Below are 56834 nucleotides of genomic sequence, written 5' to 3' on the forward strand. Positions count from 1 at the left end.
AAGGTATATAACATAAACAAAAGCAAGGGAGCAGAAGTATTGAGCCGTTGCAAAACCTTAGATGAATACAGTTTGTTTATTGAAGAGGTGCGCATCCAAACGCAACTCGACCCTGAAAACGGCTTTACCAATGCGGTAAAAATATGTATAGAAAAAGGAATCTTAAAAGAATACTTACAGCGAAAGTCACGGGAGGTGATCAATATGTTAATAGCTGAATATGATTATGACACGGATATCGCAGTACAGAGAGAAGAAGCAGGCAAAATAGCCTTTGCCAAAGGGATATCTCAAGGACTATCTCAAGGACTATCTCAAGGTTCTCGCCAAAAAGCGCTTGAAACAGCACGGTTGATGAAACAAGCGAATTGTGAAATCCCATTTATCGAAAAGATGACCGGTCTGAGCAAAGCGGAAGTAGAAGCGATTAAATAATTGGGAATTATGAATTACTTATCGGGAGCATTGAAGTATGAAGAAAAATTGTGTAAAGGCAGCGCTCTGTGCGCTGGTATTTTTGGGAGCTTCCGTTCTTTTTGCTCAAGAGGTTGAGGACGAACCTAAGAGAGAAAAAGACCGTCTTCATTGGTCTTTGGGTCTTTCGGCGGAAGGGAATATGAATGTACCGAAAGGCTCTGCCTTGGGCGCAGGGCTTTACGGGCTCATTGTATTGCCTGATTGGGTAAAGGCCGGCAGGTTTTCAGCCGGTGTAAAGCTCTTGTATTCGACGGGATTTAAAAGATACAGTCTTCTTGATACGGCTGTTTTGTTCCGCTGGAATTTTTATGATTTTGCAAAGTTTAAAACCTGCGATTCAGGCTTTTTTGTTCAGGTGGAAGGAGGCGTTTCCTTAGGCTGGAACGGAAAGAGCGCAAAACCCTTTGTATTCGGCTTGGGAGAAGGAACATTCGGTTACCGCTTTGCAGTAAAAAACTTTTTTATCGAACCGTATATAAGAGGCGGCTATCCGGTAATCTGGGCTGCCGGAGTAAGCGGAGGATTTAGAATATGAAAAAGATTGTTTTAGTTTTGGCGGTACTTTTAGTATTGGTTTCCGCTTGTAAAAACCCGTTTTTAAAGAAGATGCTGGTTGAAGAGGAAAAGGGTGAAAGTTCTGCGGTTCCCAAACACACGGTAACTTTCAGCGTAGAAGGCGGGCACGGCACGCTTAAAGTAAAGGCGGACGGCATAGCGGAAACGGATGTAAGCCCCATAACCGTCGAACAGGGTAAAAAGGTAACTTTTACGGCGGAACCTGCCGCGCCTTATGTGGTAAAAGAGTGGAAAGTAGATGGTACCGTTGTTACAGACAATACGGAAAATTCATATATCCATACCGTTACAAAAGCGGTTGACGTTAAAGTGAGCTTTGATGCCCCCTTTGTCGAAGGCGGCGCATCGCTCATCTTAAGCCCCGACAAGCTCGATATCAAAGTTAAGGTAACAACCGCCGACAGTGCCCCCATTACGGTGGAAGGCTGTGAAGAAACGGAGCTTACAAGCGGCGCCGAAACCGTGCTGAGCGCAAAAGGCAGAAAGGTTATCCTCAAAGGCAACATCATCGAGCTGGAGTGCAGAGGCAATCAGCTTACCGCTCTTAACGTGCAGGGCTTAACCGCTTTGCAAAGACTGTGGTGCGGAAGCAATCAGATTACCGCACTTAATGCGCAGGGCTGTACCGCCTTGCAAACGCTGGCCTGCGGCAGCAATCAGCTTACCGAACTTAATGTGCAGGGCCTAATTGCTTTGCAAGGGCTGTACTGCGACGAAAATCAGCTCACCGCACTTAACGTGCAGGGCTTAACCACTTTACAAGGGCTGTGGTGCGGAAGCAATCAGATTACCGCACTTAATGCGCAGGGCTGTACCGCCTTGCAAACGCTGGACTGCTACAACAATCAGCTCACCGAACTTAACGTGCAGGGCTTAACCGCTTTGCAAAGCCTGCGGTGCTGCAGCAATCAGCTCACCGCGCTTAACGTGCAGGGCTTAACCACTTTACAAGGGCTGTGGTGCGGACGCAATCAGCTTACCGCACTTAACGCGCAGGGCTTAAGCAATTTGCAAAGGCTGTGGTGCGACAGCAATAAGCTTACCGCTCTTGATGTGCAGGGCTGTACCGCTTTGAAAGAGCTACGCTGCGAAAACAATCAACTCACCGCACAAGCCTTTACCAAACTCTTTGACGATTTGCCGGTGCGGCAGGATAGTGATAAGGGGGAGTGTATTCTTTACACCGAAGAATCCGGCGTTACCGAGGGCAATCACACAGATTTTAGCACTCCGCCGGATTTAGCCGCAGCCTTTAATAATGCTAAAAATAACAAGAAGTGGAAGATGTATAAATGGAATGGAAGCTGGCCCGGGGTTGAGATTTAATGGATAATTGGTAATGGATAATTGGTAATGGATAATTGGTAATGGATAATGGGTAATGGGTAATTATGGAAACTTGTATAATAAAAGTAGACAGGTAAAATGGAGAATATATGGGACGTGTTTACAAGAATTATACGAAAGATTTAAAAGAGCAGGCATGTAAGCTGGTTGTTGAAAAAAACATACCCGTGCGCATTGTGGACTTTGCATATACTTCCTAAGTACAGTTTTCAACACGAGTTTTGGCAGGCTTACGCCTGCCAAAACATCGATTTCTTAACACTTTTCTGTCATCCGAGGCGGTTCTCTACGGCAGGAAGGGGGGAGGGATAATTTTTAATTAAGATTTCAAGGGAACTATGGGGAACCTCTAAAAACCTCAGTTTTTAGAGGTTTTCCTTAGATTTAATTTGCGACGTTTAAACTTAAGTCATTATTGTATAAAGGCTTAAGTTTAAACTCGTCGGTCATCTCTAAAAGCTAACCGAGTTTTTAGAGATGACCTATGGTATAATAAAAGACGAGGAGACTTACTATGCCTACAATGACTATGACACATAAAGCATATCGGGAATTGGAGCAGGCTGCGCAAATGAGCGGAGCAACCAAAGATACGGTTTTGGAAAATGCCCTAAGCCGCTACCTTGCCGAATTGCAAGAAGATGCTGAAGATGCTGCACTCGCCGAAAAGGCGTGGTTTGACTTTGAAAAAAGCGGGGAACCTGCAATCCCTGCTGAAGTTCTGTACAAAGAGCTTGGACTATAATTAAAATGAAAATTGAATACGCTCCGAAAGCAGGTAAACAGTTTTCAAGTCTTGATAAGCCAATACAAAACCGCATTAAAAGGTATATGAGCGAAATTGCCGCGCTCGGTAATCCGCGCTCCCGCGGAAAAGCGCTTAGTTCAAACCTTGCTGGTCTATGGCGCTACCGCGTGGGCGATTACCGCATTTTGTGCCGTATCCATGATGATAAATTGGTTATCACCGTCATCGAAATCGATCACCGCTCAACAGTGTATCGATGACCGGTCTCAGTAAAGAAGAAGTGGAAGCGATTAATTAATTGGTAATGGATAATTGGTAATTTAAGAAAATTACACATTACAAATTATGAAGCGTCTTCCTTTCTTCCCTAAAAAACATCGCAAAGGCGCAAAGAATTTTATACAGAAAGAATAGAACAATCCATTTTTAAATCCTATAATCTATGCTATAATGCAGTCAGTAAGAGGTATCCGCTATGACTACGGCAAATAGAAAATATAAGGACTCGGTATTTGTTGACCTATTCAGTGAAGATGAAAAGGCTAAAGAGAACTTTTTATCACTGTATAATGCCCTGCATGGTACAAACCTTCAACTTTCCTGTCCTGTAGAAAACATACGGCTTGATAACATTATGTATATGAACATCATCAACGATGTTTCTTGCCTTGTAGACAATAAGATTATCGTTCTTGCTGAACACCCTCGTTCAAGAATGTACATCCGTGTACATTCTTGAGCTGCAAGTTTGCAGGGCAAACTTGTTCCTGCGTGGAACCAGCGGCATCCATGCCGCTTCTGATACGGAAAAAACTCTACCAATAAAGGGCAAAAACTGATAACCAGACGACAATTTATACGCGCCAGCACTTTTGAAAATAGATGATGCAGATACAAGGAGTTAGGCGAAAATAAAGCGGAGGCGTATCTTTAATACGTTGAGCATTTATTTTCGGCGTACGACGCAGTAGATGCGCCATATATTTTCAAAAGAGAGGAGGTAATAAATATTGCTAATAGCTGAATATGATTATGACACGGATATCGCAGTACAGAGAGAAGAAAGTCTAAGAATTGGGATACAGCAAGGCTTTGCCGACGGTTCGTACAAAAAAGCGCTTGAAACAGCACGGTTGATGAAACAAGCGAATTGTGAAATCCCCTTTATCGAAAAGATGACCGGTCTGAGCAAAGCGGAAGTAGAAGCGATTAAATAATTGGTAATTACAAATTACACATTACCAATTAAAAATTGATTACACATTACAAATTGATAAAATGAAAACTGATAATGTGATTGTTGATAAATCAAAGGCGTTTGCGTTGAAGGTCATCGCCTTGCACAAAAAGCTCTGTGATACGAACCGTGAGTTTGTTATGCCAAAACAGCTTTTAAAAAGCGGAACGAGCATCGGGGCAAACATTAAAGAAGCCCAGCAAGGACAAAGCAAAGCAGACTTTTATGCAAAGCTCTATATCTCGCTCAAAGAGGCAAGCGAAACGGAATATTGGCTGGAGCTTTTACACGAAAGCGGATATATCGGTGAAGAAGAGTTTTCTGCAATCTACCAAGACTGCCAAGAAATTATCAAGCTCCTCGTCGCTATAACGAAACACAGGGGGAATGGATAATTGGTAATTATGAATTGCACATTACCCATTACAAATTGATTCGACCTCGTCTGTGGTTAGGCCGGAAATTTTACAAATATCCACAAGCGGATAGCCCATAGTAAGCATTGTTTTTGCCGTTTCAAGCTTTGCTTGGTGTGAACCTTCTGAACGACCTTTAACTTCACCTTCTGCAAAGCCGACTTCAAGACCTGACTTGAATTGAACCTCTGAGATAGTTGCTATGTCGCTTTTCAGCTTCATCCGCGATTCATAAAGCTTCCGTTCTTCGGGGGTCAAACTGAGAACGTCTACTTTCTCGTTCAGCATTTGCAATACGGGTGATGTGGCTGCTAACATAGTTCTTACCTCCTTATCATCTTTTGAAAATATACGGCGCATCTGCGTTGTCGCTACGCCGAAATAAATGCTCGACGTATACCCAATACGTCTCCGCTTTATTTCGGCTGGCTTCTAGCACCTGCATCGTCTATTTTCAAAAGGGTGAATTCCAGTAAACCGTAACCAGTTTATCAGTTTTTGCCGTTTTTCGATAGGGTCTTTCTGTATCTCGAACTTTCGTGCTGCCGATAGGCTGAGAAAATGTATCTCCATTAAATCGGTGAGCGGCTTATATGTTTTTTGTTCCAATAAACTGTAGGCAGAATGCATCTCACTACTTTGGTTAAATCCTTGTGAAATGAGGTTAATAGTAATGCTCTTATCCAGACTGGTATACGGTTCACCCTCTTTAAAACCATCGATATACATTTTAGACCAATAGAAAAAGTTAGGGGGTATTTTCTTTTTTTCCGATAAAAAGAAAATACCCCCTATAACCCCCAAAAGAAAAACTACGGCTTAGGGTTCTACCCTAAGAACCCGCCTTTGTTCCAAAGCTTATTCTAAAATAAAAGCTGAGCAGGTATGCTTTTTACGCAACTCCGTTTCAGAAGCGGCACGGATGCCGCTGGTTTCAAGCAGCAGCGACGTTTTGCCGAATGGCAAAACTCGTGTTTACCGATAGACATGGACGTCTATCGGTAAACGAAATTTCAATGTCTATGGTCGTGCTGTCTTTTAATCGAAGCTTAACATCGAGAATACCGGTCTTATCGGTTATCTCATCTTTGGTAAGTTCCTTGTCCAGCAATTCAAGGTCTGCAATCATACCACTGGGCATATCCAGTACGCATTCAAGAAAGTCTTGCAAGCAGACTTTATTTTCTTCCGAGCCGAGCAAGAGTTTAAACAGATAGTCATTTGTGAGCGTAAGCGTCTGTGTGTCATTCATTTTAGCCTCCGTGAATATATACCTTCCTTATATATCACCGAAGGCAAAATGGCTTTAAAAATCTCTCTGATTTTTAATTTTTAATGAAGAATAGCAAGAGAAAGCAACACGACGTAACGGTGCGACGATGTGTATGCAGCTGGAAGAAGAGCCTTTACCATGGCAGGCGGACCATAACCGGAAATCTTTTTACAGGGGCATATTTGGTGTTTAGGATGTTTCCCATAGCTTGAGGATTTTCCCGCAGAATGGTAATATTATCTTCGTACATAACTTTATGATAAAGAAAAGATTAATTACGCTTTTGGCGCATTCGAAGCGCTACGTTTATTTAAACGTTTTGTGGCAGTGGCTCGCCCTCGTTTCGCAGATTGCGGCGGTGTTTTTTATTGGGCGTCTTTTGGAATCCTTGTTCAAGGGGACGATTACCTCAAAAGGAATGATTACGGCGGGTGTTGTTTTCATAGCGGTACTTGCAGTGCGGGCTGTTGCAACAAAGTATGCAACCCGCTATGCCTTTCTTGCCGGACGGGATGTTAAAACAACCTTGCGGGATGCACTCTACGCGAAACTGCTGAAACTCGGCGCAGCCTATCGGGATAGCATCGCTACTTCGGAAGTAGTGCAGCTTGCCTCAGATGGGATTGAACAGCTTGAAATATACTTCGGCAGATACCTGCCTCAGTTTTTCTATAGCCTCCTTGCGCCGCTCACCCTGTTTGCGGTGTTGGCGCCGGTCAGTTTTAAGGCGGCACTCATCCTCCTCGGCTGCGTTCCCCTCATCCCGATTTCCATTGTTGCCGTGCAAAAAATCGCCAAGCGGCTGCTCAGTAAATACTGGGGCGCTTATGCAGGGCTCGGCGACAGGTTTTTGGAAAACCTTCAGGGACTGACAACGCTGAAAATATATCAGGCGGATGAGGCAAAAGCCGAAGAGATGGACAGAGAAGCGGAACACTTCCGGCGCATCACGATGAAGGTGCTCAGTATGCAGCTCAATTCCATTACCGTTATGGATGTAATTGCCTACGGAGGAGCTACTGCCGGTATCATCACCGCAGCATATCAATTTGCCGCAGGAAGCATTTCGATTGCGGCGACATTCAGCATCATTCTCTTGTCGGCGGAGTTTTTTATTCCCCTCAGACTGCTCGGCTCTTTTTTCCATATCGCGATGAACGGAATGGCCGCTTCGGATAAACTTTTTTATATTCTCGACTTACCCGAACCTGCAGAAGCGAACGGCTCCATCGACAGCACCGCCGGCATCAGCGTTCAAGACCTCTCGTTCTCTTATACCGAGCAACGGGCAATCCTTGCAGACATCAATCTCACCATTCCGCACGGTTCATTTATCGCCCTTGCAGGGGAATCCGGGTGTGGCAAAAGCACGATTGCGGCGCTCCTTTCAGGAAAACACAAAAACTATACAGGACGCATTCTATTCGGCGCAGACGAACTGAAAACCATCGATGAGCATCATATCATGCGGCATATCACTGTTGTAAAACACAATGCGTATCTTTTTAAAGGAACGGTTAGGGATAACTTACGGCTCGCAAAGCCGGATGCCTCGGTGGAAGAGATGACCGCAGCGCTTAAAAAAGTAAACCTCTCAGACTTCTTAGATACGCAAAAGGGCTTGGACACCGAACTACAGGAAGGCGGTGTGAATTTTTCCGGCGGACAGCGGCAGCGGCTTGCATTGGCACGCGCCCTCCTCTTTGACAGCCCCGTCTATATTTTTGACGAAGCGACTTCCAATATCGACATCGAAAGTGAAGAGCGGATATTGCAGGTTATTCATGAGCTGAAACAGACCAAGACGGTGCTGCTTATTTCGCACCGGTTAGCAAACAGCGTAGACACCGATTGTATCTACTTTATGGAACACGGACGGATTACCGAAAAAGGTACTCATAACGAATTGATGGCGTTGGACGGCCGCTATTGTGCTTTGTATAAGAGCCAGTCGGAGTTGGAACAGTACGGCAGCACTGCCGATAGTCAAGCAGTACATGAGGAGCGATAAATGAATACATCCAAACGCAGAAGTGCCCTTACCATAATGGGTTCACTGATTACCCTTGTCCGCCCCCTCCTTCCCGTTATGGTGATTGCAATTACCGCAGGAGTGCTCGGGTTTTTATGCGCAATCTTTATCACCATCCTCGGCGGCGAAGCTGTTATCGCTGCGATTTATGACAAAGTACCGATCGCGATCGGAAAGACATTCTTCGGGCTCAGCCTTAAACAGATTGCTATAGCGATCATCATTCTTGGCGTTCTTCGGGGTGCGCTCCACTATGGAGAGCAATACTGCAATCACTATATCGCGTTTAAGCTTTTAGCAATTATCCGGCATAAGATATTCAGTGTCTTACGGAAGCTCGCTCCGGCAAAACTGGAGGGCAAAGATAAAGGGAATTTGATCTCACTGATAACCATCGACATCGAGCTTTTGGAAGTGTTTTATGCCCATACTATCTCCCCCATCGTTATCGCGGTGCTAACCTCCCTTTGTATGCTGATCTTTCTCGGCAGCCGCAGTCTTATTGCGGTACCGGTCGCGCTCGCAGGGTATATTACGGTAGGCGTGATTATTCCCCTGCGCAACGGCAAGCGGACAAGCGAACAGGGACTTGCCTTTAGAACGGAGTTCGGAAATTTGAATAGCTTTGTTCTTGAGTCCCTGCGCGGCTTGGAAGAAATTATCCAATACGGGGCGGGGGAACGTATTCGAACCGAGCTGCGGCAGCGGTCGGATAATCTCGGGAAAGGCGGGGAATATCTAAGTACACAGGAAGCACGGCAGCGTATTGAAACGAACACGGTCATTTTGTTCTTTACTTTTGCTCAACTTTTTCTTTCTATTATACTTTTCCGACAGGGAAGCATCGACTTTGCCGCCGCCGTAGGAATAACACTCGGCATGAGCGCCTCTTTCGGCCCCGTGCTCGCCCTTGCGCAGCTTTCCAACAATTTACATCAAACATTGGCAAGCGGCGACCGTATCTTGAGCCTATTGGAAGAACAGCCGCTCGTAGAAGAAATCCCCGCTGACGGCAAACCGCGCTCATTTGAAGGCGCTGCGGCCGATCATATTGATTTCAGCTACGGCAACGAACAGATATTGCACGATTACAGCGCCGTCATTCAAAAAGATAGCATTACCGGCATACACGGCGCAAGCGGATCGGGTAAGTCTACCCTGCTTAAACTGCTGATGCGGTTTTGGGAAGTGCAAAAAGGCGCGATACGCATCTCAGGCGAGGACATAAAAACCGTCCCGACCGGAGCGTTGCGGGCGATGGAATCCTGCGTTACACAGGAAAGTCAGCTGTTCAAAGGCACCATTGCCGACAATATCAAAATCGGTAAGTTGGATGCGTCGGAAGAAGAAGTCATCGCGGCGGCACAAAAAGCATCGATTCACGACTTTATTACCACCCTTCCCGATGGGTATAATACGCCAGTCGGGGAACTCGGCGACACCCTGTCGGGCGGAGAAAAACAGCGTATCGGACTTGCCCGTGCATTTTTGCACGACGCTCCCCTACTCCTTCTCGACGAACCTACCAGCAATCTGGATGCCCTTAACGAGCGTATCATCCTTAAATCGCTCAAGGAATCCGGCGCCGGAAAGACGGTTGTGCTCGTTTCGCACCGTAAGTCAACGCTGAATATCGCCGACGCGGTCATTAACATCGAGACAACCGCATCAGACGTTTTTTAACCATTAGAATATCGCATTTCAAGACAACCTGTTCTGAAACGGACGTTTCCGAACAGGTATTCCTATCCTATTTTTGCGTAAGGCTGAAAACGCCGTCCCAGTTGTCCGCAGGAGGCTTTTGGATAAAGGCCTCGCACTTACGCAGATAGGCATCGGAGGGACCATCATCAGGCCGCTCTTCGCGGAGCGCTTTAAAGAGCTTAAAGGCCTCCTTCCAATCCCGCCGGTCAAACACGCAATGAGCTTCCTCAAAACGGCGTAAAAAGTCGAGCGTTGCCGAATCGACTGCATCCTTTAATTCGACCAACTCCCATAGCTGCACCGGTGTATTGATACCGACAACGCGCACACGATCGAACCGGCGGGTAATAAATTCGTCGCCGATTTCGTTTTTCGTCATATCGGAAATCAAAAGCCATGAACCGTACTGTTTGTTTACCCCTTCCAAACGGGCGGCGAGGTTGACCGCGTTACCCATAATCGTATAGTCCATCTTCCGTTCGGTGCCCATGTTCCCGACAACCATATCGCCGGTGTTAATCCCGATGCGGGTTAAAAGCGGATTGGGGCTCATTCCCTCACGCATAAAAAGCTCGTTCAGCTCAACCTCTTTCCGCCTCATCAGCACTGCAGCACGGCACGCGAGGCGGGCATGTTCTTTATAATCCACCGGAGCGCCGAAAAACGATATAATGGCGTCCCCTTCGTATTTATCGATAGTACCGCGCTGTTCCAAGATAATATCGCTCATACCGGAAAGATAGATATTCAGCAATTTGACCAAATGTTCCGCATCGAGCGCTTCGCTTATTGTGGAAAAGCCCTTGACATCGGTAAACATTGCGGTAATCCATTTTTTCTGCCCGCCGAGTTTCAGCATAGAAGGATCTTCTATCATCTCATTGATAACATCGCCGGAAAGATACGTGCCGAATGCTTTGCGGAGAAAACTTTTTTCGCGCTCGCTGATAATGAACGATACCATCGAATAAGTTAAGAACGATACGAAGAGCGCCAATACCGGCGAAATGATAAAGATATAAATGCCGGTTACATTGAATATGAGTTGATTTACAATCAGCACAACGACAGACAGTACAACTCCCGCAATAATCTGAACAAGGGTGCTGAATCGGCGGATAACCACAATAATACCGAAAGAAAACACAATCGCGAGCAGAGCCGACACCCAAACCGGCGCTTGCTGTAAGAAATCACGCTGCAAAATAGTATTGGCGACCGCGGCATGCGTACCGACATTCACATATTCGCTGTGAAAGGGGTTAACACCGATATCGGTTGTACCGGTACTCGACCACCCGATAATACAAAAAGCATCCTTCAGTTTACCGGCAAGCGCCTTTTCCAGCTCTATATGTCGGGTATACGATGTGACGGCATTTGCATAGAGCGTTCCAAAATCGGCCTTTACCTGATCGTAGAGTCTCGCATCTTCAGGATTCCCAGCTTGTTTTGCCTCGTCGAACAAGTGCGCTACCGACGTACCGTAGTCTGTTTCAAAAAAGCTTTTTACCGTATCCCAATAGGTCTGCACAGCAGTAAGCCAAGCTTCCTTATCCTGCACAGCCCCCGATTCCAGGGCAGTACGACGCAGTTCTTCGCTTTCATCCCATAGCTGCATACATGTATCGATCGGCGCGTAGCCGGGGCCGAGGTTCCATCCTTGATTCGCCCGTAACAGGCGTAAACTGCTTGCCGTTTTTTCTCCGCTTTCGGCATAATCGATCAATAGATAGAAAGGAATATGAGTAAAGCTGTTTTGATAGTTTTTTTTCGGCCATCGAATCAACATCATACCGCTTGAATCAAGCGGTATTGAAACATTTTCTTCTTTACCGTCATACACGGCACCGATCAACGTAACGAGGTTTTTATCGATGACAACTTCGGGAGCCCCCAGTTTCTTCAACAACGGAGAAAAGGCAAGCTGCATAAACACCGTGTCGCCGATATTATCCGTCAGCCGGATACGCCATCTTACGCCGTCACTGTCGATATACACATTGGTAAACCCCGCCCCCGCCGCCATACGGCTGATTTCCGGTATCGGTACCAAGGCGCTCTGCCGCCCTTCCGATAAAGGGGCGTTCACTTTCAGTTTAGGATAGACAAACCGCTCTTTCGCAATCGCATATAAATCTTCCGTACCCTCGCTCGGAGGATCGTCCTGCATATTAACCGTAATAAACGACGAACCGAACAGCCGCATTGCCTGTCCTAAATAGCTATCGTTCTCTATCGCCACCTGCTTTGTATGCCGGTAGAGAGTATCCCGCGATTGATCGATTAAATCCACCAATTCGCTCCCGTATATTCCCGCCTCCGGCAGTGTAATTTGGTTATTGGCAAGCGCTGCAAAAATATCCTGTACATTTGCGCCGATTTCTTCAAAAGAAGCGGCAAACTCGGACTTTAACGCACCGTTTAAATAGGTAAAATCCACACTCATCGGGCTTTTATCGATATATTCAATATCGAAGACTGCAAACTCCGCACCGAGCTGTGTCAACGCTTCCAAGCCTTTTGCAATCGTATTACGGGGCCACGGATAAAGACCGACTTTTTCGATGGATACATCATCGATATCCAGCAGCACGATAGAAGAATCCTCTTTAACATCAGACTTTAGTCCTAAAAAGAAATCATACAGCCGATTTTCAACACCTATCCAAAACGGAAATAGGTAGACTCCCGCACTCAGTAACCCGATAATGCACGGTATAACAATTGAAGGCCACGATGTTTTTTTCTTCACTCTTTACTCCCCATTAAATCTATAGTAAGATATGTACGAGAGTTATACAATGGGAAGATGCTAAAAACTTCATTTTTTATTAAAAGGGGGGACAGAATGAAACGTACTGTATGTATTACCGTTGCGGTTTTGATTACCATAGCGGCATCATTCGGCCAAGCGGCTGAAAAGATCGATACAATTTTAGAGACTGAAAAAACAACCTTCGGACAAGCCGCCTATCTGATACAGACAGCCTTGAATGACGGATCCGACAAGCTTGATTTTGAAACGGCATTTGACCGCTTCAAAAGCGGAAATAAAAATTTAATACGGGATTCGGTTACGGCAGGCGATGTAATACCGGTCAAGACCTACGCTTTTTTATTAATGAAGTCCTTCAATATAAAAGGAGGTTTAATGTACCGCATCTATCCCTGCCCACGATATGCATATCGTGATCTGAAGTACCTCGCGGTTATCCAAGATAATAACGATCCCGATGCACCGATGACGGGATCTACCATGCTCCAAATACTCGGACGCATCGATACGGTACAAGGCGGTGAACAATGAAACGTATACTATCCTTTCTTATCATAGCGGGTGGTATGACAATGTATGCTGCCGCATTGGATTTCGGTGTCAACCTGTCCAATAGTACCGAGTTAAACGGTACAAATAAGACTTTTAACATATCGCAGGCAAATGCAGTGGAAGCATTCGTTGAATTTCCCGTAAAGGATTTTTCATCGATATATATTTCCGGCGAAGCCCGATTTTCAGGGGCTTTCCCTATTAATCCTAAGGGAGCAGCTCAATTGCTCCCGATCCACCAAGCATTTAGACTGAAAAGAACGGATTGGTCGGGCAGTAAGATCTTTAATGAGATCGGCTTGCAATGGTCAGTCGGACGTACTTCATTCAACGACTATTCAAATAAAATTTTGAGCGGTTTATTTGATGGTGGCAAAATCAACCTTATAATCAAGAAGGCCAACATTGCTTTTGCACTTGGCTATACGGGACTTACCTATAAAACCGATGCACAAATCAAAATAGATTTGGATGATATTGAGCGTTTGAACAATAAAAAAAAGGTACTTGCCCCTCAACGGTTGTTCTTCCTTCTTTCGGCCTCTTTCCAAGAGGTTATTCCTTCACATACAATAGGATTCGATGCCCTTGCTCAATTTGATTTACTTAAACTAACCGGAAGGACACACACGCAATACTTTATACCGTATATCCATGGACGGATAGGCAGGAATATTAACTGGCAATACTGGATAGCTCTCCAATTAGGAGAAGCTCCAAAATTTACCTACTCACTCGCATCGGGACTTGCAGTACAATATTTTAACCCCAATTGGCGTTATTTTACGGTAACCGGTAAGCTCAACTGGGCAGCAGGAAACTACGATGGTACAGGACCGATGCGTTCATTTGTACCTATTACAGACACAAAACAAACAGTTGTTGCCAATGGGTCGATCAGCTCGTTTAGCAATACGCTTACCGGAGGACTCACGGTAAACGCTCGCCCGATACAAGGTCTTTTAACGGAATTATCATACATACTGCTGACCTCTCCGAATACCATACGCTCGCCTGCCTACATGGGATCCGAATTATCGGCGAAAGTAGCGTATCAATTCCATAATGATTTTGATGCATCATTCACCGGAGGCATCTTTATACCAAATCGGAAAATTATCACAGCGTATAATCTGCGCTGGCTGACTGAACTGACATTTACCGTAAAACTATAGGGAACCGCTACAAATTGAAGTTTTTAGCGCTCCCCTATAGCGCTTCATTTTAGGAGGTGTACTATGAAAAGATATCTAGGAATTTTACTACTCTGCATGGCAGGAATTTTCTCAGCTGCAGCAGCTAACCTGACAGCAACAGTCACCGAAATTGCCGGAAAAGTTGAATGCAAACATCCCGGCAAAGATTGGAAAGCCGCAAAAGTAGGTGATGTTTTACCTGCCGGTTCTCTTATCTCTACCGGCTTTAAGAGTACCGCTATTCTTAAAACGGAATCGGCAGTACTGACGGTAAAACCTGTTACCCGCTTATCACTTGAAGAGCTGATAAAATCCGAAGGAACAACAAAAACGCAGATGTTTTTGATGGCCGGGCGGGTTAAGGCGGAAGTTACACCGAAAGAAGGCGAAAAAGCGGAATTTAAGGTTAAGAGTCCGACGGCAACCGCTTCCGTGCGCGGTACCGGATTTGAATTCGACGGATATAACTTATTCGTAGACCATGGAGCCGTTCAGTTTGAATCGGGTATCGGTATCGGAATACCGAAAATGGTTGCCTCCGGCGAATTCAGTACCTTGAGTCAAGTGGGTACGGTAACCGCTCCTGTGGCTGTCGCAACTGACACTTCGGATAACCGATTACAAGCAGCTGCTGCCTACACCGCATCCGGTATTGACTCAGGCAGTAACCGGCAGGGTATAGCCAAGCCTATTAGCGAAGAAGTCCGTCCCGGGTCTACCACAGTCAGCGTCGGCTGGGACGACTAACTCTTTTTAATCCATAACCGGCAGCAGCTCTCTCATCGACAAGCAATAGACTGCCGGTTTTTAATTCAAAAACATACCGTATTCGGTTCATATCGATCATAATTAGGAATTTATGGATATCAAAATTATCTGTGCAGATATAACTACGCTAAAAGTAGATGCAATTGTCAATGCAGCAAATACCACTCTGCTCGGCGGCGGAGGTGTTGACGGAGCGATTCACCGTGCCGCAGGCCCCGAATTATTGGAAGAATGCCGCGCACTCAAAGGATGTAAAACAGGGCAGGCAAAAATCACACGCGGATATAAGCTCCCTGCAGAATATGTTATCCATACGCCCGGACCGATCTATCAGGACGGCAAACATGGAGAACCGGAACTGCTCGCAAACTGCTACCGCAACTCGCTCATTCTTGCGGCAGATTTTCACTGTGAAACGATTGCATTTCCTTGTATCAGTGCGGGCGTATACGGCTATCCTATGGAGGAAGCTGCAACAATTGCTCTTTCCACCGTCTATGCCTACTTAATGGAAACAAAAGCGGATATGACTGTCTATCATGTCTGTTTTAATAAACAGACTGAAAAACTATACCGTACAATATTATCAAACATAATTATCAAACAGAGCGATTCAAGACAATCAAAAAATGGTAGGCGGATACTCACACGGTAACACAGGAACATGGAGAAAATAAATGGAATTTTTAATTTTTGGTCTTCCTATTGTAGCATTAATTTGGTTGATAAGTGCTATAATACAATTTTGCAGGACAAATAAAGAAAATATTGAAAAAAGAAAAGCCTTAAAAAAAGAAATTATAATTTGTTCAATAATTATTGTAGCATGGATTGTGATTATTGGGGGATTTTTGTTTTCTATCATTTATTCAATTTCTGTTTATGGAATGTAGCATGAAGAAAATTACTGTTATCCTTTTTATTATGATTTCTCTATTAGGAATGATAAGTCTCTTATATTCAGGAATACAATTTAATATTTTACATAGAAATTCAGGTATGATAGCTGTTGTAGCTGGGAGTAACGAAATCTCAACTCTTTCAATTGATTTAAAGGATTATCTTCCATTTGACAAGAACTCAAAAACAAATTATGTAAAATCAGATTTTCAAATAGATGACACCATTCCTGTACTTGATGGAGCAAGTGCACTATATCCGGTCTTTTCTGCGATTGCATCTGCAACTTATCCTGAAAAATCAGTTTGTTTCGATGGTGAAAAGTTCACCAAAGAAAGCAAAGTTCAAATGCGAAACACGAGAGGCGCTTACAAAGCCGTTGTTGATGGCGTTGCAGATATAATTTTTTGCGCCTCACCTTCAGAAGGGCAACTATTGTATGCAAAACAAAATAATATAGAATTAGAGTTTGTTCCAATTGGCTTAGAAGCATTTGTATTTATTGAGAATATAACGAATCCTGTCAATGATTTATCAATTGAACAAATAAAAGGAATATATTCCGGTAAAATTAAAAATTGGAAAAAAGTTGGTGGAACAAATACTTTAATTGCAGCATGGCAAAGAAAAGAAGGAAGCGGCAGTCAAACCGCATTCTTAAAATTTATGAATGGAGAAAAGATACGATTAAATCCTTTTGGCATTTTCTTTGGAAGTCCTATCGGTTACTCATTTCGTTATTATGTAGAAGGAATAACACAAAATGCAAATGTAAAAATGATTTCTTTAAATGGGATTGCACCAACAAAAGAAAATATACAAAATGGCAGATATCCTCTATCTTCACATTTTTTTGCTGTTTACAGAAAGGATAACAAAAATGCAAATGTAAAAAAGCTGATAGATTGGATCCTTTCTCCTGAAGGTCAAAAAATCATTGATAACAATGGCTATGTACCGTTAAAAAATTGAAAAACGTCCGTTCAACGGGCGTTTTCAACTACAACGATCATGAACAAACCTGACACCTCTGCAAAACGAGCGACAATCATTATGAATACAATATATACAGCTGCACCATCTCAAACGCTTATAGGCAATCTAAATGATTTTTACCGATGGCTTGACGGTTTTATCAACTTTGAAAAACGGCCGCATAACAAAGCATTTTCGCTTGAGGTTATCGGATACTATGCCGCGCTTTTCTCCAACCCGCAAACAGCATATAAGACAGTACACATTGCCGGCTCAAAAGGAAAGGGCTCAGTTGCGGCGATGCTTTCGGCCTTATTCTCCGAATCCGGTTATAAGACCGGTCTCTACACCTCTCCTCACGTAAACGACTTTCGTGAACGGATAACGGAAAACAGCCGCTTTTTTAGTAATGCAGCCTATCTTGAAACCTTCCGTGCCGTACGGCAGGGCGTACTGCCGCATATCGGTAAAGAGACTGAACCCCAACCGAGCTGGTTTGAACTGGTGACACTGACCGCCTTTATGCTGTTCCGGCAGGAGCGGCTCGACTGGGCGGTGTTTGAAACCGGCATGGGGGGCAGGCTTGACGCTACCAATATCGTGCAGCCGGAAATTACCGTGCTGACGCCGATTGAGCTTGAACATTGCGAATATCTCGGCAATACCATTCCGCTCATCGCGGCGGAAAAAGCGGGCATCATTAAAGCGGGGATTCCCGTTTTTTGCTCGCGCCAGCCGAATTCCGCGCTTGAAGTATTCAGGGGGCGGGCTGAAGCGCTCAATGCTCCGCTCTTTTATCTGCCCGATTTTATCGAAACGATTGAACACCGGCTGATACCGCAAGGCCGCGAAGTTACCATCCGCTTTTCCGCCGCGCATCCGGTAGGGGCGCTCTTTAAACGTCCGCTGCACGCAATACTCCCACTTTTTACGCCCGTACAGGCGGAGAACGCTGCGCTCGCCGCCGCTGCTTTTAAATACCGATTTCCCGATATGCCGGAAGCGTTAATTGAAAGCGGGCTTTCAAAGGCATGGCTCCCCGCGCGATTCCAGCTTTTAAGTACGAAGCCGCTGATTGTCCTCGACGGTGCGCATACGCATAACAGCATACAGACTTGTGCAGACACGTTTTTTTCTCTCCTCAACAACGGATCCGGCACACCGATCGGATCTGATGTGCCACCGAACGCCAAGCCCATGCTGGTGTTCGCCTGTGCGGCCGACAAAAACCCCGCCGATTTTGCGCCGATATTCTACGATAAAGTTGGTTATCTCTACTTAACCGTGCCGGGCGCGTTTAAAAAGGGGAATTTAGAAAAAACCGTCGGCGCATTTACACAGGTTTTCGGGAATGAGAACAGCGCTGTAATGGAAGCGAGCGAGGATTTTAACGCGGTATTAAAGAAGGCATTTACCCAAAGCATCGCCGAAAACCGGCCGCTGCTGATTACGGGTTCATTCTATCTGGCAGCGGAAGCGCAACGCGTATATTCTGCTGAGGGTTTTCAGGATCGGGGAACGCAAGGCTGACCGCGTAGAGCTGTAAGCTCACCTGTGCGGCTTCCGGTGGGGCTTCCGCTCCCTGTGGCGCATACAGGGGGTCACCAACAATCGGAAGTCCGGCTGCGGCCAGATGAGCACGCACTTGGTGCCGGTATCCGCGGGAAAGGCGGCAGCAAAGCCGAATGAGCGGCGGGGGCGAAAGGGATTCACAAACAGTTTCAGGGACGGTATCGTTTCCATCAATTGGAGACGGCAGAATATCAGACGTTTCTATTACCGTCGTATACAACCGCCCGTCTTTCTTGTAATGCCGCGAACCGGAAACAACCGGAGCAACCCTTTTTGCGCCGGGGCCGAAATTCCTAAACTGACTTTCCAGCGTAAGCGGTAATTGTGCTGCTATCCGTTCCTGTACTATTACCTGTCCCTGTGCAGCAGACAGCTCTTTCAGCATAGATAACTCCGTTGCATCGAAATCATACCCGTCATCTATCTCCGGGGCTCCGTTCGGTTCTACGAAAGCACAATAGGTTTTTATCATCTGCCCCGCTTCCTGCCGGGCAGCGAGAAAATCGTATACCACCTGATCCTTTGCAAAAAGCACAAGCCCCCGCGTATCCGTATCGAGCCGGTGCAGCAACCCCGCCTCAATCGCCTTTTTGCCGCGTACCTGCGCCTCCCGAATACGTCGTCCTGTCGGCCGTATCGCTGGTTTATTGCCGACCTGAACTTCCTGAATATCCCGCCCGTATTCGGCGGGCGGCTCCTGTGGATCTATCTGCGTAGCATCGAGTAGCGCATCTGTTTGCATATCATCGAATAGAACATCGCCCTCTGCCTCAGGGCTATGCAAAAACCAGTATACCAGCGTATTGCGTTCATCCGCTCGGAGCGGTGCAGTGGGGAGATGCGGCGGCTTATACACAACCGCCCAATGATCGGTTTCCCGTACAATACATGGTTCCGCTCTATTATAATCGAAAGCCGCCATTACCATATCAATATTTTTTTGCATAGGCGCCTCAGCTATTCCCCTGTGACAGCCGCGTCTGCAAAAGGCGCAGGACAGTTTGGAATTTTCGGGGCGGCGGGGCGGTAAATACGGCTTTTTTTTGTGTTGAAGGGAGCGTAATACCGAGCCGATACGCGTGGAGCATCAAGCCGTATTCCTTCCATTCAGTTTCTTTTTTCCCATAGAGCGGATCTCCAACAATCGGACAGCCGATAAACCGCGCATGGAGCCTAATTTGGTGGGTTCTGCCGGTATCGATTTTAAAGAGCACCAGCGCATACCGCCCATACACCCGCAGCACTTTATAGCGTGAGCAGGCATATTTTCCTTTAGACAGATCTGCCGAGGCGGCAAATCGAATACGACTATGCCCGTCGCGGAATACCGACGTTTCGATAATACCGGCCAGTTTTTCCGGTATGCCGTTCAGAATTGCGAGATAATATTTTTCTGTGCGCCGCAGCTTAAATTCGTTTTTTAAAAAGGCTTCCGCCTCGGCACTACGGGCGGTGATAAGGATGCCGGAGGTATCCTTATCAAGCCGGTGAACGATACCTGCACGCAATAGCTCGGCAAAATTCCCCCTCCCCTGCTCCGCTTCGAGCAGGCAGGCGAAGGCATCATGAATAGGCGACGTGTGCAAGCGGTAATACGCAAGCGCCTGCACCAGCGTCCCCGTCCAATTGCCTGCCGCAGGATGCGTAACCATACCAGCTCGTTTATTCACCACGATGACATCATTATCTTCATACAAGACACGGAGCGGAATAGGTTCGGGTATAAGAACATCGGGAAGCGGATTTTCCCATATCAGTGTGATACGGTCGCCCGCTTGCACCATGCTTGAAAGTTTTGCCTGCCGCTCGTTGAGCTGCACAGCTTGTATCCCTGTTTTCAGCTGTGAGCGGGTCATACCGGTAAGCACACTGCAGCAAAACGCATCAAGCCGCAGCTTACCGATCCCATTCGGTACTGTAAGCTCAAATACTTCAGACATATTATTGTGCAACCGTATCGGAGCCGCTGCCCTGTCCGGCAGGAGCTGCTGCAGTATTATTTTTAAATAATGAAGCAATTCCTCCGATAGAACCCGCAGCCAATGCTGCATCGGTCATAAGTTTCAGAGTCTGAGATTCAGCTTTAGCGGATTGCGTTATTGATATAAATTGAATAGGAGCTTCGGTAAGGGTATTCTCCCTCTCCAAACGTTTTTTTGCTGCAGAACGTTTAATCGCACGATACGTTATATCGATTAACGCGATCGTTATTGATATACCGGCAGCAGTAAGGAATACGCCGAGCTGTTCTTTTTCGGTAAGAGGGATCGCTTTGTCAACCTGTTTGAGCGGCCACGGATAATAGGCAGGATCTTTCGGGTGCTTCGCCGCACGAATCATATCGTAACCCCAAAAGGATAAAAGTGTAACAAAGGGGAGCGCCCCGAAAGACAGTATTTCAAACCGCCGAAGTTCCCGCTGCCAAAGCGGAAATTCCTCTTTTGTATAGGGAACCGGCGTATGGTCTTCTTTTTTTTCTTCTGCAATCAGCGGTATCTGTGCAACGGTCATCATACACAGAATAAAAAATGCAGTACAGCGCAATCGTTTATTCATCGGAACCTCGTCGGGGATATATAAAAGCTAACCGAGCCTTTACACATCGCAAAGTGTATCCGATAATCGGATAAAATCATAGACGGTCAGCGATTCCGCACGGGCAGCGGGATCGATTTCGGCCGCTTTTAACAGGGATTCCGCCGGCAGCATCTTTTTTCCTCTAGCAGCAAGAATCGTGCTCAAATTATTCTTCACCGTTTTGCGCCGCGAACTGAAAAGGCCGCGGACAAGGCTTAAAAAAAGACGCGCATCGCGTACCGGCTGCGGGGACTGTTTTTTGGTAAAGCGGAGCGCTCGGGATTCGACATTCGGCTTAGGCCAAAAGGCGGCGGGAGCAATATCACGAATCGGCTCTACATCATACGCCCATTGGCACAGTACCGAAAACGACGAATAATCCGCACTTCCCGGAGTCGCGGTCATACGGAGCCCGACCTCTTTTTGCACGGTTATCACCATACGGTCAAAAAAACACTCGGCTTCGATTGTCGCCGCGATGAGCTTTGCCGCAATATTGTACGGCAGATTCCCGAAAAAGGCCTTCGGCGCGTGCCGTTGATATTCAGCCTTCCACGTTTTAAGCACATCGCCTTCTATTAAATGGAACGAATGATATGAACCGAAATAGGACGTTAAAAGCTGTACGAAGCCGCGGTCTATTTCGAACACGGTTAGATCGGCGCCAGCCTCCAACAGCAGCGATGTCATCGAGCCGAGCCCCGGGCCGACTTCCCATACAGCATCTCCGGCGGAAAGACCGAGTGCGGAAATCAGCTCCTGCCGTATATGTGCATTAATCAAAAAGTTTTGTCCGAATTTTTTCTGCATCCCAAACCCGTGTTCATCGAGCACAGCAGCGAGTGCGGACGGCGCATTATAGTCGGGAAGTTTCATGTTCAACCTGAAGCGGCCGTGCCATCTTCCGTTCATCAGCCCATTCGCTACGGGCGCGGAACACCTCGCTGCCGTCGGAAGTTCTCACAATAGAATGCACACATACGTTGTCTTCAATATGAGAGCAGCGGCAGCAGAGTTCTTCCCCGTATTGAGCGGAAATCAAAAAATTGGTATCGAGGACGCGGAGTAATTTGCCGCGGCAAAAGTCTGCACCCATAAACGACAATGCCCAGCGGATATAATTCAGATTATTGACGTGCCCGTTCATATCGATATCCAAAAGCGACGGATGGAACAGCTCTTCCCGATCCCAGTGTTCCGGCAAGGAAATCTTTGCAAAAACCCGTCCTTCCAAATGCTCATCACAAAACGTCAACGAACCGAACACCGTGTCGTCAAGAACGGCAGGCTGATTGGTGTGCGTATTCAGCACAACCCAGCACGTACTGCCGCGCACACACAGCGCTCCATGTCGACGCAACGAGTCTGCCGTCCATTCGCTACCCTTCCGTTCCGCCGCATCAAAATCTTTAAAAGCCGCAGACAACGAATCTTTCTTTCCGCCCTCAGCGTAGTAATAGGCAAAATCTCGAAAACAAAAAAGCCCCTTTGGCGGCTGAGCCCATGTTTGTAACGTCAGGCAATCGAGCCAGAGCGGATATTCATGTATTTCAAAATGCTGCTTCGAAATAATCCACATCAAACCCCGTTCTTGCAGCTGCGGCATAAATATACCGGTAGAACTATAGTGATTAGCCGCCAAATCCTGCGAAAGCGCAGCAACGGTTAACGGTGTACAGCGATACTGCCCGTCGATGGCAGTGGTCGGCACCGTATACGGCATCGTGTATTTATTGTCGAGTATCATAGGCACCAGTGTAACTGCTTTTAGAGCGTTGTTCAATGCGTTTCAAATGCGTAGTCGCGGTGCAGGCGGTCGATGAAGTGCTTCATTAAATACTCGCCGCCTTCGACTGTGTAGTGGATACCGTCGCCCTGTATAAGCGGTATCCATGCGCTGCCTTCGGGCTTAATCGCTCCGATGTATCCCGTTCCATATTGCTCGACGAGGCCTTTAAGTGAAATCCTTACCAGCTTTTTGGAATCGTATTCTTCGGCGACGGAATCGTGCACTGCATTTAGGTATTGCATCTTTTCGTTATATGCAGCGCTCCGCACAACCGGTAAGCCGAGCCAGTACAGCCGCGGAACGGAAGCGAGCGCAGTGTCGAGATGTACTTTTACCATTTTACGGTACACCTCTTCCCATTCGGGCGAGCCTGCCGTAAGAATGATGCCGCCGGTTGTCCACATATCCTGATAGTCATTCATACCTAAGAAAATAACAGCCGCATCAAAACGTTCCCCATCTTTTTGATCGGCAAAAACGGCTTCAAGTTTTTGCGGCCAGTTATAGTAATCGGATCGGAGAAAGCCGGAAGAAGGAACGCTTAATTCCCGTACGGCAATAGAGGTATCGGAGCCGAGCGCACGGGTCATACCGGCAGCGATACTGCGCATCTGAGAATCTCCGAAAAAGAATAGCCGCAAGGGCATCCGCGCGGAATGGACAACCGGTAGTGCGACATTGCGGAGCATCGCTTTAGAAACCTGCCCCACCAATTCTGCAGGCAGCCCGCTGCCGCCTAAATTATCCGAAAAGCCGGGGATTGTTTCGGTGTACCCCTGTTCTCCGGTTACCGCGTAAAAAGCGGCGACCTCGCTGTCGTACACCCCTTGGCGGTAAAAGAACGTATCCCATTCGCCGCGCTCCGCTAACCCCGCCGTCCGTATAAACACATTCCTCAATACGGGGATAACGGCAGCAACGGGAGATGATTCGGTCACGGAAACAATCGGCGCGGTGAGTGCGCTGTAAATATTTTTTAAAGATACTCTTTTGATGTTTTGCACCGGATGCGCAAGCCGCTGCCCTAAAAACGGAATAAGAATAAGCAGCGTTAGCACAACAAAGAAAAAACACTGATTGGGAGAGTATCGGCCGTTCCGCCCTTGCCCGCTCTTTTGCCCTTGCCGATTGTCGTATTCTTGCCGCTCGTATTGAGCCGATTCGCCGCGTTGACTGTTTTCACTCATACTCTGCGTATCCCCCTAAAATCCGAAGTAGATAAACGGTGCGATGCCGGACGTCGACACAATGTTGAGGCCGACAAAAAACAGCACAACGGCAGCGGCCTTTACCGCAAGCGGCAACCGTACATACCGTGCAAAATACGCGCGGCGCGTCTCTTCTTTCGGAATTTGCAGTAGAAAGGCGGCGGCAAGCGGTACCAGCACAAACCAATGCACCGTGCGGAGCGGCTGTGTGATATTCTTGAGCGAAGAAAAATACAATGCAATTTCCCGCACGGTATTCGACCGGAAAATCAGCCAGCTGATATTGATAAACACAAAAACGCGTCCGATCCGAAGCAGCCGGTTCATATCAATGTTCCGTCCGGCAAACCGCACTATGCCGCGGCGCGGTTTATCGGATACAGCCGTTGCAGTAATGAGAGATTCTTGGTTGCCCGCAGCAGTGTTGATAGCGGCGGCGCGGCGTTCTTTACCAAGCACAGCGACTACCCGCTCTGCGGCGCAGGCAAGTCCCTGCAACAACCCCCACAGCACAAAGGGAATGGAGCCGCCGTGCCACACCCCCGCGATGAGCATTGTCCCGACCAGCGCAATCACCGTGCGGACTAAACCGTAGCGTGAGCCGCCGAAGGAGAAGTACACATAATCGCGCAGCCACGACGAAAAACTGATATGCCAGCGCCGCCAAAACTCACTCACCGATTGGGAAAGATACGGCCGGTTAAAGTTCTGCGGTGCTTCAAAGCCGAGCAAAAGCCCGATGCCGATTGCCATATCGCTATAACCTGAAAAGTCGCAATAAATGACAAACGTATACGACACCAAAGCGACAAGCAATTCGAGGGTATTACACTGTGCAGGATTCGCAAATACGGGATCGACGGCAAGCACGGAAAGAAAGGTTGCCAGCACCATCTTTTTATACAGCCCCGACAAGATCAGCAGTACGCTGCGGTCAAACGCTATCGGGCGTTCCTCCGTTACGTCCTGTGTAAGGTTGTCCGGCAAGGCTGTAAAAAAGGCTTCCGCCTGCACGATAGGCCCCGACGCCAGCTGCGGAAAAAACGAGATATAGAGCAGTACTTCGATAAACGATTTAACCGGCCGCATTTTGCAGAGATAAATATCAAAAATATAGCTCATCGAGCGGAACGTATAGTACGAAATACCGATCGGTAATAACAGCGAGCAACTTTGCAGTTGCAGTAACAGCGGGGACTGGAGCTGCCCGTTAAAAAATGTGTAGTTTAAAAAAGAAATAAAATCATAAAAATATTTGAAAAATCCGAGGAAGAGAACGTGCAACGCGGTACCGGTTATCATTGTAATGGTACGGGGAATATAGTTTTTTTGTATACCAAGCAGATAGCCGGTAAGGCCGGACAGAGCCGACACTCCGAACAGCAAGAGGCAAAAGCGCCAATCCCAGCAGGCATAAAAAAAATAGCTTGCGCAGGTAAGTAGAATAATCCGTTGTCTTTTCTGCCTGAATACATACCAATACAGAAAAAAAACAACGGAAAAAAAGAGCGCAAACCGAAGTGTCGGAAATAACATCTCTCAAGAGATTAAGGAAGCGATGCCGGTTTGTTTGCCATCTTGCGCTGAATATCGGCGGCGCGATTCGCCGGCATCAACGAGAACCAATATGCAACGGAAGAAGTCTTGTTTGCTTTTTTTGCAATTGCCTCTACCGCCCGCAGCACATCGATAATATCCTGATCATCCATTTGCAATAAGTTTGCGACCGCCTTCTCAGGCTGCATACCGTTGATATACCGTGCGATCTGGTCGATATTCGCTTCCCGCATATCCCGTTCCGTCATCATCTGTTTAAAAGACTTTTCTTTTTCTTCTATAATAGAAAGCCGATCGTCCAGTTCCTGTGATACCTGTGCAGCTTCTTTTTCGCGAGCAGTAACATCAGCCTCTTTTTTATCAAGCTCCTGCGAGCGGACATCCAAGGCGATCAACCGCTTTGCATACCGGTCGGCATCCAAATCCGCATCCGCATCAGCCGGAGAAGCGACACCTGCCGGCGTCTTTAATCCGAACAACGAGTATACCGGTGAAAAAACTCCCCGTGCATTGATTAAGCCGAGATAGCTGAACCAAAAAAGTCCGCCGAAAACCAATATAATAATCAATAAAAGCAATACTATTACTCGTCCAAAAGAACCTCTACGTCTCACCGGAGTCCTCCCTGCATATTTCAGTATCGGTAAAAATCTTAACAAATATTAGGGCATCCCTAAAAAGCATTTTTTAGAGATGCCCATCACGCGCTGTTAATGTTTATAGAGATATTGAAAGTATTCCATATCGGTTGATAATATCTTTTCGGTATCGGGAAGCGCGTTTTGATATACTTCAAGACTCTTCCAAAAGCTATAAAACTCAGGGGACTTGCCGTAGGATGCGGCATAGATTGCGGTGGCCTGTGCGTCTGCCGCGCCCTTTATCTTCTCCGACTCGGAATACGCCTTTGAAAGGATGCTCTTTTTCTCGTTTTCCAACTTACCGAGCCATTCCGCCTTTTTTCCCTCACCGGTAGAACGGAAGGTCTGCGCAATCTGATTCCGCTCCTTAATCATTCTATTATATACGGAGGCTTGCAATTCGTCGGAATACTTTATCTCTTTAAAGATAACATCGATAACCTCAATACCGAAATCTTTCAGCTGCATATTCGCTTTCTTTAAAATTTCGGCGGCCAGCACATCACGCCCTTTTTCGATAGCAGCATACACAATCTTTTCCGCACCGGTTACCTCTTCCAACTTCACCTCGTCCGTGTTCAGCCCGATCTGCTCTTGGTGCACCATTTCATTAATGCTGTTGGTGTTGCGGACAACGTCATTCAAACTGTTGACGGTGATGATATCCCGCACTGATGAGTCGATAATATCCGAAAGACGTGAATAAGCGGCTTCGTAGGTTCCGAGAGATTGATAAAACCTACGGATATCTGAAATACGCCAACGGCTGGTGGTATTCACCTCAATAAATTGCTTTTCTTTAGTGAGGATCTTTTGAGGGTCGCCGTCGATGCGCAATAATTTTGCCGTGTATCGATGTACCTGGTACAGAACCGGTATTTTAAAATGAAGTCCCGCCTCCGTTTCGGCTTTGACAATTTTACCGAACTGAGTGATAATCGCAGTTTGTCCTTCATTTAAGATATAAAAGGGCTTTACCGACAACACAAGAATAAGAATAAACACCACCACTGCGCCAAACCGTATGGTCTTTTTAGCCTTTACCGGATCTATTTTGCTCGCTCTCACTGTTCTCCTCCCGAAAGATTTTTTAACGGTAAGAAATTTTTGACGTTTTTATCGATGAAGATTACCTTGTCGGTATTTGAAAATATCTTATCGAGTGTTTCAAGATAGAGCCGCCGCTTGGTAATATCGGGTGCCTTGCTATACTCGGCATAGACGGCATTAAAACGGGCAACATCTCCTTCCGCCTTGTTGATCCGTTCCACCGCATAACCTCGTGCTTCTTGAATCATCCGGTCTGCCTCGCCTTTCGCTTTGGGTATCTCTTTGTTGTAGGCTTCTTTGCCTTCGTTAATTAACCTGTTCATATCCTGAATGGCGATATTAACATCCTCAAAAGCTTGCTGTACATCTTCCGGCGGAACAACATTTTGCAGCTGTACCGACGAAACCGCAATGCCGAGACCCAGCTGCTTATACTTTTCATTCATAATTTCGGGCGCTAAAAACTGAATGGAGTCGCGTTCAGACCCCATAATATCAAAAATAGCGCGATCGCCGATTAGGCTGTTGATTGCCGCTGTGGACACATCGCGGACGGTGTTAATCCGTTCCCCTTCTTCAACATTAAAGAGCCATGCTTTGGGATCGATAATACGGTACTGTACCGTCCATTCAACATTGATAATATTCAAGTCGCCGGTCAGCATTGAAGATTCGGTGACGATATTATTCCGGTACTGACTCCGGTCAGAGGCCATCGTGGTACGGAAACCGAACTCCTCTTTTTGAACGGTCGTAACCGGAATGTGATACACCCGCTCGACAATCGGGATAATGAACTGTAAACCGGGCTGCAGCGTCCGGTTATATTTACCGAGCCGAGTTACCACACCGTTATCCGTTGTCGAAACAACGGTAAAACTGAAAAATGCCAATGTGACGAGTACAACCGCCGCCCCTATTGCAACAAGCTGCCCGTTTTTTAATTGCTTCATTGAAACTCCCTCCGGAGCAAACACAACAGATGTTTGTAGTATACCCCCGCAGAATATATAAGCAGTCCGACCAGAGTTTCGCCGCGTTGCGGCTCAAATGGTCGTCCAGCTTATATATTTTGCGGTATCAGATTGATCCATCTGCTGTGTTTGCTCGTCTTTTATCATAAATTATGCATCCTCTTCGTTAAGCAGTTGTATACGGATGTACAACTGCTTAACAGGCTCTTTTCAAAAGGCTTACGGAAAGTTTATTCAAACAACCCAGCCTCCGGTATTCTGCGGTATTTGACTGGCTTATCTGATGTGTTTGCCCGTCTTTTATCATAAATTGAGCGAGATTTTTTCAAAATTTAGCTCAAGATGTTTTATTCATAATCCGACAAAATTTTGTCTAAATCTCTTTTTCCGTATGAAACATGTATTACCGTTGCCATATCTTTTTCTACAACATAAAAGATAGAATAATTGCCTATGGAAAAATAGCGGACACCTATCGAATACCATGGTTCATGCGGGTAAAGATGGTAACTTTCCGCCATAAAACTCAAACTATCCATAGCAGAGTAGAGTTTAGTTAAAACGGCATCTGCATTAATTTTCGATTGTAATTTATTCAAGATATAAGCATAAATGTCTGCTATATCATTTTTTGCTTGATCTGATAAAACTACTTCCATTATGCGAACCGGCTTTTTATTTCTGAAAAGGCTTCTTTAACAGGGGTAACCCTTCCTTTTTTCATATCATCGAATCCCTTTTGCATTTTTGCTTTAAATTCCTCATCGGATTCAATTAATGGATTCAGTCTTTTCTGCGCATATTGATAAAGAAGAAAATCAAGATATTTTGAGGCATCGTCAAGACAAGCTTCCGGTAACGTTTTTATCTGCTTGATAACTGTTTCGTAGGACATCTTCTTCCCCTTATTGTGGCTAGTTTACCATACCTTTCGAAAAAATTCTATAAATTCCCTCCTTACACTACATTCTGCGGTTTACCGGCAAGAAAGCTTTTTACATTATCCGCGGCGAGGTTCAACAGACGCGTCCGCGCTTCGCGGGTTTGCCATGCGATATGCGGCGTTATAAAGCAGTTGGGGCAGCCGAACAGCGGATGATTTGCAGGCGGCGGCTCAGCGCTCAGTACATCGGCTGCATAGCCGCCGATGGAACCTTTTTTCAACGCTGCGGCAACCGCCTCATCATCGATAAGCGGCCCCCGTCCGGTATTGATAATAAGTACGCCCGGCTTTACTTTCGTAAGCGCTGCGGCATCGATTATTTTTTCGCTTGCACTGTTAAGCGGCGCATTCAAGCTGATAATGTCGGATTCGGCAAGCAAGGTTGCAATGTCAACCTGCTTCGCCGCAGCGAGATGAGGTACCGTTTTGGGCGAGCGATTAACATAGAGTACCCGCATCCCCATCACAAGCGCAATTTCCGCAACCCTTTGCCCGATGTGCCCAAACCCGATAATACCGAGCGTCTTCCCCGTCAGTTCAAACGTCGGGAACGAGGTATAGCAGAAATGCTCGCTGCGGCTCCACTTACCGCCGTGAACCTCATCACTGTGTTCCTTTACGTGCCAATAAAACTGTAAGATGAATGCAAATACCAGCTGCGCAACGCTGTCGGTGCTGTAGCTGGGAATATTCGTTACGGTGATCCCAGCCGCATGAGCGGCCTCTACATCGATAATGTTGTAGCCGGTTGCCAGCACGCCGATGTACCGCAGCTTGGGTAACCGCCCAATCAAGTCCTTTGAAAACACAATTTTATTTGATAAAACCGCCTCGCAGTCTTTTACTCGTTCGTACACCTCATCGGGTGCGGTTTTGTCATATATCGTAATATCCGCAATATCCTGTAAAACCCGCCACGACAAATCTCCCGGATTAAGAGTGAACCCATCCAGTACAGCTGCTTTCATACAAACCTTCCTTTATATATACGGTAATTTTCCGGGAGTATTATAAAGGGCAAAGCGTTTTTTTTCAATTGAATAGTATAAAAATTAAAATTAAAATTTTCTGTTGACATATTGAGAAAGCATGCTATCATAATAAATAACCTTCTTTGAAGGAAAAATTCTCAATTTCAATAAAAAGGAGAAAAACAATGAAATTGTCAAAAAAAACATTGGTAACGGTTTTCTTACTTACCGTATGTTTTACAGCAGCATTTGCACAAACCCCACCCCATGTCGAACTCATGCGGCTTAGTCCAAAATCGATGACAAACGAGAGCACAAAAGAGCTGTTCGGAACGGACGTCGATGACTACCTCGACGTAAACGAGTGGAGTAACGTAAAACCCGAAAAATTATTTGGCTTTTTAAGCTATGGAAGGGATGGAAACGACAAACTTAACTTTGGCCTTGCAGGGCCGGTCGCCGGCAAATTTTATTTAAGCGGTTTTTTCGGTGGTCAGTTGAATAGTTGGACTTCAAAAAAAGAAACCAAGAACAAGGGCAAAGATGAAAATAAGACGACAACCGGAACCAGTACCACTCATACGGCAAGCGGTTCACTCCTGTTCGGTTTTGACAATATCGGTATTATGGGAAGTTTTACCTACAAACCTGAAGCTAACAATGGAACCGTTACAGATAAGCTGACTAAAACAACGACTACCACGAATAAGTTCAATCTTGAAGCCACTTTGAAGGCTGGTATGAATATAACAGGGTCGGAAAATAAGATTTTTAAAGCATCTGCAGAGCTAGGGCTTACTTCGAAGGTAGATAAAGAGATAACAAAGACTACCGGGAGTTCCCCATCTTATAATCTAACCAGCAATGATAGCGAATACACACTGCGGCTAAACGGCGGGGTCGGATTTGATTTTGCGCATAACGGTCCGGTAACGCAAGGCGCGAGCTTCGCACTGAACACCGAATGGAATATATACCCAATAGTCACTAGCGAGAGTAGTTCAACAAACACAAAAGTAAAAAAATATGGTAGGCTGAGCGACACACTTACGCTTGATCCCGCATGGCAAATTACCTACGAACCGGAAGAAAGCAAGGTCGCCCTTAAAGCAAAAGTCAACGTACCGGTAGCATTCCACTTTAAAAACGGCGAAAACTACACCGATACAATAATAAGCGGCTCATCCACGAAAGTCTACAAGATAGATCGGAAGTATACCACCAAAATCGGCTTCACTCCGGCATTGAGCGTAGGACTTACCTATGCCCCCGTTTCCAAGTTCCGCTTCAATTTAGGCGCTAAATTTAAAGTTCCCACATTCGGATGGACCATAGAAACAACGAAACACCGCAACAGTAGCGACGGCTCGCTCACTGCTGCCGGTACTGACAAAGATGTAACATGGGACTTTAAAACTGCAGACGGTAAGATAGAACTTGGTACCGGTTTTACATGGCTCATCTCACAAAATATTACCTTTGACGCCCATTGGAATTTAGGAAACTTACTGGATAATTTCAAGATTGACTTCTCCTCCGGTAACATCTGGAACAAGCTAGGTAAGTTTATCGGTAATGATATCGGCTTCTTACTGTCGGTTAAACTATAAAAAAAATCAACACCTTCGACGCAGCGCGTCGGGGAATAAGTGGGGGGTAGCCCCCTAAAAAACGAAAGCCGTCTTGAAAAACTGACGTTTTTGAGACGGCTTTCGTTTCTAAGCATACAAAGCGATAATAATACATAATTATAAATTGATCTTCTCGACTTCCTCTTCACTTAATCCGGTAGCTTGCATTATCTTTGGTACGGGATCACCGAGCTGCTTTAATATTCTTGCTGTTTCGACTTTTGCTTGATGAGAGCCGCGTGCTTCACCTTCGACAAGACCGCGTTCGAGACCTTTCCGCTCAGACTCGTTTATCATCGAAAGCCGGTCGCTTTCATATTCCCACGCTGCCTCATATCGTTTTCGTTCTTGTTCATCCAGATAAAAGATATCCATCACTCGATTGGCCTTAGCCATTACAGGATTCCCTTGTGCTAACATGGCTCTCTCCTCCTATCTTTTGAAAACATGCAGGCATCTACTTCGTTATTTCACAAAAATTAGTCCTCGACGTGCAAAAGCACGCCTGCGGGTAATTTTTGTTCATGCCTCGTATCTGCTCTGCCTCTTTTCAAAAGCGCTGGTTATGATAAATCACAGCTAGTTTATCACTTTTTGACCTTTATCGGTAGAGACTTTTTCCCATATCTGTTCCGCCAAGGATGGCGGTGATTCCACGCAGCAGCGATGTTTTGCCGAATGGCAAAACTCGTGTTTTCCGATAGACACGGAAGTCTATCGGAAAACGACATCTCCACATCGATTTTACGCCCGTCATTTAAGCGGATTTTTATATCCAGCCGTCCTGTTTTATCGTTGTAAAATCGGGGAATTTGTTCGCTATTCTCGATACGGACATCATCAAAATCATCCTTGCTCAACTGACTAACCAAAGAAATAAATTCGATCATAATGTCTTTATTCTCTGCGGTTCCAAAGGGACAGAAGCGGCATGGATGCCGCTGGTTATATCAGAAACGATGTTTCGGCAACAGCCGAAACTCGTTCTTTCCATTGTACACGGATGTACAATGGAAAGAAATGCGTAATCATTCCGAGCGGTAAACCGCATGGGGATGATAGGGGATTTTCTCATATTTGCCTCCTACAGTCCTTATATAACTTTTGGAACAAAATGGCAGGAAATTATCCAAAAACTGTTACGCAATCCGCTTTAGCGGATATAATGAATAATTTCCTTACAGAAAAAGCCGATAGGCTTTCAGTTTTTGGACAGCCTCTATCAATTCATAACACAGACGACTCGGAATTTTGGATAGCGAGCCCTTGACCTAACGTAATCTTGCGCATACACTCTATAGAAATGAACAAGAAAACGGTTGCTGCCTATTGTGCCGCTTTTGTGTACGAAATAATAAAAGTTTTTTATATTGCCGCCTTTTCCGTCGGCTATCTGCAGAAGATATCCTTCTTTAAATATAGTGCACTTGCGGCGCTCTGTATGCCGGTACTTTTATGGCTGATGCTCGCATTAAATGAAAAAGACTTCCACTGGGCACTCTATGCATCCGCATTGTTCAAATTAACTGCTGTTTGCGCCGAATTCCTCTATATTTTTCAGCGGGGATTTGCTATAATAGGGATTGTCTTTAACTCGGCACCGAGCAACGGCAGTCTCGATTTTTCAAAGGGAGTGCTTTTTTTCCTTGCAGTCGATACGGTGTTGCTGTTTTATTCATTTATAAAAGGGAGTGTGTATTATGCAAATAATACCGATTGCTAGCGGAAAGGGCGGGGTCGGAAAAAGTCTTCTTTCCGCGAATCTTGCAATTGCCCTCGGACAGGCAGGAAAAAATGTTCTGGTTGCCGATCTGGATTTAGGCGCATCGAATCTTCATTTGGTTCTTGGGCAGCAATCGAACGCGCACGGAATCGGTACTTTTTTGTCGGGAAATTCTTCATTCGGAGATATTATTGTAAATACGGGGTATCCGAACGTACGTTTTGTTCCGGGCGACTCCGAAATTCCCGGCTTCGCAGCCTTAAAAGCCTCCGATAAAAACAGCTTAATCAAAAATATGCTTAAAATGGATGCAGACTACTTGATTCTTGACCTCGGTGCAGGAACACACCTCGGTATTCTGGATTTCTTTTTGCTTTCCCCGCAGGGCATTGTCGTTACCGCACCATCGGTTACCGCGATACTGAACGCGTATCTTTTCTTAAAAAATGTCGTATTTCGTATGCTTTACGGAGCTTTTAAGCGGAACAGTCCGGGTTTTAAATACCTTGAAAAGCTCAAATCCGATTCCTCGTCCATGCAGCGAATGTACATTCCTCGCATCATCACCGAACTCGAAAAAATCGATCCTAAAAACACCGAGCTTTTTTTGTCCAATCTGCATAAATTTAAGCCCCGGCTTATTATGAATATGCTCGACGATCCGAAAGATGCCGACAAAGCCTTAAAGATCCGCCGGTCATGTCAGGAATACCTCAACATCAATCTTGAACACCTCGGTGTTATTTACCGGGATACAATACAGGATACGGCGCTTGCATCACGTTTACCTGTCATCCTATACAAACCGCAAGCTATGATTTCTCAGGCAATCTACCGCATTGCCGACAAAATTCTACAGTCCGAAACCGAAACTTTTCAAAATGTGGCGGATTACGCCGAATATACCGATGAGACATTTCAGTCTGCCGAATTGGAAGCCGAAACCGACTTCCGCTCAAAGATGGGCTATATCGAAGACCTTATCGGCAGTGAAGCACTGTCAATGAACGATATTGCCGAAATGCTCAAGAGCCAGCAATATGAGATTTCCGTTTTAAAGAAAGAAAATGCTTTGTTAAAGCGGAAAATAAAAATAGCCCTTGAACAAGGGTATCGTATATAAGCGGTATAATATGAAGTGGACGATAAAACAAAACGAAAAAAATAAAAAGTGGTATTTTTCCGTCAGCGGCGTAGACAATAAAGAGAACTGCGTATTTCCCGCCTATGAAGAAATAGTTGAACAGGCAAAAAAAGAAGGGGTGTCTACCGAAAACCTTATCAATGCACAACAGTTTGAACGTTACTTTGATAAAATAGTGTATGGAACGACAGTACCGCTTCCCCTCGAAATCGAACTTGATCCATCCTTCGATACGCGGCTCATTATTGATCCGGATAAAACAAAAGCAACGCTCTATATACGGAAAGCAAAAGACGAGCCGCACAATATCGATAAAAAATTGATTACAACAATGCTGAATAACAGCCAGATTGCAAACATCGATTTTAAAGTGCTGGATCAAAAAATAGACGCTTTTATCGAAGCTCCCGATCGGGAAATTGAGCTTGTCATTGCAGAAGGCACACTACCCGGACGAGGAAAAGACCGGTCGCTTATTCCGCACATTACGAAATTGGATGAGGCAGAAGATATTCTGCTCCGCAAGAAATTGCTCCATGCAGTGGGAACAGCTCGTGAGCAGCCGCAGATGATATACGACAAAGATTTCCCGCTTTCCGAAGCACAATCTCTTTCCATCGTCGCAAAACATGATCTACTGTATGAATTTTCAAAATCGGAACTCGGGACAAGTGGAGCGGATATTTACGGGAATACTATTCCGGGGTTACCGGGCAACGATCCTTTTGTGCTGGATTTACGGAATATCACGCAAACGAATGACGAATTGAAGGCCGGTTGCAATGGAATTCTCTTATCGGCGGAAAGCCCTGACGGCCTCAAGCTACGTATTATCCCGTATAAAGATGCTACGGTCAAAGCTGTTATCAGCGACGACAAAATGGAAGCCTCTCTCATTCTCGAATCGGGAAGAGGGGCAGGAGCGCGCCTTTCGCTTTCTCGCTTAAAAAAAGCATTGGACGAAGTGAACCTGCCTCCTGATCGATATACCGACAAAATACTGAAAGACGCTATTTACGAAGCACGACTTTCTTCCGCACCGGTTAAATTTACCGTCAGTAGGGGTATACAGCCGGTTGCCCCGCATTCGTACCAATTCGACTGGAAGGTTGATTTCGGGTATTCAAACAGTGTTTCGGTAAAACGGGGAGAAACCCTCCTGGAAACATTCTTTCAGGAAGCCGGCGAAAAGGGCTCCGATGTATTCGGAAACACTATAGAAATCAATCAGGCAGCACTGTTAAAACTACCCCAAACCGATAACACCATCCGTGTTATTAAACAAGGAAGAAAGATTTCGTTTGTAGCGGCTGTGCATGGGGAGTTGATACGTACCGGTGAAAAGCTCAAAATACTCAATTCAAAGATTATCGATACGGATGTAAATAAAGAAACCGGCGATATTATCTTTGCCGGTGATGTGATTATCAACGGGGATATTGATGCAGATCGCAGCGTAAAAGCGGGCGGCTGTTTAACCGTCAACGGAGATGCAGGCGTATCGCTGGTGTACACTAAGGAATCGCTTTTAATGAACGGCGGCATACGGGGAGAAAGCCGCGGCACGGTGTGGGCAAAGAATACGATGGCGCTCCATTTTGCCGAAACGGCACGGCTATTTGCAGGCGGTAATATCTATATCAATGAGTACAGTTTCCGCTGTGTCGTTAAAACAAACGGTCAGCTGATTATGACCGGAGAGCCCGGTAGTTTTATCGGCGGAAATGCTCATGCGGCCCATGGTATCAATGTGCGAAATTTAGGGGATTACAAAACCGTCCGTACGATTATTTCATTTGGACAAGACTACCTGATAAAAGATAAGATAGAGGTATACGAAAAACAGACACAGGACAACCTGTTGGAGCTTGCCCGCATAGAAGGGGAATTAAACGACTCGGAAACCCCTGCCGACCGTATCCAAGAACTGCGGGAACAAAAAGTCATCTTACTTAAATCAAACACATCTCTCGGCATAAAGATTTTTAAGCTGAAAGAAAATTTTGAATCGCATATTTCTTCGGAAATAAAGGTAACCGGAACCGTGTACCCCGGCGTTATTTTGGAAAGTCACGGCAGATATTATGAAGTACGCGAACCGGCTTCTCATGTCATATTCACTTTCGATTCAAAACAGGGCAGGATAGTCTGTAAGCAAATTGAAGATAAAATCGAGTTTACGGCGGAATAAGAGGTATTTTTATGATTTGTGCTATTCAATATCCGTCGTGGATACAACCGGAGATTATTCCGGGCTTTCCCTTTTTACGATGGTACGGGTTTATGTACCTCGTTGCCTTTACAATCGCATTCGTACTGTTTAAGGTACAGGTTAATAAAGGCGAATTACAACGGTATGCAAAAAGCGAAAAGCCTATCACGAATGAAGATATTATTGACTTTTTTACCTGGTCGCTTTTCGGACTGATGCTCGGCGCCCGCATTTTTGCAACGCTGGTATATGAGCCGGAATGGCTTTATTGGCAAAAGCCGTGGTTGATCTTTTGGCCGTTTTCCAAAACAAGAGAATGGACGGGGCTGCAAGGGATGTCGTATCACGGAGGTTTTATCGGCTGCTTCTTAGGCGCCTTTCTGTGGACAAAGCGGCATAAGCAGGACTTTTTTGCATGGGCGGATACCGCAGCAGCGGGAATACCGCTTGGCTACACCTTCGGAAGGCTCGGAAACTTTTTCAACGGCGAACTCTACGGGCGTATTACGACAAGCCCCATCGGTATGCTCTTTCCGTCGGTGCCGCTCCACGACTGCTTCCCGGTTAAAGAAGCATGGGTACGGGAGTTTGCAGCAAAAGCAGGAGTCGCCATACAGGAAGGCGCGCAGTATGTCAACCTACCCCGCCACCCGAGCCAGCTGTATGAGGCACTTTTTGAAGGAGTACTCCTCTGGATTGCGGTATGGCTGGTACGCAATAAAAAACCGTTTAACGGCTTTTTATTTTGCTTCTACACCATCGGTTACGGGGTTGTTCGTTTTTTCATCGAATACTTCCGCCAGCCCGATTATGAGCTGGGCTTCCGGATTGCTGCTGCTGCGGACGAGGCAAATATCTATCTTTTTAGCTCGTTCAAAAATATTTCTACCGGACAAGTCTTTTGCTTTATGATGATTGCAGGCGGATTTATCGGTATCGCTCTTTTAGCTCGGTACAATCGGAAGAAGAACCGTGGATAAGCCCCTGTTGCCTACAAAAAAACAAAACGATAATTTTACCTTTTCACTCCTTTCATTCGGTACGCGGACAGGGTACGCCGTTATGTTGCTGTGCATTGTTGCGGCCTCAGCCCTTATGTATAGTGAACGGCGCCAGCTGCCGATTTTGGGAATCATACTGAGCTGTTTTGCATTGTTTGTGCTATGCTACGTAGATCGGTGGCGTTTTAACTGCACGAAAAAGACCATAGAGTATCGGGTAGGCCTTGTTTTTCTTGCTCTGCGCAAGCAGTATTCCTTCTCAGACATCGAAAAAGTCGAAACTGAGCGCTTTGTCAAAGGTCTGTTTAAAACGGAGTTTATAAAATGTATGCTGTGTTTACGTACCGGAGAAAAAAAGACCGTCGCCATTTTTCCGGCACGCAACAAAACGCTCGAACGACAGTGGAAAACACTCTCGGCGTTTTTCGCCGATTAAAAAAAACAATTAAAAAAGGGAGAGAATATGCGCTGTCCGTATTGCGGAAGTGTTGACGACAAAGTGGTAGAGTCCCGAACGCTCGGGCAAGGCGATTGTATCAGGCGGAGACGAGAATGCCTCAGCTGCGGGTACCGCTTTACCAGCTATGAGCGGATAGAAGAAAAACCGCTGATGGTGGTTAAACGAAACGGACGGAGGGAACCCTTTGACCGCGCGAAATTGGAACGCGGCATCGAACGTTCGCTGGAAAAACGTCCCGTTTCGATGAACGAAATTGAAAACATCGTCAGCGATATTGAAGATGCGGCGGTTATGAATAGTAAGAGCGCGAAAGAAATCAAGAGCACGGAACTGGGCGAAATGGTACTTGCTCGTTTATACACCGTAGATAAAGTGGCATATATTCGGTTCGCATCGGTATATAAGAAATTTAATGACCTTGATGAATTTATCAATGAGGTGAAAAAAATACATGAGCATCTTTAAAAAACTGAGATTTTTAGAGATGCTCACATGTCAAATATGGGGAGGAAGAAAAACATGGATCAAGCGGTATTTCCTGAATGGACGGCCTTTTTAGGAGACACAACGATAGAAACAAAGCCGGTATTGCGGTCGGTAGTAAAACGGTCGGGTGATATTGAAATCTTTAATCGGAATAAAATAAAGATAGCGATTCAAAAAGCAATCGAGGCGGTTACCGGTTCGGCGGATGAAGAAAAAGCCGATTCGCTGACGGCTGCGGTGGAAGAGAAACTGACAGAGTTGATGGCTTCGCGCCATGCTCATTCTATTCCCGCAATCGAGGAAATTCAGGATATTATCGAAAATGTTTTGATCGAACGCAATGAAGCAAAAATCGCAAAGGCTTTCATCCTCTACCGTGCAAAACGGGAAGCTGTCCGCGATGCGGAGCGGCTGATGATCGATATCGACAAAACGATGAATGGCTACTTGAGTAAAAGCGATTGGCGGGTGAACGAGAATGCCAATGTCAACTTTTCGCTCGGCGGTCTTATCTTACATAACTCCGGCACGATAACGGCAAACTACTGGCTTAAAAATATCTACACACCGGCAATCGCCGAAGCGCATCAGACAGCCGCTTTCCATATCCATGACCTTTCGATGTTTTCGGGCTATTGCGCGGGATGGTCGCTCCGGCAGCTTATCCAAGAGGGTTTAGGCGGCGTTCCCGACAAGATTACGTCGAAGCCTGCGCGCCATCTTTCCACCTTGATTCAGCAAATCGTGAACTTCCTCGGCATTATGCAAAATGAGTGGGCGGGGGCGCAGGCGTTCAGCTCATTCGACACCTACCTCGCGCCCTTTGTCAAAGCCGATAAGATGGACGAAAAGAGTGTAAAGCAATGCCTGCAAAGCTTTATCTATGGGGTTAACACGCCGAGCCGTTGGGGGAGCCAAGCACCGTTTACTAATATCACGCTCGACTGGACATGCCCCAAAGATCTTGCCGATAAAAAAGCAGTAGTCGGCGGAAAGGAAACCGATTTTACCTATGGCGATTGCCAAGCGGAAATGGATATGATCAATAAGCTCTTTATCGAGCTGATGCTGGAAGGCGATGCGGCAGGCCGCGGCTTTCAGTACCCCATTCCGACCTACAACATTACCGAAGACTTTAAGTGGGACAGCCCGAACGCCGCCCTCCTTTTCGAGATGACGGCAAAGTACGGGACTCCGTATTTTCAGAATTTTATCAATTCGGATCTTAACCCGAGCGATGTTCGCTCCATGTGCTGCCGCTTACAGCTGGATAAGCGAGAGCTGCGGAAACGGGGCGGCGGTCTTTTCGGCTCCGATGAATTTACCGGCTCCATCGGCGTGGTTACCATCAATATGCCGCAAATCGGCTACCTTGCGCGCACGGAAAAAGAATACTTTGACCGCCTCGACTATCTGATGGAACTTGCTAAAACCAGCTTGCAGATTAAGCGCAAGGTGATTCAGCGGCTGTTGGAGGGAGGGCTTTTCCCGTATACGCGCCGGTATCTCCAACACTTAAACAACCACTTTTCTACAATCGGGATTTGCGGCATGAACGAATCATGCCTTAACTTTCTCGGGGAGACTATCGTGGGCGAAACCGGCAAGGCCTTTGCCGAAAAGGTGTTAACCCACATGCGCAAGCGGCTCGCTGATTTTCAGGAACAGACGGGCGATCTCTTTAACCTTGAAGCAACCCCCGCCGAAAGCACCTCGTACCGGCTTGCGCGGCACGACAAGCAGCAGTTCCCTGACATTATCACCTCCGGGGAGCGCGATCCTTACTATACCAATTCAAGCCAGCTGCCGGTTTCGTATACCGCCGATGTGTTTGAAGCCTTGGATCATCAGGAAGCGCTGCAACGTAAATATACCGGCGGTACGGTATTCCATATCTTCTTAGGTGAATCGATTAAAGAGTGGCAGGCGTGCCGTGATTTGGTTAAAGCGGTTGCGTCCCATTACCGTATCCCGTATTTTTCCATATCGCCGACCTTCTCCATCTGCCCCACGCACGGGTACATCGACGGAGAGCATTTTGAATGTCCCTTGTGTAAACGCGAAAAAGAAGCTGAATTGGAAGCCCGCCTACGTGAACTGGAAGCGGAGAAGGAGGCCTTGGGCTACTAACCATCAGAGCAATCGCATCAGACTATTTTTAACAGCCCCGCAGAATAAGTGAGGTCGTTCAAGCAGAATTTCGCCGCGTTGCGTCTCAAATGCTTGCCCAACCTCACTTATTCTGCGATTTTTATTTATCTATCTGATGCGATTGCTCTTCTCCTGAAATGTTTATATTTTTAAAAATCAATTTCCTTGCCGTAATAGGCTGCAAGGTAAATCTTCTTAATATCGGCGGGAGAGGTTTTGCGTGGGTTGGTCAGCGTACACGCATCGTTAAAGGCTCTTTCGCTCATCAAATCCAATACCTTGAGGAACTTATCTTCTGCAATAACGGTATTCTTGCCTTCCTGAATAGTGCGGGTGATACCGACTTTCCGGTTCAAGGCAGAGACAGCCTTTGCAATATCGTCGATACCCAAAGCTCCTTCCAGCTTGCTGTAGCGGTCGGTTTCTTTCCTATTATAGTTGATAATATACGGAAGCATGATTGCATTCGCTTCACCGTGTGTCAGATGGAATTCACCGCCGATCTTATGCGCCATCGAGTGTACGATACCGAGTGAGCAGTTGCTGAATGCGATACCGGCAACCGTAGATGCCGTGTGCATTTTTCCGCGTGCTTCCATATCGTTCCCGTTTGCAACAGCCCGTTCCAGATACTCGAATACCAGCCGGATTGCCTCAAGCGCATAGGGGTCGGTGTAATCGTCATGAGCGGTAGACACGTATGCTTCGATCGCGTGAGTCATAACGTCCATACCGGTCTGAGCGGTTACCAGCGGCGGCATTTTTGCAGGGATTCTATCATCAACAATCGCAATGTCGGGGATAATATCAGGGCTTACGAGCGGATACTTGATATTCTTTTCCGTGTCGGTAATAACGGAGAAAGCGGTAATTTCGGAAGCGGTTCCGGAGGTAGAAGGAACACCGACCAGCTTTGCTTTTGTCCGCAGCTTGGGAAATTTAAAGGCAGCTAAATCGTCAAAGTTATAACCGGGATATTCGTAGTACACCCACATGATTTTTGCAGCATCCATTGCAGAACCGCCGCCCAATGCGACAATCCAGTCGGGATTAAAGGCTGCCATCTTTGCGCCGCCTTCTTTACAGGTTTTAACGGAAGGATCGGGTTCTACGCCGTCGATGACCAGCACTTGCATACCTGCTTTTTCCAGATAGCCTTTCGCTTCATCGACAAAGCCGAATTTTTTCATCGAGCTTCCACCGGTAACAATAGCGGCTTTCTTTCCTTCCAAGGTAGAAAGGAATTCCAAGGCTCCCACCCCGTGTACAATTTTCGGGGGGATACTGAATGTTGCGTACTTCATAATTTATACTCCTATTCATTAAAAGAGGTGTTATGTGCTGCCGTTTTACCTATGTTTAAACGGATAGTTCAACACTCTTTTATTTTATAGATAGTATTATAACGATATATTATTATTTAGTAAAGAGGGAAAACGATAAAAAAACACCGATCAGCCCCAACAGAGAGACTAAACGGTGTTAGCCGGATAAAAAAATCCAGAAGTTCTATTGACATTACAATCAAGCCGCTGTATAGTCATAGATGTAAATTCATAAGAACAACCAACTTTTTTTCCGTTCGCTGGTGAATGGGCGTCATGCTATTCCTGCACGTGAAGCGTTTTTGCATGTGCAAGACGAAGGGATTTACCGGAGGATTTTATATGAGAGAAGCTATTGAGCAATTAAAACAGATTATTTCCGAAGCGGAAACCGTTGTTATCGGCGCAGGGAGCGGTCTTTCCACTTCGGCAGGTTTCACCTATTCGGGTGAGCGGTTTGAAAAATACTTTTCCGATTTTGCGGTCAAGTACGGTTTTCAGGATATGTATTCAGGCGGATTTGCTCCTTTTGCCTCGCTTGAAGAACGTTGGGCATACTGGAGCCGCTATATTATGATAAACCGTTATATGGATCCGCCCAAACCGGTTTATAACAACATACTTTCGCTTGTGCGGAACAAAGACTATTTTGTGCTTACGACAAACGTAGACCATTGCTTCCAAAAAGCGGGTTTTGACAAGAAGCGGCTGTTTTATACGCAGGGCGACTACGGGCTGTTTCAATGCAGTGAACCGTGTCATCACAAAACCTATGACAACGAAAAACAAATCCGTGCAATGTGGGAATTCCGCAACGAGATGAAAATCCCGTCAGAACTTGTACCGCATTGTCCTGTTTGCGGAAAACCGATGAGTATGAACCTTCGGGCAGATGACACGTTTGTTACAGACGAGGGCTGGGATCAGGCTGCTAGTCAATATGAAACATTTTTACAAAGCCGGAATATAACAAGCCGTTCCGGTCAACAAGAAGGAGCGGGGAACGTGTTGTTTCTTGAACTGGGTGTTGGAAGAAACACTCCCGGAATTATAAAGTATCCGTTTTGGCAGATGACGGCAAAAAATCCGAATGCGCAGTATGTTTGTATAAATTTTGGGGAAGCGTTTGCACCGTACGAAATAGAAAAACGGTCGCTCTGTATCAATGATGACATTGGCGAGGTTTTGCAGGCGCTATTATAAAAAAATGAGATAAGGGTGGAATATGAAAATCAGTGTTCGTTTTACAGCAGCGGTTCATACGCTTTTGTGCATTCAATATTTTGAAAAGGATATGCGCGTTACTTCGGATTTTATTTCTGCAAGCACGGGTGTCAATGCTGTTATCATACGGAAGATTTTGCTGCAGCTGCAAAAGGCGGGATTGGTAAGAACTGCGGCAGGGGTCGGCGGTTCATACTTGGCACGGAAGCCTGATACAATCACGTTGCTGGATGTATACAACGCAATCAATGAGGGTGCAGAGGAACGGGAGATTTTCAATTTCCATCCGAATCCGAATCCGCAATGCCCTGTCGGAAGCAAGATTCACCGCGTGCTCGATGCTGCATTGCAAGAGGCGCAACAAGCAATGGCAGATTCGCTTAACAAAACAACAATTGCCGATTTAGGAGTGGGAATATAACCGGAGTCTTGTTTCTTTTACGCCTCCGCGCGAATAAAAAAGCTGAGGGCTTGCAAACCTAAGGATACGATATCCAAACGTCCAAGATCCTCAGCTTTATACTATTTACAACTCTATAGAAGGATTCGCTTGCGTCAAAATTTCAGTTGTAACCGAGGCTCCAAGGTACTTTTGAGCATATTCGCCGATAAGCGCCAATGCGGCTTTTAAGTCTTCCAAGCGGGCAGGATCGAGATTTTCCATGATGATAAACGCATTTTTCGTATTTTCCGTAATCATCGTGCGCTGCCCATCACGCCAATTAAAACAGCGGCAGACGGCGCCTTTATTATCGCGATAGCACAACTCCCCTTCCAGGGTTTGGCTATGCTCTTCATCGCCGAGCGCAAAAAAATCATCGCCGCCCTTTGTAATACCGAGGATCAAATCGCCGTCAAAGGCATCGCTATCTTCCGCACCGCACGGTAAACCGAATTGCAATGATGCGGCATTGTAAATATCTACCAGCGGATTGATATACGAAACGGGATTCTGTTTTTCCACCCGCTTGAGCAGCGCCTCGATACTGCATCGGACGCCTTTCTTCGTCTTAAACTTCCGATACGCATCCCGCCAGATAGCGATAACGGGGTTTTCGCTGAACACATTTTTTACCAAAAATTTTTCCGCATCGGCATTACTCCGCGAAAGTAATACCTTTATATCACGGACACTTTCGCCGCTATTATCAATTCCCTTTAACAACACCACACCGAGCTGCGCTTGAGGAAAAAGCTCCCAAAAAGAGGCATCCGCCAAAAATTTACTCATACCGCTTTAGTATCTCCTTTGTTCTCAATGATGACAATGTGAAATAATATCACTACTATAAAAGTATACTATTTTTTTGTAAAGAGGCCGAAAATTTTAGTTATGGAAACAATTATATTGGGACTTGGCTCCAATCGCGGAGATTCAAAAGTAATCCTTGCAGAGGCCATTAAACGGCTCGCATCATTCTTAAGCGGAATCCGTACCTCATCCGTCTATATTACAAAACCGCAGGATTACCTCGATCAGGACGATTTTTACAACATGGTTGTATCGGGAAACTATGCAGGAAGTCCCGCATCACTGCTTAAAACACTCCAGCAGATTGAAGCGGATTACGGCAGAAACCGTGAAGCCGAGATTCCCAAAGGCCCCCGCACACTCGACATCGATATTCTCTTTTTCGGAAGTCAAATTGTTAAGCTCGATAATCCTCCGCTTATCATCCCGCACCCCGCGGTATACCGGCGAGCCTTCGCACTCATTCCCTTGCTGGAACTGTATCCTGATTACCGTAATCCCGTTACGCACCAGCCGCTCGCCGCCGCACTCGCTGCCCTACCCGATCAAGGCGTACGAAAAAGTCTCTGATGTGGTAGATGCGCCGTATCCCCAGCGCTTTTGAAAAGAGACGATGTAGATGCGCCGTATATTTTCAAAAGTTCTATTCTTCGATATAATACCGCCCATGATAACTGACGAAGATGAAAAGCACGAAGAACAGAACGCCGAAGCGCTGACTGCGTTTAAAGTCAATGATTTTGAAGGGCCGCTCGACCTTTTGCTCTTTTTAATTAAGAAAAATGAGATCAATATCTACGATATTCCCATCAGCGATATAACCGAACAGTACCTTGAATATCTCGATTACGCGGTAAGCCTCAATCTGGATAGCTTAACCGAGTTTTATGAACTTGCAGCACACCTTGTCTATATTAAAAGCAAGATGCTCCTTCCCGTCGAGATCGATCCGGACGATGAGGATATCGAAGACCCGCGTACGGAATTGGTCAACAAGCTGATTGAGTATCAGAAATTTAAAAAACTGTCGGTTTTAATGGAAGAAAAAGAAAGCGAAGCCGAATGGTTTTTTGAGCGCAAGAAAATACAGCACGCGCTTCCCTTTACCGAAGAAAACCTGTGGGAGCGGGTTGATACGTGGGAGCTTTTACGGACGTTCTCAAAACTGATGTCCAATTATAACTCGGAACAAATTCTTGACCTGTACGAAGAAGTGTCCGTAAACGAAAAGCTGACGCTGATGAACGAATTTTTGGAAGAAAAGGGCGAATGCCTCTTTACCGATTTGATTGTACGGAAGGGCAATCTGCTGGATGTTATTTGCGCTTTTATGGCGCTGCTTGAGGCGGTCAAATTCAGGATGGCAAGTATCTGGCAAAACAGGATGTTCGGCGATATAAAAATACGCCCGTGGGAAGCTGCCCGCAATGATGACGGAGTATAAAATGGAAAAAGAAACAGCCCTCGTAGAGGCAATCCTCTATTTGGAAGGAGAGCCGCTTGACGACGCTGCAATCAGTAAAATTGCAGGCTTATCGGTCGATGTCGTAAAAGAATGTATTAAAAATCTGAAAGATTCATATTCGGAAGGTTCGAGCGGTATCGAAATTACACAGATGATGGGCGGCTGGATTATCACGCCTAAAAAAGAATTTTGGGATGCATTGAAAGACCGCTATGGTAAAAAGAACGAAAACCGGCTTTCACGTGCCGCAATGGAAACGCTGTCGATTATCGCCTATTCTCAGCCGATAACCCGTGCCGAAATCGAGGCAATCCGCGGAGTTTCCGCCGACACGATGATTAGGCTTTTGGTAGAAAAAGAGCTGATTAAAGAAGTGGGGAAAAAAGACATTCCCGGAAAGCCGGTGCAATTCGGCACGACCAAGGAATTTTTAAAAGTATTCGGTTTAAACAGCATCGCGGACTTACCCAAGATGGATGAAACGGAGCAGGAGCGGTTCGAACTTGCGCGATAACAATCATTTTTCCAAATCGCCCCGAGCTTTCGACAGCAAACGGATAAAATCTTTCGATCACGGCACCCATAATGAAGGTAACGAAAACAACGGCAAGCGAACCGAATATTTCAACAACGGTACAGCTCCCGAAGATAACGGAAAAAGCGACAAGCAGGAGATGCGGCTGCAAGTGTATCTTGCCCATGCGGGGGTGGCGTCGCGGCGCGCCTGCGAAAAGATTATCGCGGAGGGGCGTGTTTCCGTGAACGGAACGCTTGTTACCGACATGGGCAGCAAGGTACGCGCCGGAGATACGGTACTCCTTGACGGGAAGCCGGTGCATCCCGAAACGTGCAAATGCTACGTACTATTGAACAAACCGGCGGGCTTTGTCTGCACGCTCTCTGACGAAAAAGGGCGTCCCACTGCTGCGGATCTTTTAAAAGAAACCTACAGCGAGCGGCTCTACAACATCGGCAGGCTCGATATGTTTTCGAGCGGAGCAATCCTCTTTACCAACGACGGGGATTTTGCGGCAAAGATAGAACACCCGTCGGCGCAGATCGAAAAGGAATATGTCATCGAAACCACGCAGGACTTTCCGCCGGAGCTGCTCACCCGCTTTGAACGCGGTATCCGCGTTGACGGCATTTTTTACAAATGCCGTTCAGCCGCTGCCATTAACCGCCGTAAGCTGCGGATTGTACTTGTCGAAGGAAAGAATAGAGAAATCCGCCGCGTACTGGATTCATTTAACTGCACGATAAAGCGGCTGGTGCGGGTTCGCATCGGGAACCTCGAGCTGGGCACCCTGAAAGCAGGAGAATTCCGCGACCTTACCGCAAAAGAACGGCAGGCGCTGCTTGACCTCGTGACGGAGAGTCAAAACGAGGAGCGAAAGTACACAGAATAATGTACAGAATTGAGGCTTTTAGCGGTGAACTCTTTTAAAGAGGGTACCTCCCCTCTTTCTCTTTTTACTCAATCGTATACTCGATAAAGCCTTCTGCTTTCCGTTTGATGATTTCTCCGATTCCGGCACGTACGGTTCTGATATTTTTATACTGTATGTCGTCCATCCCCTGCCCCGCTAAGGCATTATGGCACAGAGCTATGTCGCAACCGCAGTCCGTAAAATCATTTTCAAGATTCTTAAAATATTGTACAACGTCTCCGGCAAATACGATTTCAATTTCCGCCGTATCGCCGGTTTCTTTGCAATAATTTCGGTAATTGACTAATTTACTTTGCAATTTAGCGATCAACTGAAGCTTTTCTATTCTGAATAAAACTTTATAGTGCATAGTATTAAAACTATACCCTGCGGTTATGCACCTGTCAAGGAAGGCCATATATCCCTTCCGGTATCAATACATCGAGTGCGGCCTGTATATGTTCGGGTACCGGCACGGTAAAAAGGCGAAGCGTGCCGCCGATAGGAAATCGGAGGCGGTATGCGCAGAGCTGGAGCTTTTTAATGCGGGCGGTTTTCCAAAGCTGTTTATTTAACGCAAAGTTTCCGTGCTTATCGTCGCCGATAATCGGGCAGCCGATACCGGCAAGGTGAATACGGATTTGGTGCATTCTGCCGGTATGCAATCGGACGGAGAACAAGCTGTATGCGTCAGTACCTGCAAGCAGTTTGTATGCACTTGAGGCAGGCTTTGGCGTGCCGTTTTCCATAATCGGCGTATCGATAATGCCTTCTTTCGGAATAGGTTTCAGTATTTTTTTATTTACAGAATGTTCAAAACTGCCGAAGCATAATGCAAGATATCCCTTTTCGACCGCCCGCGACTCAAACAAGGTACGGCACGAACGGGCGGTGGAGGCGTTTTTTGCAACTACCAATAAGCCGGAAGTCTCTTTATCCAGCCGGTGTACCGGAAATATTTCTGTCCTGAGCTGCTTGCTTAAAATCTCGGTAAGGCACACGGAAATATGCGCGCCGCCCTGTACCGGAATACCGTAAGGCTTATTAACGATACAAATTGACTCGTCCTCGTATACAATCGGAATGGATTTCTTTACAATATTTTGTTGACTATTGTGCATAGTGGGGAGTATATGATGAATCGGAAAAAATTTCAGCACTTGTTATGTTTCATTCTTTTATCGTTTTGTATCGGCTATCCGCTTCGGGCGGAACTGATCAGCAATCCTTCATTAGGCTATACATTAGATTTACCGGAGGGATTCAGACAGGTGAATTCACGGGATAATTCCCGCTATCTTTATCAAAATACAATTATCCCCGTCGGATTACAGGTTGCGCTCTACCCGTATCAGCAGTTCGGTACGGTAACCGCTGCGGCAGAGCATATTTTTTCTCAACTGAAAGCGCAGAAAAAGGCGATACAATTTTTGATGCAGGGCAACCCCGCACTCGTTGCAAACCTTCAATTTACACAGCAAAACCAAAAACAGGCGGGGTGGCTTTTGGTGCAGCCGCTCGCCGAACAAAAGGGATGGCTGGTTGTCTTAACAACAACACAGGCGGCAAAAGCGCAGGAATATGAGCCGATGATGATTTCCTGCTTGGATGCGGTGTTCATCAGCCGTCAGTCCTTTTTTGAACCCGGCCCGATGATTCAGGCCGTTTATCCCAAAGAAGGAACGGTAAAAAAAGAAGTGCTCTTTAATGGAAAAAAACTTCTCGTGCATTTTGACCGCTCCGATTCCGAAGCGAACCAGGCAGTAATAGACCGCGAATTTGCCCTGCTGACACGCTACCTCAATTCCCCGCTGCAGCAAAAAGCATGGCAGCGCTATTACCGGATGATTTATCGCGACAGTATTGCTCGCTGCCGCCATCTTTCGCTGATGCTGGAAAAGGAATTAATCGAGGTGAGTAAAGAAGGGAAAATGCCTTCGGCAGAAGCCGTTGCCGCTTCTTTGCTTGCATGGATGCAGAACTTTACCTACAAGCGGGATGAAAACGGGGCTGACTTTTTAAACATACCGGCTGTGTGTACCGATCAGAGCGGCGATTGCGACAGCCGTGCGCTGTTGATGGCGGTGATATTGCAGCATTTCAACATCGATTCAATCTTGATGATTGCTCCCGGACAAAGCCATGCGGTTGCCGCCGTAGACTGCACCGGAGAAGGCGCCCGTTTTACGCACAACGGCAAACGCTATCTTATCGCAGAAACGACGGCAAAGGTCGCACTCGGAAAAATTGCACAAGACCTTGCCGACCCCAACCTTTGGTTTGCCGTTGATTGGTACACACCTCCTGAACGGGACGAGTATGGCTTCGGCAAGAAGGAATAGTCGGCTCATCTAAGGACGAGAGATTTTAGAGGTTTTCAACTGTTAAAGCGGCACTGTCGCTTTACTCAAGCATATTCTTCTGCCGCATAATTTCAAAAACACTTGACTTTCCAAGGAAGTGCGCACTACCTGCAAAGACAAACGTATTGCCACCTTCGTGCAAGTACTCGTCGAATTTCTGCGCCCATATTCGATTCCGATCGGTCAACAATGCATCAATATAGGCTTGCGCTTTCTTTTCAGAGAAAGAAGACGGTACTTCCAAGAGTAATTCGACAAGCAGGGATGAGAGCTCTTTTCGATTATTGCTTAGATAAAGATCCCGAATTTTATGCATCGCTTCCGTACTCTTATCAATATCTCGCAACGCTTGTATAGAATCCTTTAATATAGCAAGCTGATCGTCAAAAGTACCGTACGATAACGCTGCGAGTTGCTGTTCTACCGTATCGAGCGCCTCGATTTTTTTATTTTCAGCCCGCTGCATCAAATACATATCGATACCGTCTCCAGGCAGCAAACCAGCCTTAATCGTCAATAACTGTGCCAGTACCGTATTTAATACCCACGGATTAAATAAGGCAAACTGATGTACCGTATCATCGCCGATCATTTCATACAGAAAAACAAGTTCATCCTCTGATAAGACATTAAGTAAACTCTTTTTGGGGTCGGTATTCATATTTTTCATAATAACGGTTTGCATCTCACCGACGAGAGCTTCCATTTCGGCCATACCACCGAGCTCACTCACCAACCGATCGGCTTTATCGAAGGCACGCAGCACATTCTTTTCAAGCGGATAAAAACTTTTATCGGCAACATGAATAGTTCCGAGTACATAGACGGAGCCCTTATTACCCCTTATCTCCCAAAAAAAACGTTCGGGGCGCTCTATCAGTACCGGCCTCGATAATTCTGACGGCCGCTTACCCTGTCCCGTAGTCGTACAGGCAGTAAGCGCGATGCTCAACAGCAAGAGCAGTGTAATTTTTTTCACATATTTAAAAGCTATCATACAATCCTCCTATCGATAAAATAACGTTTTTTTGCACTTCCTACTAGAGGATTTAATCAGGGAAAAGGTTCAACTCTGGTCGAATAGTCTCAATTTTTCCGCGAGGATATAAAAAAATGTCTGATACATTTGCTGCATAATATCGGCAAAAAAAGCATTGACATTTATTATTTTACCGGTAAAATGAAGAAAGGTGGGTAAAAGTGGAGGAAAGTAGATAAAAGTGGAAAAAAGTGCGTTCTCAGGAGAGTATAATAATACGCTTGATGAAAAAGGGCGTATTATGTTTCCTGCAAAACTACGCTGTTTACTGCCGGGCTCTCAGATTGTGATTACCCGGGGAATTGACCGCTGTCTATGGATATTTCCTCCTGAAGAATGGGCATTGCTATCCGAAAAAGTTATGCAATCCGCTTCATTGTTTCAGGCAAACTCCCGTCTTGTCCTGCGCAGACTTATCGCTCCGGCGCAGGAAATAGACATTGATAAGGCGGGACGTGTTTCAATACCCCAAAGTTTACGTGAATACGCGCAGCTCGAAAAAGACTGCGTGCTATTGGGCATCAACCGTTATCTTGAATTATGGGATGCGGCTGAATATCGGGCTTATCTGGAGGGAAGCGAGGCGGATTTCCATCAAGCGAGCGAGGACTTGGGGCTTATTCGTTTTTAACATGTATGAACTTTATACACACACCGGTTTTATTACAAGAATGCCTGGAATTACTTGCTCCGGAAACATCCGATCCGCTTCTTATCGACGGAACATTAGGCGAAGGCGGCCACAGTGAGGCCTTTTTAACTCACTTTCCACAGTTAAAAGTTATCGGTATCGATGCCGACCCTGCCATTCAAGCAAAGGCAAAAGTACGGCTTGCCCCATTCGGCGAACGTATGCAGTTTTTTTTAGGCTGGTCGGATGCTTTTTTCGATGCTTATCCTCAAAATACACCTGCCCCATCGCTCATATTATTTGATCTCGGTATTTCTCTTTTCCATTATATGGAATCAAAGCGCGGCTTTTCATTCAGCGCCGCCGAACCGCTCGATATGCGTATCAATCCGAATGAATCGCTAACAGCCGCCGACATTGTAAACACCTACAGCGAAAAAAAACTCGCGGATCTACTGTACCTCTATGCGGAAGAACGGTTTTCGCGGCCGATCGCTCGTGCTATTGTCGCGGAACGGGAAAACCGTCCCTTTACGGAAGCGCGACAGTTAAGCGAAACCGTATTCCATGCGGTTCCCGTCCGCTTCAGACACGGCCCCATACATCCGGCAACCAAGACGTTCCAAGCCCTACGGATTGCCGTGAACAGCGAGCTTGACCGGCTGCCGCGCCTGTTGGAAAAAGCCTTTGCATGCCTTGCGGCAGAGGGCAAAATGGGCGTTATCTCTTTTCACTCGCTGGAAGATCGTATCGTTAAAAATTTTTTTAGAGACCTTGCAAAAAGCTGTATTTGCCCGCCTGAAATGCCGATATGTACATGTGGAGGCGTGCCCCGTGCAGCTTTGCTTACGAAAAAACCGGTCGGCCCCTCTGCCGAAGAGACAGCCGGTAACGCACCATCCCGCAGCGCCCGGCTTCGTGTTATAAAAAAGCTCTCTTTGAGGAGGTCATAACCGCTATGAAGCACTTGTTAGCATTCATCCTTACCGTGAGTATTCCTTGTTTATTTTTCTTAACCGTCAAACAATCGCAGGTTTACAATACACTGGAACGTGAGGTAAACGCATATAACGATGAGCAGAATCGCCTGATTGCAGAAAATAAACGGAAGATTTCGGCTATTTCCATCCTCTCAAAACCGCAGCGGATAGAAAAAATTGCCGTCGAAGAATTGGATATGCACAAAGCAGATTCCTCGCAGATTATCCGCGTCTCCTTGGATAAGGAAAAGAAGGGATAGCTCCATGTTATTGGGTTGGGAGGCTCTCTGCACGGCAGTCGCAGGCACATTCATTTGCAATTATTCTCCTTATGCGGGCTTCGATTCCGTTACGACAGACAGCAGAACTGTGAATCCCCATGCCCTTTTTATTCCGCTGCGAGGTACACAGCAAGACGGGCACCGTTATATCGAACATGCCCTGCGGCAAGGAGCAGATTGTATTATTGCCGACGCAGCACACCTCGACGTCCACGATAACACTCAGCATATTATTGCTCTCTGCAAAAGATATGAAGCCTCCTGTATCCGCGTTGAACATACGCTGAAGGCATTGCAGGACGCCGCCGCCGCTTATCTGGAGCGATTTCCACAGCTTCTTAAAATCGGAGTAACCGGTTCAAACGGTAAAACAACGACGAAAGAACTGCTTGCCTCTATCTTTGCACAGGAATACCACACTGTAAAAAATGAGGGTAACCTCAATTCGGAAACAGGACTGCCGCTCTCGGTGTTCACCGTAACGAAAGAACATGAAGTGGGCATTTTTGAGCTTGGTATGAACCGGAAGGGAGAAATTGCGGAGCTTGCCGCAGTCCTGAAACCGAACATTGCCGTTATCACCAATATCGGCACCGCGCATATCGGGATACTCGGTTCCAAAGATGCCATTGCCCACGAGAAAAAACAAATATTTTCCTGTTTTGATGAAAACTCAGTCGGCTTTGTCCCCGATAAGGACGAATATACGGCTTTCTTACAAGAAGTACCGCACGGGAAAACCTTTACCTACAGTGCAGCTCCCGACGCCTATACCCTCGAAGGGCTTTCAGGTACAGAGATCCGGTATAAGGGAGAAACCATCCGTTTACCACTCCCGGGAATCCATAACGTACAAAATGCCTTTGCCGCGATTGCCGTTGCGGAATACTGCAATATCCCGCTGCGATCAATAAAAGCAGGCATCGAAAACATGCAGGCACTATTCGGAAGGTCGCAAATTATCCGCGGACCGGTAACCTACCTGCTCGATTGCTATAACGCCAATCCCGATTCTATGAATGCGGGGCTTGCACTGTGTGCGAATATTGCAGTAAACGGCAAGAAGATTTATGTACTTGCCTCGATGAAAGAACTGGGTGCGAAATCAGCGGAAGCACATCGCGCCGTATGTGCAGCAGCTTTCGCCTCCGATGCCGATGCGTTATTTTTTTTCGGTGAAGAGATGTGTAAAGCAGCCGTCGAGCAAAATAAAACTTCAAATAAGCCTTTTTTCTGCTTTAGAGAATCCGATGCAAATAAACTCCGCGATACCTTAGATAGTCTATTAAAACGGAACGATTTTGTGTTTCTAAAGGGATCCCGAAGCCTTCAACTGGAGCAGTTTGAATCTATTCTGCAAAAGGAGCGGGTATGACACAGCATACTATCACCGTTGAAAAGAACATCAATCGCGACCGATACAGCTTTACTTTTATCCTGCTTGTGCTCATCATGGTTGGAGTCGGAATTGCGGTACTCTATTCGGGCTCCCTGCATTACGCCGAACGTTTTTTTGATGACCCATCTTATTTCGTTGTCCGGCAATTCCGTAATCTTCTTGTAGGCTGCATCGGTCTCATTTTTTTTTCATTTTTCAGTTTTGACCATTTGCGAAAATTACTCCCCTATCTACTGATAGCCGGTTTTATCTTCCTGTTGCTCCCGTTTATTCCCGGCATTGCTTCGCCGCGGAATGGTGCTAACCGCTGGATCTCTATCGGTGGTTTTAGTTTACAACCATCGGAATTTATCAAGCTTCTGCTCATTATCTTTCTTGCAAATTTCTTCGATAAAAAAGCTGATCAATTGGATGTACCGCTGATTGCCATACTGCCGCCTTTTTTTATTACATCGATATTCGTATTGCTAGTATACCTTGAAAACGATTTTTCTAGTGCAATTTTTCTAATACTTATATTCATGGTCATGTTTTTTGCTGCGGGAGGACCGCTGCTTTGGTTCCTTAAAGGACTGATTATTACCATCCCTTGTGCAGTACTTATGGTTGCTACCTCCACCTACCGGATGAAGCGCGTACTCTCTTTTATTTCCCCCGATAGCGATCCACTCGATACAGGGTATCAAATCAATGCAGCCCTCGAAGCACTTGCCGGCAGCGGCCTTTACGGTACGGGAATAGGAAACGGCGTACATAAAATTTCAAGTGTCCCCGAAATATACTCCGATTTTATTTTTGTCGCATGGGCGGAGGAAATGGGTTTTTTAGGTGTATGCGGATATCTTGTACTTTTGCTTACCTTTACTGCAGTAGGTTATTTAATTGCATTTTCCTGTAAGAACAGGTTCGGCTGCTATATTGCCTTCGGAGCAGCCTCCTCAATCGTCCTTCAATCTTTTTTAAACTTAGGAGTCGTTGTCCGCCTACTGCCCGCAACCGGTATTCCACTCCCCTTTTTCTCATTCGGAGGATCTTCACTCATTACCAGTCTTTGCCTATGCGGACTGATTATCAATGTTTCAAGCTATTCAAAAAGGAGCGTCTCACATGTCTGATATTATCGGTTTACAAAACCATGCTTACACAGAATTGCAGCAATCACCTCAAACCGTTAAAAAAACAAAAGGGAAGCAGCTCCTTAAAATTATCATTTTAGTGATGTTGTTATTTTTGGCGGGTGACTCCGTTTATTATCTTTTTATCTTGCCTTTTAATTCGACGGCAAAGATACAGTTTTCCGGAATCGACACCGTTCTCGAAGCGGATCTAAAAAAAGCAGCAGGCCTTACCGGCACGGAAAAATGGGGAAAGATCGATAAAGATGTGTTATTGCATCGGATTGCAAGTTATCCGCTCGTTGCGGAAGTACACGTACTTAAAAAATATCCGGACAAGGTTCTGATTGAAATAACCGAACGGAAGCCGGTAGGCGTATTACTCGCAACTGTTGCCGGCCGAACTATCCCGATGGAAATAGATAGAACAGGAACAGTGTTTAAAGCAGCATCCAAGAAAGAGCCGCAAGAGTTACCCATTATCAGCGGTCTCTCTTTTCAAACTATACGGGCGGGAATGAAGGTGCATAAGCAGCTTGTGCCGTTGTTTAGACAGCTGGATCTTTTGCAGAAGAAAAATCCGGCCTTACTCAGCGAAATTTCCGAAATGAAGATTGAACAGAAAAAATACGGAGGTTTTGACCTTATCCTCTATCCGGTGCGAACTCAAGTTAAAGTACGTGCAGACAGTACATTGAATGAGGATCGATTGCAGTATATGATGTTAACGTTGGATGTCATACGGGAACTTGATCTGAGTTCAAAGATTGAGGAGTTGGATGTACGGGCAGGAACCGCTTCCTACCGTTTAAGAGGTGAAGCCAATGAGTGATATCATAGTCGGATTGGATATAGGTACCAGCGCAATCAGAGCTGTTGTCGCTGAAAAACTGGAAACAGGCGTTCTGCAAATTATCGGCGTGGGCACCGGCATTTCCGAAGGCTTACGGAAAGGAACCGTCGTTAATATCGAGAAAACCGTACAGGGAATTCACGAGGCAGTGGAAGCCGCAGAGATGATGTCCGGCGTGGAAATTACGCACTGCATTACGGGAATCGGCGGCACCCATATTGAAGGACTTAATTCCCGCGGTATTGTCGCCGTTACCGATAAAGGAAAAGGAAATCGGGAAATAGACCAACAGGATATCGACCGCGTTATAGAAGCTGCAAAGGCTGTTGTTATTCCGATGGATAGGCGTGTCATGCACGTAATTCCTCAATCATATATCGTCGACGATCAGCGCGGTATTGCGGATC

Annotated in this window: 62 protein-coding genes and 2 pseudogenes (2 of these 64 only partly in view); 39 read left to right on the forward strand and 25 right to left on the reverse strand. The window is 46.1% G+C overall.

The features are described from left to right. The 8 genes and pseudogenes from ABH09_RS08060 to ABH09_RS08095 all read left to right on the forward strand — a co-directional run. Positions 1 to 435: the 3' end of an Rpn family recombination-promoting nuclease/putative transposase gene (locus ABH09_RS08060; RefSeq protein WP_253714010.1), read on the forward strand. Its footprint begins 459 nt before the window's first position; 435 of the gene's 894 nt are visible here — the last part of the coding sequence; its start codon lies beyond the left edge, outside the window; the stop codon is at positions 433 to 435. Positions 436 to 472: 37 nt separating this feature from the next. Then, positions 473 to 1012, forward strand: coding sequence for a hypothetical protein (locus ABH09_RS08065; protein WP_253714011.1), 540 nt, complete (start codon positions 473 to 475; stop codon positions 1010 to 1012). Further along, entirely contained in the window at positions 1009 to 2379 is a 1371-nt protein-coding gene (locus ABH09_RS08070) for a leucine-rich repeat domain-containing protein (RefSeq protein WP_253714012.1), read from the forward strand. The genes ABH09_RS08065 and ABH09_RS08070 overlap by 4 nt, the downstream gene beginning before the upstream one ends. A 535-nt stretch (positions 2380 to 2914) precedes the next feature. After that, positions 2915 to 3145, forward strand: coding sequence for a hypothetical protein (locus tag ABH09_RS08075; RefSeq protein WP_162663440.1), 231 nt, complete (start codon positions 2915 to 2917; stop codon positions 3143 to 3145). Between the two features lie 5 nt (positions 3146 to 3150). Further along, positions 3151 to 3408 (forward strand): type II toxin-antitoxin system RelE family toxin, encoded by a 258-nt coding sequence (locus ABH09_RS08080; RefSeq protein WP_006188751.1) that lies wholly within the window; start codon positions 3151 to 3153, stop codon positions 3406 to 3408. A gap of 215 nt (positions 3409 to 3623) precedes the next feature. After that, a pseudogene (locus tag ABH09_RS08085) lies at positions 3624 to 3851 on the forward strand (hypothetical protein); the annotation flags it as partial. 307 nt (positions 3852 to 4158) lie between these two features. After that, entirely contained in the window at positions 4159 to 4365 is a 207-nt protein-coding gene (locus ABH09_RS08090; RefSeq protein WP_371922104.1) for a hypothetical protein, read from the forward strand. Positions 4366 to 4426: 61 nt separating this feature from the next. Next, positions 4427 to 4780 carry a four helix bundle protein gene (locus tag ABH09_RS08095; protein ID WP_253714013.1) on the forward strand — a complete coding sequence of 118 codons (354 nt, stop codon included), beginning with the start codon at positions 4427 to 4429 and terminating at the stop codon, positions 4778 to 4780. A 21-nt stretch (positions 4781 to 4801) separates the two neighbouring features. Here the strand turns inward: ABH09_RS08095 and ABH09_RS08100 are convergent, their stop codons facing one another. The 3 genes and pseudogenes from ABH09_RS08100 to ABH09_RS08110 form a co-directional block, all read right to left on the reverse strand. Further along, on the reverse strand, positions 4802 to 5119 hold the full coding sequence (locus tag ABH09_RS08100) for a hypothetical protein (RefSeq protein ID WP_253714014.1): 318 nt from the start codon (positions 5117 to 5119) through the stop codon (positions 4802 to 4804). A 114-nt stretch (positions 5120 to 5233) separates the two neighbouring features. Further along, complete coding sequence (locus tag ABH09_RS08105; protein WP_371922105.1) at positions 5234 to 5605, reverse strand: PD-(D/E)XK nuclease family transposase; 372 nt, start codon at positions 5603 to 5605, stop codon at positions 5234 to 5236. 205 nt (positions 5606 to 5810) lie between these two features. Further along, a pseudogene (locus tag ABH09_RS08110) lies at positions 5811 to 6053 on the reverse strand (PD-(D/E)XK nuclease family transposase); the annotation flags it as partial. A gap of 277 nt (positions 6054 to 6330) precedes the next feature. On the opposite strand from ABH09_RS08110, the gene ABH09_RS08115 reads away from it, so the two are divergent. Together ABH09_RS08115 and ABH09_RS08120 are read left to right on the forward strand one after the other, a co-directional pair. Then, entirely contained in the window at positions 6331 to 8085 is a 1755-nt protein-coding gene (locus ABH09_RS08115) for an ABC transporter ATP-binding protein/permease (RefSeq protein ID WP_253714015.1), read from the forward strand. Then, positions 8086 to 9789 (forward strand): amino acid ABC transporter ATP-binding/permease protein, encoded by a 1704-nt coding sequence (locus ABH09_RS08120; protein ID WP_253714016.1) that lies wholly within the window; start codon positions 8086 to 8088, stop codon positions 9787 to 9789. Between the two features lie 67 nt (positions 9790 to 9856). Here the strand turns inward: ABH09_RS08120 and ABH09_RS08125 are convergent, their stop codons facing one another. Then, positions 9857 to 12565 (reverse strand): CHASE2 domain-containing protein, encoded by a 2709-nt coding sequence (locus tag ABH09_RS08125; RefSeq protein ID WP_253714017.1) that lies wholly within the window; start codon positions 12563 to 12565, stop codon positions 9857 to 9859. Between the two features lie 96 nt (positions 12566 to 12661). Between ABH09_RS08125 and ABH09_RS08130 the strand changes: the two genes are divergently transcribed. The 7 genes from ABH09_RS08130 (at position 12662) to ABH09_RS08160 (ending at position 18510) form a co-directional block, all read left to right on the forward strand. Then, positions 12662 to 13120 carry a hypothetical protein gene (locus ABH09_RS08130; RefSeq protein ID WP_253714018.1) on the forward strand — a complete coding sequence of 153 codons (459 nt, stop codon included), beginning with the start codon at positions 12662 to 12664 and terminating at the stop codon, positions 13118 to 13120. Beyond that, positions 13117 to 14316, forward strand: a complete 1200-nt coding sequence (locus tag ABH09_RS08135) for a hypothetical protein (RefSeq protein ID WP_253714019.1) — start codon at positions 13117 to 13119, stop codon at positions 14314 to 14316. Before ABH09_RS08130 ends, ABH09_RS08135 begins: the two co-directional genes overlap by 4 nt. Positions 14317 to 14379: 63 nt before the next feature. Continuing rightward, entirely contained in the window at positions 14380 to 15084 is a 705-nt protein-coding gene (locus ABH09_RS08140) for a FecR family protein (RefSeq protein WP_162663827.1), read from the forward strand. A gap of 112 nt (positions 15085 to 15196) precedes the next feature. Further along, positions 15197 to 15760: an O-acetyl-ADP-ribose deacetylase gene (locus tag ABH09_RS08145; RefSeq protein WP_253714020.1), complete on the forward strand. Its 564-nt coding sequence runs from the start codon at positions 15197 to 15199 to the stop codon at positions 15758 to 15760. Between the two features lie 22 nt (positions 15761 to 15782). Beyond that, complete coding sequence (locus tag ABH09_RS08150) at positions 15783 to 15998, forward strand: hypothetical protein (RefSeq protein WP_162663829.1); 216 nt, start codon at positions 15783 to 15785, stop codon at positions 15996 to 15998. 1 nt (position 15999) lies between these two features. Beyond that, complete coding sequence (locus ABH09_RS08155) at positions 16000 to 16977, forward strand: PstS family phosphate ABC transporter substrate-binding protein (RefSeq protein WP_253714021.1); 978 nt, start codon at positions 16000 to 16002, stop codon at positions 16975 to 16977. Positions 16978 to 17058: 81 nt separating this feature from the next. Next, complete coding sequence (locus ABH09_RS08160; RefSeq protein WP_253714022.1) at positions 17059 to 18510, forward strand: bifunctional folylpolyglutamate synthase/dihydrofolate synthase; 1452 nt, start codon at positions 17059 to 17061, stop codon at positions 18508 to 18510. Here ABH09_RS08160 and ABH09_RS08165 read toward each other — a convergent pair. The 13 genes from ABH09_RS08165 to ABH09_RS08225 form a co-directional block, all read right to left on the reverse strand. Continuing rightward, the gene (locus ABH09_RS08165; protein ID WP_253714023.1) at positions 18428 to 19498 is read right to left on the reverse strand and encodes a pseudouridine synthase; all 1071 of its coding nucleotides are present in this window, start codon (positions 19496 to 19498) and stop codon (positions 18428 to 18430) included. The genes ABH09_RS08160 and ABH09_RS08165 overlap by 83 nt on opposite strands. A gap of 7 nt (positions 19499 to 19505) precedes the next feature. Then, complete coding sequence (locus tag ABH09_RS08170) at positions 19506 to 20492, reverse strand: RluA family pseudouridine synthase (RefSeq protein ID WP_253714024.1); 987 nt, start codon at positions 20490 to 20492, stop codon at positions 19506 to 19508. Between the two features lies 1 nt (position 20493). Next, complete coding sequence (locus ABH09_RS08175) at positions 20494 to 21066, reverse strand: hypothetical protein (protein ID WP_253715755.1); 573 nt, start codon at positions 21064 to 21066, stop codon at positions 20494 to 20496. 81 nt (positions 21067 to 21147) lie between these two features. Beyond that, on the reverse strand, positions 21148 to 22005 hold the full coding sequence (gene rsmA / locus ABH09_RS08180; protein ID WP_253714025.1) for a 16S rRNA (adenine(1518)-N(6)/adenine(1519)-N(6))-dimethyltransferase RsmA: 858 nt from the start codon (positions 22003 to 22005) through the stop codon (positions 21148 to 21150). After that, positions 21986 to 22876 (reverse strand): acyl-[acyl-carrier-protein] thioesterase, encoded by an 891-nt coding sequence (locus ABH09_RS08185; RefSeq protein ID WP_253714026.1) that lies wholly within the window; start codon positions 22874 to 22876, stop codon positions 21986 to 21988. The genes rsmA and ABH09_RS08185 overlap by 20 nt, the downstream gene beginning before the upstream one ends. A gap of 32 nt (positions 22877 to 22908) precedes the next feature. Beyond that, the gene (locus tag ABH09_RS08190) at positions 22909 to 24105 is read right to left on the reverse strand and encodes an SGNH/GDSL hydrolase family protein (protein ID WP_253714027.1); all 1197 of its coding nucleotides are present in this window, start codon (positions 24103 to 24105) and stop codon (positions 22909 to 22911) included. A 15-nt stretch (positions 24106 to 24120) separates the two neighbouring features. Continuing rightward, entirely contained in the window at positions 24121 to 25662 is a 1542-nt protein-coding gene (locus tag ABH09_RS08195; protein ID WP_253714028.1) for an MBOAT family O-acyltransferase, read from the reverse strand. A gap of 11 nt (positions 25663 to 25673) precedes the next feature. Further along, on the reverse strand, positions 25674 to 26297 hold the full coding sequence (locus ABH09_RS08200; RefSeq protein WP_162663838.1) for a periplasmic-type flagellar collar protein FlbB: 624 nt from the start codon (positions 26295 to 26297) through the stop codon (positions 25674 to 25676). 96 nt (positions 26298 to 26393) lie between these two features. After that, the gene (hflC, locus tag ABH09_RS08205; RefSeq protein WP_162663839.1) at positions 26394 to 27392 is read right to left on the reverse strand and encodes a protease modulator HflC; all 999 of its coding nucleotides are present in this window, start codon (positions 27390 to 27392) and stop codon (positions 26394 to 26396) included. Further along, positions 27389 to 28327: an FtsH protease activity modulator HflK gene (gene hflK, locus ABH09_RS08210; protein WP_253714029.1), complete on the reverse strand. Its 939-nt coding sequence runs from the start codon at positions 28325 to 28327 to the stop codon at positions 27389 to 27391. Before hflK ends, hflC begins: the two co-directional genes overlap by 4 nt. A 368-nt stretch (positions 28328 to 28695) precedes the next feature. After that, entirely contained in the window at positions 28696 to 29007 is a 312-nt protein-coding gene (locus ABH09_RS08215) for a type II toxin-antitoxin system RelE/ParE family toxin (protein WP_253714030.1), read from the reverse strand. Beyond that, positions 29007 to 29243, reverse strand: coding sequence for a hypothetical protein (locus ABH09_RS08220; RefSeq protein ID WP_162663842.1), 237 nt, complete (start codon positions 29241 to 29243; stop codon positions 29007 to 29009). The genes ABH09_RS08215 and ABH09_RS08220 overlap by 1 nt, the downstream gene beginning before the upstream one ends. A 62-nt stretch (positions 29244 to 29305) precedes the next feature. Continuing rightward, positions 29306 to 30259: a D-2-hydroxyacid dehydrogenase gene (locus tag ABH09_RS08225; RefSeq protein ID WP_253714031.1), complete on the reverse strand. Its 954-nt coding sequence runs from the start codon at positions 30257 to 30259 to the stop codon at positions 29306 to 29308. A 188-nt stretch (positions 30260 to 30447) separates the two neighbouring features. On the opposite strand from ABH09_RS08225, the gene ABH09_RS08230 reads away from it, so the two are divergent. Further along, positions 30448 to 31872 carry a TDE2508 family outer membrane beta-barrel protein gene (locus tag ABH09_RS08230; protein ID WP_253714032.1) on the forward strand — a complete coding sequence of 475 codons (1425 nt, stop codon included), beginning with the start codon at positions 30448 to 30450 and terminating at the stop codon, positions 31870 to 31872. 138 nt (positions 31873 to 32010) lie between these two features. Here ABH09_RS08230 and ABH09_RS08235 read toward each other — a convergent pair whose 3' ends face one another. The 3 genes from ABH09_RS08235 to ABH09_RS08245 all read right to left on the reverse strand — a co-directional run bounded on the left by ABH09_RS08235 (position 32011) and on the right by ABH09_RS08245 (position 32968). Next, entirely contained in the window at positions 32011 to 32313 is a 303-nt protein-coding gene (locus ABH09_RS08235; protein WP_253714033.1) for a hypothetical protein, read from the reverse strand. Positions 32314 to 32480: 167 nt separating this feature from the next. Continuing rightward, positions 32481 to 32783, reverse strand: a complete 303-nt coding sequence (locus ABH09_RS08240; RefSeq protein WP_230977631.1) for an Rpn family recombination-promoting nuclease/putative transposase — start codon at positions 32781 to 32783, stop codon at positions 32481 to 32483. Continuing rightward, entirely contained in the window at positions 32780 to 32968 is a 189-nt protein-coding gene (locus tag ABH09_RS08245) for a hypothetical protein (protein WP_253714034.1), read from the reverse strand. The genes ABH09_RS08240 and ABH09_RS08245 overlap by 4 nt, the downstream gene beginning before the upstream one ends. A gap of 228 nt (positions 32969 to 33196) precedes the next feature. Between ABH09_RS08245 and ABH09_RS08250 the strand changes: the two genes are divergently transcribed. The 7 genes from ABH09_RS08250 to ABH09_RS08280 are packed head-to-tail and all read left to right on the forward strand — an operon-like array spanning position 33197 to position 41049. Next, positions 33197 to 33616 carry a hypothetical protein gene (locus tag ABH09_RS08250; protein WP_253714035.1) on the forward strand — a complete coding sequence of 140 codons (420 nt, stop codon included), beginning with the start codon at positions 33197 to 33199 and terminating at the stop codon, positions 33614 to 33616. Continuing rightward, a complete protein-coding gene (locus ABH09_RS08255) occupies positions 33594 to 34739 on the forward strand; it encodes a nucleotide-binding protein (protein ID WP_162663856.1) in 1146 nt (381 codons plus the stop codon). The genes ABH09_RS08250 and ABH09_RS08255 overlap by 23 nt, the downstream gene beginning before the upstream one ends. Before the next feature lie 10 nt (positions 34740 to 34749). Then, a complete protein-coding gene (locus tag ABH09_RS08260; protein WP_253714036.1) occupies positions 34750 to 36951 on the forward strand; it encodes a FapA family protein in 2202 nt (733 codons plus the stop codon). 11 nt (positions 36952 to 36962) lie between these two features. Beyond that, the gene (lgt, locus tag ABH09_RS08265; RefSeq protein ID WP_162663858.1) at positions 36963 to 37952 is read left to right on the forward strand and encodes a prolipoprotein diacylglyceryl transferase; all 990 of its coding nucleotides are present in this window, start codon (positions 36963 to 36965) and stop codon (positions 37950 to 37952) included. Positions 37953 to 37959: 7 nt separating this feature from the next. After that, entirely contained in the window at positions 37960 to 38409 is a 450-nt protein-coding gene (locus ABH09_RS08270; protein ID WP_253714037.1) for a hypothetical protein, read from the forward strand. A 27-nt stretch (positions 38410 to 38436) separates the two neighbouring features. Continuing rightward, on the forward strand, positions 38437 to 38898 hold the full coding sequence (nrdR, locus tag ABH09_RS08275) for a transcriptional regulator NrdR (RefSeq protein WP_162663859.1): 462 nt from the start codon (positions 38437 to 38439) through the stop codon (positions 38896 to 38898). A 54-nt stretch (positions 38899 to 38952) separates the two neighbouring features. Then, a complete protein-coding gene (locus ABH09_RS08280) occupies positions 38953 to 41049 on the forward strand; it encodes a ribonucleoside triphosphate reductase (RefSeq protein ID WP_253714038.1) in 2097 nt (698 codons plus the stop codon). Positions 41050 to 41219: 170 nt separating this feature from the next. Here the strand turns inward: ABH09_RS08280 and ABH09_RS08285 are convergent, their stop codons facing one another. Beyond that, the gene (locus ABH09_RS08285) at positions 41220 to 42374 is read right to left on the reverse strand and encodes an iron-containing alcohol dehydrogenase (RefSeq protein WP_253714039.1); all 1155 of its coding nucleotides are present in this window, start codon (positions 42372 to 42374) and stop codon (positions 41220 to 41222) included. A gap of 363 nt (positions 42375 to 42737) precedes the next feature. On the opposite strand from ABH09_RS08285, the gene ABH09_RS08290 reads away from it, so the two are divergent. Next, positions 42738 to 43598, forward strand: a complete 861-nt coding sequence (locus ABH09_RS08290) for an SIR2 family NAD-dependent protein deacylase (RefSeq protein ID WP_253714040.1) — start codon at positions 42738 to 42740, stop codon at positions 43596 to 43598. 22 nt (positions 43599 to 43620) lie between these two features. Next, positions 43621 to 44040: an Rrf2 family transcriptional regulator gene (locus tag ABH09_RS08295; RefSeq protein ID WP_253714041.1), complete on the forward strand. Its 420-nt coding sequence runs from the start codon at positions 43621 to 43623 to the stop codon at positions 44038 to 44040. 105 nt (positions 44041 to 44145) lie between these two features. Here ABH09_RS08295 and ABH09_RS08300 read toward each other — a convergent pair whose 3' ends face one another. After that, positions 44146 to 44850 carry a B3/B4 domain-containing protein gene (locus ABH09_RS08300; protein WP_253714042.1) on the reverse strand — a complete coding sequence of 235 codons (705 nt, stop codon included), beginning with the start codon at positions 44848 to 44850 and terminating at the stop codon, positions 44146 to 44148. A 102-nt stretch (positions 44851 to 44952) separates the two neighbouring features. On the opposite strand from ABH09_RS08300, the gene folK reads away from it, so the two are divergent. The 4 genes from folK (at position 44953) to ABH09_RS08320 (ending at position 47745) form a co-directional block, all read left to right on the forward strand. Further along, entirely contained in the window at positions 44953 to 45441 is a 489-nt protein-coding gene (folK, locus tag ABH09_RS08305; RefSeq protein ID WP_253714043.1) for a 2-amino-4-hydroxy-6-hydroxymethyldihydropteridine diphosphokinase, read from the forward strand. Between the two features lie 97 nt (positions 45442 to 45538). Further along, positions 45539 to 46315 (forward strand): segregation and condensation protein A, encoded by a 777-nt coding sequence (locus tag ABH09_RS08310; RefSeq protein ID WP_253715756.1) that lies wholly within the window; start codon positions 45539 to 45541, stop codon positions 46313 to 46315. 1 nt (position 46316) lies between these two features. Further along, the gene (gene scpB / locus ABH09_RS08315; RefSeq protein WP_006189743.1) at positions 46317 to 46850 is read left to right on the forward strand and encodes an SMC-Scp complex subunit ScpB; all 534 of its coding nucleotides are present in this window, start codon (positions 46317 to 46319) and stop codon (positions 46848 to 46850) included. A 160-nt stretch (positions 46851 to 47010) separates the two neighbouring features. Beyond that, complete coding sequence (locus ABH09_RS08320; RefSeq protein ID WP_253715757.1) at positions 47011 to 47745, forward strand: pseudouridine synthase; 735 nt, start codon at positions 47011 to 47013, stop codon at positions 47743 to 47745. Positions 47746 to 47809: 64 nt separating this feature from the next. Here the strand turns inward: ABH09_RS08320 and ABH09_RS08325 are convergent, their stop codons facing one another. Then, entirely contained in the window at positions 47810 to 48136 is a 327-nt protein-coding gene (locus ABH09_RS08325) for a DsrE family protein (RefSeq protein ID WP_253714044.1), read from the reverse strand. A 34-nt stretch (positions 48137 to 48170) separates the two neighbouring features. Then, positions 48171 to 48926, reverse strand: coding sequence for an RluA family pseudouridine synthase (locus ABH09_RS08330; RefSeq protein ID WP_253714045.1), 756 nt, complete (start codon positions 48924 to 48926; stop codon positions 48171 to 48173). Between ABH09_RS08330 and ABH09_RS08335 the strand changes: the two genes are divergently transcribed. After that, complete coding sequence (locus ABH09_RS08335; protein ID WP_253714046.1) at positions 48903 to 50108, forward strand: hypothetical protein; 1206 nt, start codon at positions 48903 to 48905, stop codon at positions 50106 to 50108. The genes ABH09_RS08330 and ABH09_RS08335 overlap by 24 nt on opposite strands. Positions 50109 to 50169: 61 nt before the next feature. Here ABH09_RS08335 and ABH09_RS08340 read toward each other — a convergent pair whose 3' ends face one another. Beyond that, positions 50170 to 51126 carry a TraB/GumN family protein gene (locus ABH09_RS08340; RefSeq protein WP_162663867.1) on the reverse strand — a complete coding sequence of 319 codons (957 nt, stop codon included), beginning with the start codon at positions 51124 to 51126 and terminating at the stop codon, positions 50170 to 50172. A gap of 223 nt (positions 51127 to 51349) precedes the next feature. Here ABH09_RS08340 and mraZ point away from each other — a divergent pair, with 223 nt between their 5' ends. The 7 genes in view from mraZ to ftsA are tightly spaced (at most 5 nt apart) and all read left to right on the forward strand, a layout consistent with a single transcriptional unit that may run on beyond the window. After that, positions 51350 to 51799 (forward strand): division/cell wall cluster transcriptional repressor MraZ, encoded by a 450-nt coding sequence (gene mraZ / locus ABH09_RS08345; protein WP_253714047.1) that lies wholly within the window; start codon positions 51350 to 51352, stop codon positions 51797 to 51799. Positions 51800 to 51804: 5 nt separating this feature from the next. Further along, positions 51805 to 52752: a 16S rRNA (cytosine(1402)-N(4))-methyltransferase RsmH gene (rsmH, locus tag ABH09_RS08350; RefSeq protein WP_162663868.1), complete on the forward strand. Its 948-nt coding sequence runs from the start codon at positions 51805 to 51807 to the stop codon at positions 52750 to 52752. A gap of 5 nt (positions 52753 to 52757) precedes the next feature. Continuing rightward, positions 52758 to 53039 (forward strand): FtsB/FtsL family cell division protein, encoded by a 282-nt coding sequence (locus ABH09_RS08355; protein WP_162663869.1) that lies wholly within the window; start codon positions 52758 to 52760, stop codon positions 53037 to 53039. A 4-nt stretch (positions 53040 to 53043) separates the two neighbouring features. Beyond that, on the forward strand, positions 53044 to 54435 hold the full coding sequence (murF, locus tag ABH09_RS08360) for a UDP-N-acetylmuramoyl-tripeptide--D-alanyl-D-alanine ligase (protein ID WP_253714048.1): 1392 nt from the start codon (positions 53044 to 53046) through the stop codon (positions 54433 to 54435). Next, positions 54432 to 55574: a putative lipid II flippase FtsW gene (ftsW, locus tag ABH09_RS08365; RefSeq protein WP_253714049.1), complete on the forward strand. Its 1143-nt coding sequence runs from the start codon at positions 54432 to 54434 to the stop codon at positions 55572 to 55574. The genes murF and ftsW overlap by 4 nt, the downstream gene beginning before the upstream one ends. Further along, positions 55567 to 56406 carry a cell division protein FtsQ/DivIB gene (locus ABH09_RS08370; RefSeq protein WP_253714050.1) on the forward strand — a complete coding sequence of 280 codons (840 nt, stop codon included), beginning with the start codon at positions 55567 to 55569 and terminating at the stop codon, positions 56404 to 56406. The genes ftsW and ABH09_RS08370 overlap by 8 nt, the downstream gene beginning before the upstream one ends. Next, a protein-coding gene (gene ftsA, locus ABH09_RS08375; RefSeq protein WP_253714051.1) for a cell division protein FtsA crosses the window boundary here: on the forward strand, positions 56399 to 56834 show its 5' end (the start). Its footprint extends 806 nt past the window's final position; only the first 436 of its 1242 coding nucleotides appear in the window; it begins with the start codon at positions 56399 to 56401; its stop codon lies off the right edge, out of view. The genes ABH09_RS08370 and ftsA overlap by 8 nt, the downstream gene beginning before the upstream one ends.

Origin of the sequence: Treponema sp. OMZ 803, from assembly GCF_024181165.1 — a bacterium.
In the GTDB taxonomy this organism is placed as follows: Bacteria; Spirochaetota; Spirochaetia; order Treponematales; family Treponemataceae; genus Treponema.

Bases quoted from the DNA above. Each gene is read 5' to 3' on its own strand.
- ABH09_RS08170 (WP_253714024.1), bottom strand. From the start codon at position 20,492: ATGTCTGAAGTATTTGAGCTTACAGTACCGAATGGGATCGGTAAGCTG.
- ABH09_RS08065 (WP_253714011.1), top strand. From the start codon at position 473: ATGAAGAAAAATTGTGTAAAGGCAGCGCTCTGTGCGCTGGTATTTTTG.
- ABH09_RS08325 (WP_253714044.1), bottom strand. From the start codon at position 48,136: ATGCACTATAAAGTTTTATTCAGAATAGAAAAGCTTCAGTTGATCGCT.
- ABH09_RS08165 (WP_253714023.1), bottom strand. From the start codon at position 19,498: ATGCAAAAAAATATTGATATGGTAATGGCGGCTTTCGATTATAATAGA.
- ABH09_RS08295 (WP_253714041.1), top strand. From the start codon at position 43,621: ATGAAAATCAGTGTTCGTTTTACAGCAGCGGTTCATACGCTTTTGTGC.
- ABH09_RS08070 (WP_253714012.1), top strand. From the start codon at position 1,009: ATGAAAAAGATTGTTTTAGTTTTGGCGGTACTTTTAGTATTGGTTTCC.
- hflK (WP_253714029.1), bottom strand. From the start codon at position 28,327: ATGAAGCAATTAAAAAACGGGCAGCTTGTTGCAATAGGGGCGGCGGTT.
- ABH09_RS08280 (WP_253714038.1), top strand. From the start codon at position 38,953: ATGGATCAAGCGGTATTTCCTGAATGGACGGCCTTTTTAGGAGACACA.
- ABH09_RS08300 (WP_253714042.1), bottom strand. From the start codon at position 44,850: ATGAGTAAATTTTTGGCGGATGCCTCTTTTTGGGAGCTTTTTCCTCAA.
- ABH09_RS08075 (WP_162663440.1), top strand. From the start codon at position 2,915: ATGCCTACAATGACTATGACACATAAAGCATATCGGGAATTGGAGCAG.
- ABH09_RS08190 (WP_253714027.1), bottom strand. From the start codon at position 24,105: ATGAGTGAAAACAGTCAACGCGGCGAATCGGCTCAATACGAGCGGCAA.
- ABH09_RS08220 (WP_162663842.1), bottom strand. From the start codon at position 29,243: ATGTCCTACGAAACAGTTATCAAGCAGATAAAAACGTTACCGGAAGCT.
- ABH09_RS08225 (WP_253714031.1), bottom strand. From the start codon at position 30,259: ATGAAAGCAGCTGTACTGGATGGGTTCACTCTTAATCCGGGAGATTTG.
- ABH09_RS08250 (WP_253714035.1), top strand. From the start codon at position 33,197: ATGAACAAGAAAACGGTTGCTGCCTATTGTGCCGCTTTTGTGTACGAA.
- ABH09_RS08320 (WP_253715757.1), top strand. From the start codon at position 47,011: ATGCGGCTGCAAGTGTATCTTGCCCATGCGGGGGTGGCGTCGCGGCGC.
- ABH09_RS08195 (WP_253714028.1), bottom strand. From the start codon at position 25,662: ATGTTATTTCCGACACTTCGGTTTGCGCTCTTTTTTTCCGTTGTTTTT.
- ABH09_RS08140 (WP_162663827.1), top strand. From the start codon at position 14,380: ATGAAAAGATATCTAGGAATTTTACTACTCTGCATGGCAGGAATTTTC.
- ABH09_RS08080 (WP_006188751.1), top strand. From the start codon at position 3,151: ATGAAAATTGAATACGCTCCGAAAGCAGGTAAACAGTTTTCAAGTCTT.
- ABH09_RS08120 (WP_253714016.1), top strand. From the start codon at position 8,086: ATGAATACATCCAAACGCAGAAGTGCCCTTACCATAATGGGTTCACTG.
- scpB (WP_006189743.1), top strand. From the start codon at position 46,317: ATGGAAAAAGAAACAGCCCTCGTAGAGGCAATCCTCTATTTGGAAGGA.
- ABH09_RS08245 (WP_253714034.1), bottom strand. From the start codon at position 32,968: ATGAGAAAATCCCCTATCATCCCCATGCGGTTTACCGCTCGGAATGAT.
- ABH09_RS08155 (WP_253714021.1), top strand. From the start codon at position 16,000: ATGAAGAAAATTACTGTTATCCTTTTTATTATGATTTCTCTATTAGGA.
- ABH09_RS08230 (WP_253714032.1), top strand. From the start codon at position 30,448: ATGAAATTGTCAAAAAAAACATTGGTAACGGTTTTCTTACTTACCGTA.
- ABH09_RS08215 (WP_253714030.1), bottom strand. From the start codon at position 29,007: ATGGAAGTAGTTTTATCAGATCAAGCAAAAAATGATATAGCAGACATT.
- ABH09_RS08100 (WP_253714014.1), bottom strand. From the start codon at position 5,119: ATGTTAGCAGCCACATCACCCGTATTGCAAATGCTGAACGAGAAAGTA.
- folK (WP_253714043.1), top strand. From the start codon at position 44,953: ATGGAAACAATTATATTGGGACTTGGCTCCAATCGCGGAGATTCAAAA.
- rsmA (WP_253714025.1), bottom strand. From the start codon at position 22,005: ATGAAACTTCCCGACTATAATGCGCCGTCCGCACTCGCTGCTGTGCTC.
- ABH09_RS08260 (WP_253714036.1), top strand. From the start codon at position 34,750: ATGAAGTGGACGATAAAACAAAACGAAAAAAATAAAAAGTGGTATTTT.
- ABH09_RS08340 (WP_162663867.1), bottom strand. From the start codon at position 51,126: ATGATAGCTTTTAAATATGTGAAAAAAATTACACTGCTCTTGCTGTTG.
- ABH09_RS08310 (WP_253715756.1), top strand. From the start codon at position 45,539: ATGATAACTGACGAAGATGAAAAGCACGAAGAACAGAACGCCGAAGCG.
- ABH09_RS08240 (WP_230977631.1), bottom strand. From the start codon at position 32,783: ATGATCGAATTTATTTCTTTGGTTAGTCAGTTGAGCAAGGATGATTTT.
- rsmH (WP_162663868.1), top strand. From the start codon at position 51,805: ATGAACTTTATACACACACCGGTTTTATTACAAGAATGCCTGGAATTA.
- ABH09_RS08145 (WP_253714020.1), top strand. From the start codon at position 15,197: ATGGATATCAAAATTATCTGTGCAGATATAACTACGCTAAAAGTAGAT.
- ABH09_RS08175 (WP_253715755.1), bottom strand. From the start codon at position 21,066: ATGATGACCGTTGCACAGATACCGCTGATTGCAGAAGAAAAAAAAGAA.
- ABH09_RS08135 (WP_253714019.1), top strand. From the start codon at position 13,117: ATGAAACGTATACTATCCTTTCTTATCATAGCGGGTGGTATGACAATG.
- lgt (WP_162663858.1), top strand. From the start codon at position 36,963: ATGATTTGTGCTATTCAATATCCGTCGTGGATACAACCGGAGATTATT.
- nrdR (WP_162663859.1), top strand. From the start codon at position 38,437: ATGCGCTGTCCGTATTGCGGAAGTGTTGACGACAAAGTGGTAGAGTCC.
- ABH09_RS08095 (WP_253714013.1), top strand. From the start codon at position 4,427: ATGAAAACTGATAATGTGATTGTTGATAAATCAAAGGCGTTTGCGTTG.
- ABH09_RS08115 (WP_253714015.1), top strand. From the start codon at position 6,331: ATGATAAAGAAAAGATTAATTACGCTTTTGGCGCATTCGAAGCGCTAC.
- ABH09_RS08160 (WP_253714022.1), top strand. From the start codon at position 17,059: ATGAATACAATATATACAGCTGCACCATCTCAAACGCTTATAGGCAAT.
- ABH09_RS08150 (WP_162663829.1), top strand. From the start codon at position 15,783: ATGGAATTTTTAATTTTTGGTCTTCCTATTGTAGCATTAATTTGGTTG.
- ABH09_RS08130 (WP_253714018.1), top strand. From the start codon at position 12,662: ATGAAACGTACTGTATGTATTACCGTTGCGGTTTTGATTACCATAGCG.
- ABH09_RS08355 (WP_162663869.1), top strand. From the start codon at position 52,758: ATGAAGCACTTGTTAGCATTCATCCTTACCGTGAGTATTCCTTGTTTA.
- ftsW (WP_253714049.1), top strand. From the start codon at position 54,432: ATGACACAGCATACTATCACCGTTGAAAAGAACATCAATCGCGACCGA.
- ABH09_RS08185 (WP_253714026.1), bottom strand. From the start codon at position 22,876: ATGATACTCGACAATAAATACACGATGCCGTATACGGTGCCGACCACT.
- ABH09_RS08285 (WP_253714039.1), bottom strand. From the start codon at position 42,374: ATGAAGTACGCAACATTCAGTATCCCCCCGAAAATTGTACACGGGGTG.
- ABH09_RS08235 (WP_253714033.1), bottom strand. From the start codon at position 32,313: ATGTTAGCACAAGGGAATCCTGTAATGGCTAAGGCCAATCGAGTGATG.
- ABH09_RS08290 (WP_253714040.1), top strand. From the start codon at position 42,738: ATGAGAGAAGCTATTGAGCAATTAAAACAGATTATTTCCGAAGCGGAA.
- ABH09_RS08335 (WP_253714046.1), top strand. From the start codon at position 48,903: ATGAATCGGAAAAAATTTCAGCACTTGTTATGTTTCATTCTTTTATCG.
- murF (WP_253714048.1), top strand. From the start codon at position 53,044: ATGTTATTGGGTTGGGAGGCTCTCTGCACGGCAGTCGCAGGCACATTC.
- ABH09_RS08255 (WP_162663856.1), top strand. From the start codon at position 33,594: ATGCAAATAATACCGATTGCTAGCGGAAAGGGCGGGGTCGGAAAAAGT.
- ABH09_RS08370 (WP_253714050.1), top strand. From the start codon at position 55,567: ATGTCTGATATTATCGGTTTACAAAACCATGCTTACACAGAATTGCAG.